The sequence below is a fragment of the Paractinoplanes lichenicola genome, from assembly GCF_016785085.1.
GTDB lineage: Bacteria > Actinomycetota > Actinomycetes > Mycobacteriales > Micromonosporaceae > Actinoplanes > Actinoplanes lichenicola.
The window spans coordinates 113011-168949 of sequence record NZ_JAENHO010000002.1 but is presented as its reverse complement, the minus strand read 5'-3'; the positions used below and the strand labels follow the sequence as shown (position 1 = coordinate 168949).

Annotated in this window: 57 protein-coding genes and 1 riboswitch (2 of these 58 running past the window's edge); of the genes, 22 read left to right on the top strand and 35 right to left on the bottom strand. The window is 71.2% G+C overall.

Features of this window, described 5'->3' with window-relative positions:
* Positions 1-273 carry the beginning of a 1-deoxy-D-xylulose-5-phosphate synthase gene (gene dxs / locus JKJ07_RS05350; protein WP_202990124.1) on the bottom strand. 1650 nt of this gene lie to the left of the window's left edge, so the window shows 273 of its 1923 coding nt (coding positions 1-273); the start codon lies at positions 271-273; its stop codon lies beyond the left edge, outside the window.
* Positions 274-434: 161 nt separating this feature from the next.
* Positions 435-518: riboswitch (ZMP/ZTP riboswitch) on the top strand.
* A gap of 16 nt (positions 519-534) precedes the next feature.
* Here dxs and JKJ07_RS05345 point away from each other — a divergent pair.
* Positions 535-1407 (top strand): bifunctional 5,10-methylenetetrahydrofolate dehydrogenase/5,10-methenyltetrahydrofolate cyclohydrolase, encoded by an 873-nt coding sequence (locus JKJ07_RS05345; protein WP_202990123.1) that lies wholly within the window; start codon positions 535-537, stop codon positions 1405-1407.
* A gap of 18 nt (positions 1408-1425) precedes the next feature.
* On the opposite strand, the gene JKJ07_RS05340 is transcribed toward JKJ07_RS05345, so the two are convergent.
* The 3 genes from JKJ07_RS05340 to JKJ07_RS05330 are packed head-to-tail and all read right to left on the bottom strand — an operon-like array spanning position 1426 to position 5492.
* Positions 1426-2106: a carbonic anhydrase gene (locus JKJ07_RS05340; protein ID WP_307834124.1), complete on the bottom strand. Its 681-nt coding sequence runs from the start codon at positions 2104-2106 to the stop codon at positions 1426-1428.
* Between the two features lie 60 nt (positions 2107-2166).
* A complete protein-coding gene (locus tag JKJ07_RS05335; protein ID WP_202990122.1) occupies positions 2167-3405 on the bottom strand; it encodes a class I SAM-dependent RNA methyltransferase in 1239 nt (412 codons plus the stop codon).
* Positions 3402-5492, bottom strand: a complete 2091-nt coding sequence (locus tag JKJ07_RS05330) for an APC family permease (RefSeq protein WP_202990121.1) — start codon at positions 5490-5492, stop codon at positions 3402-3404. Before JKJ07_RS05330 ends, JKJ07_RS05335 begins: the two co-directional genes overlap by 4 nt.
* Before the next feature lie 43 nt (positions 5493-5535).
* On the opposite strand from JKJ07_RS05330, the gene JKJ07_RS05325 reads away from it, so the two are divergent.
* The gene (locus tag JKJ07_RS05325; RefSeq protein WP_202990120.1) at positions 5536-6201 is read left to right on the top strand and encodes a potassium channel family protein; all 666 of its coding nucleotides are present in this window, start codon (positions 5536-5538) and stop codon (positions 6199-6201) included.
* Positions 6198-6881: a potassium channel family protein gene (locus tag JKJ07_RS05320; RefSeq protein WP_202990119.1), complete on the top strand. Its 684-nt coding sequence runs from the start codon at positions 6198-6200 to the stop codon at positions 6879-6881. The genes JKJ07_RS05325 and JKJ07_RS05320 overlap by 4 nt, the downstream gene beginning before the upstream one ends.
* Here JKJ07_RS05320 and JKJ07_RS05315 read toward each other — a convergent pair.
* The 4 genes from JKJ07_RS05315 to dut all read right to left on the bottom strand — a co-directional run bounded on the left by JKJ07_RS05315 (position 6878) and on the right by dut (position 9317).
* A complete protein-coding gene (locus JKJ07_RS05315; RefSeq protein WP_202990118.1) occupies positions 6878-7675 on the bottom strand; it encodes a DUF3159 domain-containing protein in 798 nt (265 codons plus the stop codon). The genes JKJ07_RS05320 and JKJ07_RS05315 overlap by 4 nt on opposite strands.
* Positions 7672-8049 carry an OB-fold nucleic acid binding domain-containing protein gene (locus JKJ07_RS05310; RefSeq protein WP_202990117.1) on the bottom strand — a complete coding sequence of 126 codons (378 nt, stop codon included), beginning with the start codon at positions 8047-8049 and terminating at the stop codon, positions 7672-7674. Before JKJ07_RS05310 ends, JKJ07_RS05315 begins: the two co-directional genes overlap by 4 nt.
* A gap of 96 nt (positions 8050-8145) precedes the next feature.
* Entirely contained in the window at positions 8146-8829 is a 684-nt protein-coding gene (locus JKJ07_RS05305) for a DUF3710 domain-containing protein (RefSeq protein WP_202990116.1), read from the bottom strand.
* 17 nt (positions 8830-8846) lie between these two features.
* On the bottom strand, positions 8847-9317 hold the full coding sequence (dut, locus tag JKJ07_RS05300) for a dUTP diphosphatase (protein WP_202990115.1): 471 nt from the start codon (positions 9315-9317) through the stop codon (positions 8847-8849).
* An 88-nt stretch (positions 9318-9405) separates the two neighbouring features.
* On the opposite strand from dut, the gene JKJ07_RS05295 reads away from it, so the two are divergent.
* Positions 9406-9885 carry a DUF3093 domain-containing protein gene (locus JKJ07_RS05295; RefSeq protein ID WP_202990114.1) on the top strand — a complete coding sequence of 160 codons (480 nt, stop codon included), beginning with the start codon at positions 9406-9408 and terminating at the stop codon, positions 9883-9885.
* Here the strand turns inward: JKJ07_RS05295 and JKJ07_RS05290 are convergent.
* Together JKJ07_RS05290 and JKJ07_RS05285 are read right to left on the bottom strand one after the other, a co-directional pair.
* Positions 9882-10724, bottom strand: a complete 843-nt coding sequence (locus JKJ07_RS05290) for a hypothetical protein (protein ID WP_236028429.1) — start codon at positions 10722-10724, stop codon at positions 9882-9884. The genes JKJ07_RS05295 and JKJ07_RS05290 overlap by 4 nt on opposite strands.
* Positions 10725-10863: 139 nt before the next feature.
* Entirely contained in the window at positions 10864-11160 is a 297-nt protein-coding gene (locus JKJ07_RS05285) for a DUF4193 domain-containing protein (RefSeq protein ID WP_133874975.1), read from the bottom strand.
* 367 nt (positions 11161-11527) lie between these two features.
* Between JKJ07_RS05285 and JKJ07_RS05280 the strand changes: the two genes are divergently transcribed.
* The gene (locus JKJ07_RS05280) at positions 11528-12073 is read left to right on the top strand and encodes a LytR C-terminal domain-containing protein (RefSeq protein ID WP_202990113.1); all 546 of its coding nucleotides are present in this window, start codon (positions 11528-11530) and stop codon (positions 12071-12073) included.
* 65 nt (positions 12074-12138) lie between these two features.
* On the opposite strand, the gene JKJ07_RS05275 is transcribed toward JKJ07_RS05280, so the two are convergent.
* Positions 12139-12924, bottom strand: coding sequence for an inositol monophosphatase family protein (locus JKJ07_RS05275; protein WP_236028512.1), 786 nt, complete (start codon positions 12922-12924; stop codon positions 12139-12141).
* A 345-nt stretch (positions 12925-13269) separates the two neighbouring features.
* On the opposite strand from JKJ07_RS05275, the gene JKJ07_RS05270 reads away from it, so the two are divergent.
* Both JKJ07_RS05270 and JKJ07_RS05265 read left to right on the top strand, forming a co-directional pair.
* Entirely contained in the window at positions 13270-14814 is a 1545-nt protein-coding gene (locus JKJ07_RS05270) for an RNA polymerase sigma factor (protein ID WP_202990111.1), read from the top strand.
* Positions 14815-15057: 243 nt separating this feature from the next.
* Complete coding sequence (locus JKJ07_RS05265; protein WP_202990110.1) at positions 15058-15297, top strand: DUF7455 domain-containing protein; 240 nt, start codon at positions 15058-15060, stop codon at positions 15295-15297.
* Between the two features lie 593 nt (positions 15298-15890).
* Here JKJ07_RS05265 and JKJ07_RS05260 read toward each other — a convergent pair.
* The 5 genes from JKJ07_RS05260 to JKJ07_RS05240 all read right to left on the bottom strand — a co-directional run bounded on the left by JKJ07_RS05260 (position 15891) and on the right by JKJ07_RS05240 (position 19388).
* A complete protein-coding gene (locus JKJ07_RS05260; protein WP_202990109.1) occupies positions 15891-16151 on the bottom strand; it encodes a helix-turn-helix transcriptional regulator in 261 nt (86 codons plus the stop codon).
* Positions 16151-16645 carry a hypothetical protein gene (locus JKJ07_RS05255; protein ID WP_202990108.1) on the bottom strand — a complete coding sequence of 165 codons (495 nt, stop codon included), beginning with the start codon at positions 16643-16645 and terminating at the stop codon, positions 16151-16153. Before JKJ07_RS05255 ends, JKJ07_RS05260 begins: the two co-directional genes overlap by 1 nt.
* A gap of 99 nt (positions 16646-16744) precedes the next feature.
* Positions 16745-18469 (bottom strand): DEAD/DEAH box helicase, encoded by a 1725-nt coding sequence (locus JKJ07_RS05250; protein ID WP_202990107.1) that lies wholly within the window; start codon positions 18467-18469, stop codon positions 16745-16747.
* Positions 18470-18558: 89 nt separating this feature from the next.
* Positions 18559-19173 (bottom strand): trimeric intracellular cation channel family protein, encoded by a 615-nt coding sequence (locus JKJ07_RS05245; RefSeq protein WP_202990763.1) that lies wholly within the window; start codon positions 19171-19173, stop codon positions 18559-18561.
* Entirely contained in the window at positions 19170-19388 is a 219-nt protein-coding gene (locus JKJ07_RS05240; protein ID WP_202990106.1) for a DUF3039 domain-containing protein, read from the bottom strand. The genes JKJ07_RS05245 and JKJ07_RS05240 overlap by 4 nt, the downstream gene beginning before the upstream one ends.
* 178 nt (positions 19389-19566) lie before the next feature.
* Here JKJ07_RS05240 and JKJ07_RS05235 point away from each other — a divergent pair, with 178 nt between their 5' ends.
* The gene (locus JKJ07_RS05235) at positions 19567-20517 is read left to right on the top strand and encodes a pseudouridine-5'-phosphate glycosidase (protein ID WP_202990105.1); all 951 of its coding nucleotides are present in this window, start codon (positions 19567-19569) and stop codon (positions 20515-20517) included.
* A complete protein-coding gene (locus tag JKJ07_RS05230) occupies positions 20514-21392 on the top strand; it encodes a carbohydrate kinase family protein (RefSeq protein WP_307834123.1) in 879 nt (292 codons plus the stop codon). Before JKJ07_RS05235 ends, JKJ07_RS05230 begins: the two co-directional genes overlap by 4 nt.
* A gap of 143 nt (positions 21393-21535) precedes the next feature.
* Here JKJ07_RS05230 and JKJ07_RS05225 read toward each other — a convergent pair whose 3' ends face one another.
* The 4 genes from JKJ07_RS05225 to JKJ07_RS51595 all read right to left on the bottom strand — a co-directional run bounded on the left by JKJ07_RS05225 (position 21536) and on the right by JKJ07_RS51595 (position 24609).
* A complete protein-coding gene (locus tag JKJ07_RS05225) occupies positions 21536-21949 on the bottom strand; it encodes a DUF3099 domain-containing protein (RefSeq protein WP_202990104.1) in 414 nt (137 codons plus the stop codon).
* Between the two features lie 85 nt (positions 21950-22034).
* A complete protein-coding gene (locus JKJ07_RS05220) occupies positions 22035-22601 on the bottom strand; it encodes an HhH-GPD-type base excision DNA repair protein (protein ID WP_202990103.1) in 567 nt (188 codons plus the stop codon).
* 62 nt (positions 22602-22663) lie between these two features.
* On the bottom strand, positions 22664-23320 hold the full coding sequence (locus JKJ07_RS05215) for a response regulator (protein WP_202990102.1): 657 nt from the start codon (positions 23318-23320) through the stop codon (positions 22664-22666).
* Between the two features lie 89 nt (positions 23321-23409).
* Positions 23410-24609, bottom strand: coding sequence for a sensor histidine kinase (locus JKJ07_RS51595; RefSeq protein WP_202990101.1), 1200 nt, complete (start codon positions 24607-24609; stop codon positions 23410-23412).
* 121 nt (positions 24610-24730) lie between these two features.
* On the opposite strand from JKJ07_RS51595, the gene JKJ07_RS05205 reads away from it, so the two are divergent.
* The 5 genes from JKJ07_RS05205 to dtd all read left to right on the top strand — a co-directional run bounded on the left by JKJ07_RS05205 (position 24731) and on the right by dtd (position 29724).
* Positions 24731-25465: an ABC transporter ATP-binding protein gene (locus JKJ07_RS05205; protein ID WP_202990100.1), complete on the top strand. Its 735-nt coding sequence runs from the start codon at positions 24731-24733 to the stop codon at positions 25463-25465.
* A 47-nt stretch (positions 25466-25512) separates the two neighbouring features.
* Positions 25513-28071 (top strand): ABC transporter permease, encoded by a 2559-nt coding sequence (locus JKJ07_RS05200; protein WP_202990099.1) that lies wholly within the window; start codon positions 25513-25515, stop codon positions 28069-28071.
* 83 nt (positions 28072-28154) lie between these two features.
* Positions 28155-28505, top strand: coding sequence for a hypothetical protein (locus JKJ07_RS05195; protein ID WP_202990098.1), 351 nt, complete (start codon positions 28155-28157; stop codon positions 28503-28505).
* Between the two features lie 122 nt (positions 28506-28627).
* Positions 28628-29302, top strand: coding sequence for a phosphotransferase (locus tag JKJ07_RS05190; RefSeq protein ID WP_307834122.1), 675 nt, complete (start codon positions 28628-28630; stop codon positions 29300-29302).
* Positions 29302-29724 carry a D-aminoacyl-tRNA deacylase gene (dtd, locus tag JKJ07_RS05185; protein ID WP_202990096.1) on the top strand — a complete coding sequence of 141 codons (423 nt, stop codon included), beginning with the start codon at positions 29302-29304 and terminating at the stop codon, positions 29722-29724. Before JKJ07_RS05190 ends, dtd begins: the two co-directional genes overlap by 1 nt.
* A 22-nt stretch (positions 29725-29746) precedes the next feature.
* Here the strand turns inward: dtd and JKJ07_RS05180 are convergent, their stop codons facing one another.
* The gene (locus tag JKJ07_RS05180; RefSeq protein ID WP_202990095.1) at positions 29747-30535 is read right to left on the bottom strand and encodes a sporulation protein; all 789 of its coding nucleotides are present in this window, start codon (positions 30533-30535) and stop codon (positions 29747-29749) included.
* A gap of 290 nt (positions 30536-30825) precedes the next feature.
* Between JKJ07_RS05180 and sigB the strand changes: the two genes are divergently transcribed.
* A complete protein-coding gene (gene sigB, locus JKJ07_RS05175; RefSeq protein ID WP_202990094.1) occupies positions 30826-31779 on the top strand; it encodes an RNA polymerase sigma factor SigB in 954 nt (317 codons plus the stop codon).
* A 159-nt stretch (positions 31780-31938) separates the two neighbouring features.
* Here the strand turns inward: sigB and JKJ07_RS05170 are convergent, their stop codons facing one another.
* Positions 31939-34485 (bottom strand): bifunctional acetate--CoA ligase family protein/GNAT family N-acetyltransferase, encoded by a 2547-nt coding sequence (locus JKJ07_RS05170; RefSeq protein ID WP_202990093.1) that lies wholly within the window; start codon positions 34483-34485, stop codon positions 31939-31941.
* A gap of 35 nt (positions 34486-34520) precedes the next feature.
* The gene (locus JKJ07_RS05165; RefSeq protein WP_236028427.1) at positions 34521-35705 is read right to left on the bottom strand and encodes an acetoin utilization protein AcuC; all 1185 of its coding nucleotides are present in this window, start codon (positions 35703-35705) and stop codon (positions 34521-34523) included.
* Between the two features lie 222 nt (positions 35706-35927).
* Here JKJ07_RS05165 and JKJ07_RS05160 point away from each other — a divergent pair, with 222 nt between their 5' ends.
* On the top strand, positions 35928-36623 hold the full coding sequence (locus JKJ07_RS05160) for an iron-dependent transcriptional repressor DtxR (protein WP_202990092.1): 696 nt from the start codon (positions 35928-35930) through the stop codon (positions 36621-36623).
* A 22-nt stretch (positions 36624-36645) separates the two neighbouring features.
* Here JKJ07_RS05160 and JKJ07_RS05155 read toward each other — a convergent pair whose 3' ends face one another.
* Complete coding sequence (locus JKJ07_RS05155) at positions 36646-37194, bottom strand: hypothetical protein (protein ID WP_202990091.1); 549 nt, start codon at positions 37192-37194, stop codon at positions 36646-36648.
* A 166-nt stretch (positions 37195-37360) separates the two neighbouring features.
* On the opposite strand from JKJ07_RS05155, the gene JKJ07_RS05150 reads away from it, so the two are divergent.
* Both JKJ07_RS05150 and JKJ07_RS05145 read left to right on the top strand, forming a co-directional pair.
* Complete coding sequence (locus JKJ07_RS05150) at positions 37361-37861, top strand: hypothetical protein (protein ID WP_202990090.1); 501 nt, start codon at positions 37361-37363, stop codon at positions 37859-37861.
* The gene (locus JKJ07_RS05145; RefSeq protein WP_202990089.1) at positions 37851-38750 is read left to right on the top strand and encodes an alpha/beta fold hydrolase; all 900 of its coding nucleotides are present in this window, start codon (positions 37851-37853) and stop codon (positions 38748-38750) included. Before JKJ07_RS05150 ends, JKJ07_RS05145 begins: the two co-directional genes overlap by 11 nt.
* Here JKJ07_RS05145 and JKJ07_RS05140 read toward each other — a convergent pair.
* Positions 38725-39153: an SRPBCC family protein gene (locus tag JKJ07_RS05140; protein WP_202990088.1), complete on the bottom strand. Its 429-nt coding sequence runs from the start codon at positions 39151-39153 to the stop codon at positions 38725-38727. The genes JKJ07_RS05145 and JKJ07_RS05140 overlap by 26 nt on opposite strands.
* Positions 39154-39165: 12 nt before the next feature.
* Complete coding sequence (locus JKJ07_RS05135) at positions 39166-40377, bottom strand: MFS transporter (RefSeq protein WP_202990087.1); 1212 nt, start codon at positions 40375-40377, stop codon at positions 39166-39168.
* Positions 40378-40560: 183 nt separating this feature from the next.
* Here JKJ07_RS05135 and JKJ07_RS05130 point away from each other — a divergent pair, with 183 nt between their 5' ends.
* Positions 40561-41706, top strand: a complete 1146-nt coding sequence (locus tag JKJ07_RS05130) for a phosphotransferase (protein WP_202990086.1) — start codon at positions 40561-40563, stop codon at positions 41704-41706.
* Here JKJ07_RS05130 and JKJ07_RS05125 read toward each other — a convergent pair.
* The 4 genes from JKJ07_RS05125 to JKJ07_RS05110 form a co-directional block, all read right to left on the bottom strand.
* A complete protein-coding gene (locus JKJ07_RS05125) occupies positions 41697-41963 on the bottom strand; it encodes a hypothetical protein (RefSeq protein ID WP_202990085.1) in 267 nt (88 codons plus the stop codon). The genes JKJ07_RS05130 and JKJ07_RS05125 overlap by 10 nt on opposite strands.
* Before the next feature lie 326 nt (positions 41964-42289).
* Positions 42290-45205: a vitamin B12-dependent ribonucleotide reductase gene (locus tag JKJ07_RS05120; protein ID WP_202990084.1), complete on the bottom strand. Its 2916-nt coding sequence runs from the start codon at positions 45203-45205 to the stop codon at positions 42290-42292.
* 34 nt (positions 45206-45239) lie between these two features.
* Positions 45240-45752 carry a transcriptional regulator NrdR gene (nrdR, locus tag JKJ07_RS05115; RefSeq protein ID WP_202990083.1) on the bottom strand — a complete coding sequence of 171 codons (513 nt, stop codon included), beginning with the start codon at positions 45750-45752 and terminating at the stop codon, positions 45240-45242.
* A 271-nt stretch (positions 45753-46023) separates the two neighbouring features.
* Positions 46024-46347, bottom strand: a complete 324-nt coding sequence (locus JKJ07_RS05110) for a LysM peptidoglycan-binding domain-containing protein (protein ID WP_202990082.1) — start codon at positions 46345-46347, stop codon at positions 46024-46026.
* A 278-nt stretch (positions 46348-46625) separates the two neighbouring features.
* Here JKJ07_RS05110 and lexA point away from each other — a divergent pair, with 278 nt between their 5' ends.
* On the top strand, positions 46626-47411 hold the full coding sequence (lexA, locus tag JKJ07_RS05105; protein WP_202990081.1) for a transcriptional repressor LexA: 786 nt from the start codon (positions 46626-46628) through the stop codon (positions 47409-47411).
* A gap of 15 nt (positions 47412-47426) precedes the next feature.
* On the opposite strand, the gene JKJ07_RS05100 is transcribed toward lexA, so the two are convergent.
* Positions 47427-49232: a hypothetical protein gene (locus tag JKJ07_RS05100; RefSeq protein WP_202990080.1), complete on the bottom strand. Its 1806-nt coding sequence runs from the start codon at positions 49230-49232 to the stop codon at positions 47427-47429.
* A gap of 124 nt (positions 49233-49356) precedes the next feature.
* Positions 49357-50778 carry a GTPase HflX gene (gene hflX / locus JKJ07_RS05095; protein WP_202990079.1) on the bottom strand — a complete coding sequence of 474 codons (1422 nt, stop codon included), beginning with the start codon at positions 50776-50778 and terminating at the stop codon, positions 49357-49359.
* 219 nt (positions 50779-50997) lie between these two features.
* Here hflX and JKJ07_RS05090 point away from each other — a divergent pair, with 219 nt between their 5' ends.
* Entirely contained in the window at positions 50998-52461 is a 1464-nt protein-coding gene (locus JKJ07_RS05090) for an NAD-dependent malic enzyme (protein ID WP_202990078.1), read from the top strand.
* A 102-nt stretch (positions 52462-52563) separates the two neighbouring features.
* Here the strand turns inward: JKJ07_RS05090 and JKJ07_RS05085 are convergent, their stop codons facing one another.
* From JKJ07_RS05085 to miaA, 3 genes are read right to left on the bottom strand one after another with little or no spacing between them, the layout of a single operon-like run.
* Positions 52564-53280, bottom strand: coding sequence for a glycerophosphodiester phosphodiesterase (locus JKJ07_RS05085; RefSeq protein WP_202990077.1), 717 nt, complete (start codon positions 53278-53280; stop codon positions 52564-52566).
* The gene (gene dapF / locus JKJ07_RS05080) at positions 53280-54107 is read right to left on the bottom strand and encodes a diaminopimelate epimerase (protein WP_202990076.1); all 828 of its coding nucleotides are present in this window, start codon (positions 54105-54107) and stop codon (positions 53280-53282) included. Before dapF ends, JKJ07_RS05085 begins: the two co-directional genes overlap by 1 nt.
* A 7-nt stretch (positions 54108-54114) precedes the next feature.
* On the bottom strand, positions 54115-55044 hold the full coding sequence (miaA, locus tag JKJ07_RS05075) for a tRNA (adenosine(37)-N6)-dimethylallyltransferase MiaA (protein ID WP_438871363.1): 930 nt from the start codon (positions 55042-55044) through the stop codon (positions 54115-54117).
* Between the two features lie 160 nt (positions 55045-55204).
* Between miaA and JKJ07_RS05070 the strand changes: the two genes are divergently transcribed.
* Positions 55205-55939, top strand: partial view of a DUF349 domain-containing protein gene (locus JKJ07_RS05070; protein ID WP_202990074.1) — the 5' portion only. Its footprint extends 474 nt past the window's final position; only the first 735 of its 1209 coding nucleotides appear in the window; it begins with the start codon at positions 55205-55207; its stop codon lies off the right edge, out of view.

Here is a 55939-nt window from a genome sequence, read left to right as displayed (position 1 = left end):
GCCGGTGACGATCTTGTGCACGTACGCCTGGTGGCCGGTGTCGAAGAGGATCCGGTCGCGGGGCGAGTCGAAGACGCGGTGCAGGGCCAGGGTGGTCTCGACCACCCCGAGGTTGGGGCCGAGGTGGCCGCCGGTGCGCGACACCTTGGCCACCAGGAAGTCACGAATCTCCGCCGCCAGCAGAGTCAGCTGCTCGGTGCTGAGGCGCTTGAGATCACCGGGGTCGGTGACGGTCGCCAGGATGCCGTCAGGGGCGGGGAGGGATTCGCTCATGGGCGCAAAGTCTATCGGCGTGTCGCGACCGCGCATCCCAGCCGTTGGGCCCTCCTCGGGTCCTACACACAACCGACGCATCACCGTGACCTGCGCTCACACGTGATCTACCGCACAGTAACAACCCGCCCGGGGCGGTCCGGAACGCGTCGGGCATCCTTGGTGGTCACGGCGACTGGCGGCACCGGGGATGGATCCACCATCGGGGAGCCTGGCGCGGGGAGTCGACCGCCTGGGCCCCCGTACGACAAGGTGGTCGTCATGTCTTCCGAAGCTCGCCTCCTGCCCGGCAAGCCCGTGGCCGAGGCCGTCCTGGCCGACGTCTCCGAGCGCGCCGCCAAGCTCAAGGCCCAGGGTGTGACGCCCAGCCTGGCCACCGTGCTCGTCGGCGACGACGACGCCAGCGCCGGCTACATCCGCATCAAACAGCGCCAGGCGGCCGAGCTCGGCTTCGACTCGCCGCACCGGCACCTCTCCGGCGACATCACCCAGGAGCAGCTGCTCGAGGTGGTGGCCGAGCTGAACGCGGACACGAGCGTGCACGGCGTGCTCATCCAATACCCGATCCCGGCCCATCTCGACTACGACGCGGCGCTGATGACCCTCGACCCCGACAAGGACGTCGACGGCATGCACCCGCTCAACATGGGCCGCCTCGCCGTCGGCCTGCCCGGCCCGCTGCCCTGCACCCCGGCCGGCATCGAGGCGCTGCTGGCCCACTACGAGATCCCGGTCGCCGGGCGCGAGGTCGTCATCCTGGGCCGGGGCGCCACGCTGGGCCGCCCGCTGGCCATGCTGCTGGCCCAGAAGCGGCCGACCGCCAACGCCGCCGTCACCGTGGTGCACACCGGCGTGCCGGACTGGGAGCGCTACACCAAGCGGGCCGAGATCCTGATCGCCGCGGCCGGCGTGCCCGGCATCATCCAGCCCGAGCACGTCCGTCCGGGCGCGACGGTGATCGGCGCGGGCGTCCGCTACGAGGGCAAGCGCCTGCTGCCCGACGTGGCCGAGGAGTGCGCCGCGGTCGCCGGGGCGATCACCCCGCGCGTGGGCGGCGTCGGCCCGACGACGGTGGCGATGCTGTTCCGCAACGCGATCACCGCCGCCGAGCGCGCCGTCGCCACCGCGGGGTGACCCGGCCGGCACCCGGGTCTACAGCAGGGTGACCTTGCCGGTGTCCAGGTCGTAGCGCGCGCCGGCCACGCGCAGGTGGCCGGCCTCGACCTTCTCGCGGACGATCGGGCTGGTCGCGGTGAGCGCCGCGACCTGGGCCCGCACGTTCGCGACGACGCCGTTCTCGACCGGGTCGCCGGGCAGGCTCAGCACCGGCTCGACGATCGGGGTCAGCGCGTCGACGATGGCGGCGATGTGGCCCGGCGCCTCGCCGCCGCTGCGCAGGATGTCGACCGTGGCCGAGATCGCGCCGCAGCGCTCGTGCCCGAGCACCAGCAGCAGCGGCGGGTCGAAGTGCTCGACGGCGTATTCGATGCTGCCCAGCAGCAGGTCGTCGACGATGTTGCCGGCCACCCGGTTGTCGAAGATGTCACCGAGCCCCTGGTCGAAGAGCAGTTCCGACGGCACGCGGGAGTCCGCGCAGCCCAGCGTGATGACGAACGGGTCCTGGGCCGCGGCCAGCCGGTGGATCGCGGCGACGTTCTGATGCGGGTGACGCAGGTGGCCGGTGACGAAGCGGCGGTTGCCGCGCAGCAGCTCGGCCAGCGCCTCGTCGCCGGTCGCGGGCGGCGGCGGGGCGGCCTGGGCCGCGGTGGGGACGATGGTCGCGGCGAGCGCGGTGGCGCCGGCGGCGAGCAGGGAACGACGTCCGAGGGACACGACTTCTCTCCGATCATGTGGAAGCGATCGGAGTCTATTGATGCCCGGCGATCCCGGCTGTCAGGGTTCCAACAGCGCGACGCACTCCACATGCTGGGTCATCGGGAAGCAGTCGAAGGCACGCAACGTGACCAGCCGCCAGCCCAGCTCACGGAACGTGGCGATGTCGCGGGCCAGCGCGGCCGGGTCGCAGGCCACATAGGCCACCGCCCGCGGTCCGGCCGCGACCACCGAGCGCACCACCTTGGCCCCGGCCCCGGCCCGCGGCGGGTCGAGCACGACCAGGTCGACCGGGCCGGTGACCCGGCGCCGGGCCAGCGCGGCCTCGACCCGGGCCTCGACGACCTCGGCGGTCACGTTCTCGCGGGCCGCGGCCGCGCCGACGGGCGACGACTCGACCACCGTCGTACGCCCGTGGGTGTGCTCGGCGATCGCCCCGGCGAACAGCCCGGCCCCGCCGTACAGGTCCCACACGGTCTCGCCCTCGGCCGGGCGCAGCAGCTCGACCACCGTGGCCACGAGCGTCTCGGCCGCCGCCGGATGCACCTGCCAGAACCCCTCGGCCGGCAGCCGCCACTCGCGACCGGCCGCCCGCTCGGTCACCTCGGCCGGGCCGGACAGCCGCACCCGGCCGCCCCCGCCCAGCGTCGTGCCCTCGGCCGGGTCGTCCGGCGGCAGCAGCCCGCCCGAGCCCGCCGGCCGGGCCAGCACGGCCACGTCGCCGCCGGTGGTCGCGACCGCCTCCAGCGCGTCGGCCTCCGGCCACTCCAGTTGCAGCAGGTCGAGGCCCTGGATGCCGGGGTGCGCGATCCGGCAGCGGTCGATCGCCACCACCTCGTGCGAGCGGTGCTTGAGCAGCCCGGCCCGGCCCGCCGCGTCGACGGCGTAGCGCACCCGGCTGCGCCAGCCGAGCAGGCCGCCGGGCAGCTCCTCGACCCGTACGGGGTAGGACAGCTTGGCCAGCCGCCGCAGTTGCTCCTCGACCACCGACGCCTTCCAGCGTCGCTGAGCGTCACCCGACGCGTGTTGCAGATCGCAGCCGCCGCAGCCACCGGGGTGCGCGTACGGGCAGGGCGGCTCGACCCGGTCGGGCGACGGCTCGTGGATCGTGACCGCCTCGCCCCGCGCGAAGCCCTTGTGCAGCTCGGTGATCTCGGCCGTGATCCGCTCGCCGGGCAGCGCGTGCCGGACGAAGACGACCTGGCCGTGCTCGCCGCCGACCCGGGCCACGCAGTGCCCGCCGTGGGCCGGGGCCCCGACGGTGAGCTCGACGAGGTCGCCCTCCCGCAGTTCGTTCACGAGCGTGCCTCGCTGGTGTCGTCGGCCGGCGGCGCGGGCTCGGCCGGGGGGCGGACCCGCGGGCCGCGCGCGGGCACCCGGGTCAGGCTCTGGTCGAATCGGTCCAGGTTACGGTCCTGGCTGGAGCGCAGCTGCCACGGCACGCTGGTCACCATCACGCCCGGCTCGAACAGCAGGCGGCCCTTGATGCGCAGCGCGCTCTGGTTGTGCAGCAGGTTCTCCCACCAGCGGCCGACGACGTATTCGGGCACGAAGACCGTCACCACGTCGCGCGGCGACCCCCGCCGTACGCCCTTGACGAAGTCGATGATCGGGCCGGTGATCTCGCGGTAGGGCGAGTCGACGACGGTCAGCGGCACCGGGATCTGCCGGCGCTCCCACTCCTCCTGGATCGCCCGGGTGTCCTTGTCGTCCACGTTGACCGTGACCGCGGTGAGCGTGTCGGGCCGGGTCGCCTGGGCGTACGCGACCGCGCGCAAGGTCGGCATGTGCACCTTGCTGACCAGCACGATCGCGTGGTTGCGGGAGGGCAGCACGGGCCGCTCGTCGGTCGGCTGCAGCTCCTGCGAGACCCGTGTGTAGTGCTTGCGGATGGCCAGCATGAGCCCGTAGATGACGATCATGAAGGCGATCGCGATCCACGCGCCGAGCAGGAACTTCGTGATCAGCACGATGATCAGCACGGTCCCGGTCAGGCCCATGCCGAACGTGTTGATGGCCCGCGAGCGGATCATCCGGCGGCGCCGCTCGGGATCGCGCTGGGTGCGCAGCAGCCGGTTCCAGTGCCGGATCATGCCGCCCTGCGACAGAGTGAACGACACGAAGACGCCCACGATGTAGAGCTGGATCAGCCGGGTCGTCTCGGCCTGGAAGGCCACCACCAGCAGGCTGGCCGCGATGGCGAGGAAGATGATGCCGTTGCTGAAGGCCAGCCGGTCGCCGCGGGTGTGCAGCTGGCGGGGCAGATAACGGTCCTGGGCCAGGATCGAGCCGAGCACCGGGAAGCCGTTGAACGCGGTGTTCGCGGCCAGGAACAGGATCAGGGCGGTGACCGCGCCGACCACGTACATCATGATCGAGCCCGCGCCGAAGACCGTCTCGGCCAGCTGCGCGGTGACCGTCTTCTGCACATAGTTCGGCGGCCCGGAGACGATCTGCAGCGCCTCGCTCTCGACGTACTGCAGGTGGGTCGCGCGGGCCAGCAGCACCATGCCGACCAGCATGATGATCGAGAGCCCGCCCAGCAGCATCAGCGTGGTCGCGGCGTTGCGGCTCTTCGGCGGCTTGAACGCGGGCACGCCGTTCGAGATGGCCTCGACACCGGTCAGCGCGGCACAGCCCGACGAGAAGGTCCGCAACAGCAGATAGACGAAGCCGAAGCTGGTGAGGTGGTCGTCCTCGGCCGTGATGACCAGGCCCGCGCTCGGCGCCAGCAGGTCCTGACCGAGCACGAAGACCCGGAACAGCCCGATGAGGATCATGCCGACGGTGACGAAGATGAAGGCGTACACCGGTACGGCGAACGCGGTGCCCGACTCGCGCAACCCCCGCAGGTTGAGCGCGGTGAGCAGGGCGATCGCGCCGATGGCGAAGGCCACCTTGTGCTCGGCCACGAACGGCACGACCGAGCCCAGGTTGTTGACGCCGGAGGAGGTCGACACGGCCACGGTCAGGATGTAGTCGACCAGCAGCGCGCTGCCGACCCCCAGCCCGGCCCGCGGACCGAGGTTGACCGTCGCCACCTCGTAGTCGCCGCCGCCGGACGGGTAGGCGTGCACGTTCTGCCGGTAGCTGGCGACCACGGTCACCATCACCACGGCGACGGCCAGCGTGATCCACGGGGAGATCCAGAAGGCGCCCGCGCCGGCGATCGAGAGGGTCAGCAGGATCTCGTCCGGCGCGTAGGCCACGCTCGACAGGGCGTCGCTGGCGAAGACCGGCAGCGCGATCCGCTTCGGCAGCAGCGTGTGCTGCAGCTTGTCGGAGCGGAACGGCCGGCCCAGCAGGAGCCGTTTCGCGAGGGAGGTCGTACTGGCCACGATGGCAAAGCGTACGGCCGCCCCGCCCGCCACTGCTGGCGAGGGCATGGCAATCTCTCACTGAGTAGCACCATGCGGGAGGACGCGACACGTGCACGTGGTGATCATGGGGTGCGGCCGGCTCGGTTCGACGCTGGCTCACAACCTCTCAGAGCGCGGCCACTCGGTGGCCGTCATCGACCAGAATTCGGACGCCTTCCGCAGGCTGGGCTCCGACTTCACCGGCACCACGGTGACCGGCATCGGCTTCGACCGCGACGTGCTGCGCTCGGCCGGCATCGAGCGGGCCGACGCGTTCGCGGCCGTCTCCAGCGGCGACAACTCCAACATCATCTCGGCCCGGCTGGCCCGCGAGACGTTCGGCGTCTCCCGGGTCGTGGCCCGCATCTACGACCAGAAGCGGGCCCAGGTCTACGAGCGGCTCGGCATCCCGACCGTCGCGACGATCCGCTGGGCGGCCGACCGCATGGTGCGCCACCTGGTGCCCGAGGGCACGGTCGAGGTGTTCCGCGACCCGACCAGCGTGGTCTCGATCGTCGAGGCCCCGTTGCACCGCGACTGGGTCGGGCGCACGCTCAAGTCGCTCGAGGAGCGTACGGGGGCCCGGGTGGCTTATCTGATGCGCTTCGGCATGGGCACGCTGGGCACCCCGTCCACCGTGTTCCAGGACGGCGACCAGGTCTTCATGCTGGTCACCGACGAGACGGTGGGCGCCGTGCTCGACATCGCCTCGGGCGCGACCAGGGAAGGACAATGAGCATGCGGATCGCCATCGCCGGGGCCGGCAACGTGGGCCGCTCGATCGCGCAGGAGCTGATCGGCAACGGGCACCGGGTCATGCTGATCGAGCGCCAGCCCAAGCAGCTGCGGCCCGAGCGGGTGCCCGAGGCCGACTGGGTGCTGGCCGACGCCTGCGAGCTGAGCAGCCTCGAGGAGGCCGACGTGGCCGGCTGCGACGTCGTGGTGGCGGCCACCGGCGACGACAAGGTCAACCTGGTGGTCTCGCTGCTGGCCAAGACCGAGTTCGCCGTGCCCCGCGTGGTGGCCCGGGTCAACCGCGCCGAGAACGAGTGGCTGTTCACCGAGCAGTGGGGCGTCGACGTCTCGGTCAGCAAGCCCCGCCTGATGGCCGCCCTGGTCGAGGAGGCGGTCACCGTCGGCGACCTGGTCCGGCTGATGACGTTCCGCCAGGGCGAGGCCAACCTGGTCGAGATCACCCTGCCCAAGAATGCCCCGTACGAGGGACAGCCCGTGCGCGACGTGCCGCTCCCCCGCGACTCGGCGCTGGTGGCGATCCTGCGCGGCAAGCGGGTCATGGTGCCCACGGCCGACGACCCGCTCGAGGCCGGTGACGAGCTGATCTTCGTCTGCACCGCCGAGGTGGAGGATCAGATCCGTGCCGTGGTGCTGGGGGCCGACGGCCGCGAGCTCGGCTAGGCGGCTTCGGCCTCAGTCTTCTGCTCGCTGGTCACCCGATGGATGGCCCACGCGGTGAAGGCGAACGTGGCGGCGTAGATCGGCCAGCTGATCAGAATGCGCACGATGCCCAGGGCGTTCGCCTCGCCCATCTGCCACAGGACGAACTGGATGCCGGCGCGGACGCTCAGGGAGACCACCCAGACGAGGGTGAGCCACTGGAACGTCTTGAACAGGCGCTCGTTGCCGAACCAGTTCTGCTGGCCCTTGTTGGCCATCACGCCCCAGACGTACCCGATGATCGGCTTGCGCACGAAGACCGAGATCAGCAGGACCGCGGCCTGGCCGAACGTGAGCAGGATGCCGGGCAGGTAGAAATCCTCGGCGTTGCCCGAGCGATAGGCCAGGAAGGCGCCCACCGCGATGCCGAACAGGCCGTTCACGGCATGCCGGACGGGCTCCTTGCGGATCAGGCGGAAGGCGCCGATGGCCAGCGCGGCGAACACCGCGCCGCCGATCGCCCAGTAGAGCGCCGTGCGCTTCTCGAGCCCCACCACGGCGTCGCCGAGCACGACGTTGAGGATGACGAACGCGAACACCGGGAGGCTCGACTCGATCAGCCCGCGGACGCCGCCGAGCTGCTCGGAGATCTGCTCGCTCATGGACGGGAACGGCTCTTCGTCCTCGTCCTTCTTCTTCGCGTCCGGCGTCGCGCCGAGGACCTCGTGGAGATTTAGCTCCTCGACGACCTCCTCGGCGAGCCGCTCCTCCACGTTCTCGTGCGCGGCGTGACGCGGCTCGCTGCCGGGTGTCACCGGGGCGCCTCCAGCTCGTAGTACGGGTTGTAGATCACCTTACGGTCATCGCGGATCGCGATGCGGCCCCGCGCCGTGAGCTGGCGCCCCGGCTCGATGCCGGCGATCGACCGGCGGCCGAGGAACACCAGCGTCACGACGTCGCTGCCGTCCCACAGGTCGGCCTCGAGCGTCGGCAGGTTCGTGCGGGGAGTGTATGCCACCGTGCGCAGCCGTCCCGACACCGAGACGACCTGCCCGCGGGTGCACTGCCCGGCCGGGATCGCGCCGCACTTGGCGCTCTCGCGCTGCAGGTCCCGCGCGTCGAGCTCGGAATCGGTGGCGGTCAACCGGTCGAAGAACCGGCGCAGGCCGGTGCGCTCGTCGGTGCTCATGACCTTCTCCTCAGCCCCGGCCGTGGTGAGCGGCACGGCCTCGATCGCCGTGCCGCTCCTACACGGTACGCCCCCGGTGACCTCTGTCACGAGGCGCTAGACGGGCGAACTGCCGTTGGTGCCGGTGGCCTGCTCCTGCTGCTCCTGCTGCGCCTGCTCGGTCATCTCCTTGGGCAGCCGCAGCGGCAGCGCCTCACGGACCGGGCGGGCCTCGTTGTCGCGCACGACCACCAGGCCGGTCAGCACCTCGCCGAGCCGGCCCTCACGCGCGCGGTCGGCCGCGGCGGCGCCCTGGAAGAGCGCGCGGACCATCCAGCGCGGCCCGTCGACCCCCACGAACCGCACGTCGGCCGGGCCCTCGGGGGTGTTCACCCGGGCCGCCAGCTCGATGCCGTACGCCCCGTCGACCTCGCGCGGCGACACGCCGTCACCCTTCATGGCCTGGGCGATCTCCTCGCGGACCTCGTCCCAGATGCCCTCGGTGCGCGGCGCCGCGAACACGCCCAGCTGCAGCGCGCTCTCGCCGTCGACCAGGACGATCTGCTCGACCACGCCGTCGGGGTTGGCCTGCACCCGCACCTCGACGCCGTCGACGGCCGGGATCAGCAGGCTGCCCAGGTCGAGTCGTTGCACGTCGTCGGGGGCGTAGGACGAATCCCACGGCCCGTGGTCGGGCGGCGGCGGCTCGTCGCTCGCCGTCATGCTCTGCTGGAGCGCCTCGGAGGGCGGCGCGTCGGTCGCACGTACGTGCTTCGGGCCGCCGCGCTTACGGGAGAACATCGTTGGCACCTTCCGTCCTAAACCTGCTGCTGCGTGGGCAGCGCGCTGTGCCCGCCGGTGGACCCGTGCCCACCGGCGCCACGAGCGGTGTCGCCGAGCTCGTCGACCACGTGGAACGAGGCCCGCTCGACCCGCTGGACGACCAGCTGGGCGATGCGGTCGCCCCGAGCGATCTTGACGGTGTTCACCGGGTCGTGGTTCACGAGAATCACCAGAATCTCGCCGCGATAACCGGCGTCGACCGTACCGGGCGCGTTGAGCACCGTCACACCCAGGCGCGCGGCCAGCCCGGAACGCGGGTGCACGAGGCCGACGTACCCCTGCGGGATGGCCACCGCGATGCCCGTACGCACCTTGACCCGCTGCCCCGGCGCCAGCTCGGCGTCCTCGGCGGCGACCAGGTCGGCGCCCGCGTCACCGGGGTGCGCGTACGCCGGGAGCGGCAGGTCGGGGTCGAGCAGGCGGATCGGGATCACTACATCGGTCAAGATCAGTCCTCACTGGCGCGGCTGCGGGCGGCACTCACCCTGCCATCCTGCCGTGCCCGGTCGCGGAGGCGCGCCGTACCCTTCCAGGGTGACACCGGAGTCCCCCGCGCGCACCACCGCGACCCCCGCCTATTCCGAGCGGTTGACACTTACGTGGTGGATCTGGCCGGTCTCGCTGCTCGTCGTGGCGATCCTCGCGTTCGAGATCCTGCTCGGCTTCCACGGCCTGCCCGGCTGGGTGCCGTTCGCCGTGCTGATCCCGCTCACGGTGGCCGGCATGATCTGGACCAGCCGGATCCGGGTCGCCGTGACCGGCGGCGAGTTCCAGGTCGACGACGCCCGGCTGCCCGTCGAGTTCGTCAAGGACGTGGTCGCGCTCGACTCCGAGGGCAAGCGCGAGGCGCTCGGCGTGGGCGCCCACCCGCTCGCGTTCGTCATCCAGCGCCCGTGGATCGGCCCGGCCGTGCAGGTGCTGCTCGACGACCCCGACGACCCCACGCCGTACTGGATCGTCAGCACCCGGCACCCCGTCGAGCTGGCGACCGCCCTGCTCAAGGCGCGCGGCTAGCCCTCGATCTCCTTGCGGTGCGTCCCGCCGAGCCCCTTGCGCTGGGTCTTGCGCAGGTCCTTCTGCACGTGCTCGCCGAGGTTGCGGGTGGCCCGGCGGTTCAGATAGCCCGCCACGGCGGCGCCGGTCAGCATCGGCCCCAGGGTGGTCAGATTGCGCCCGAAGCGCTTGAGCAGCGTCGTCTGCAGCTCGCGGCGGGCGGCCGTGCCGAGCACCGAGGCCACGCCGACGCCGGGCACCAGCGGGTTGACCCCGCGCTGCTGCGTCCAGGCCTGCACCAGGCCCGCGGCCCGCTGGCCGAGGGTGCCCTCGACCGGCTGCCCGTAGATCTCGTGCAGCTCGCCGATCAGCTTGAGCTCGATCGCCACCACGGCGACCGTCTCGGCGCCGAGCAGGATCGGCGCGGACAGCAGGGTCGGCGGCGCGACCCACTGCACGGAGGCGACCCCACCCCCGGCGGCGCCCACCCCGGCCGTCGATCGCGCGGCGTTGCGGATCAGCCGGTCGGCCAGGTCGTCGTCGGTCAGGCCGGGGAAATGCCGGCGCAGGGTCTCCAGGTCGCGGACGGGGACGTGCGGGGCCACGTCGGCCACCACGTCGGCCATCCAGCGCACCGCGGCCTTGGGCTTGAACATCTGGCCCAGCCCACGGCGCCGGATGTCCGCGACGAGCCGGCCGAGAAGTTGCCGGCGGCCGGCCGGTTCCAGGTCGTCGGCGGTGAGCGCCGCAACCGTCTCTCCGAGCTCGGCATCGACCGCGGCCAGCTCCTGGTTCTTGGCAGGTGTCTGCTCCAGGGCAGGCGGTGCGCCCGTCTCGGCGGTGTGGTCCGGTCCGCTCATCGTCGTCCTCCCGTTGTGGCCCCCGGGCTCATCTCTTCATGGTGATGCCCGGTGTCGACCCCGGGTCAAACCCGGCAACGGCCTGACGCCCGACCGCGTGCCGCGGCCGGGTTGTGGTGCGCTGCTGCGAGGTGCCCGGTCAGGCACACTCGCGGCAGATCAGCTCCCCGTTCCGCTCCGCGGCCAGCTGGCTGCGGTGGTGAACGAGGAAACAGCGAGAACAGCGGAACTCGTCGGTCTGCATCGGCAGCACCTTGACGGTGAGCTCCTCGTCGGCCAGGTCGGCGCCGGGCAGCTCGAAGCTCTCCGCCACCTCGACCTCGTCGACGTCCACTGAACCCGACTGCGAGTCGGCGCGGCGGGCCTTGAGCTCCTCGAGGCTGTCCTCGCCGAGGTCGACCTCATCGCGACGCGGAGCGTCGTAGTCGGTGGCCATCGGTCTTCACTCTCCTGTATCGATGTGTCACTTGGCGTTAGTAACGCCCGTGACCCTGTTTCGGTTCCCGGTTCCGCCGGACGATTTCTGACACTGCCCCTAACACGTGAAACTCCCCCGGTGAGCGCGGAACCTTACCGCTGTCGCGGCACTGTTGTACGCGCCCGGGCGGCCCATTGTTCCCGATGTGACCGAGGCGACATCAAAGTAGGGGTATCAGCCTCTGGATCATCGTCAACGCGCCGGAAGTATTCCCTGTTTCCGCATGCCTGGCGCACAGACGCTAACCTCTCGACAGGTCCGCCCGTTGCCCGGTGGCCACAACACCCCGCCTGTGCCCCATCAGAACCGCCCTGGAGCCAACCCCATGAGCTTTGCGCGCGTACGAGCGCTGATCGTCGTCGGCGTGCTCGCCGTAGCCGCGGTGGTGTTCGTCGTCGTGGCGCTGGTGCGGGACACGCAGGGCGGCACCAACGCGGGCGACGACTGCCCGGCCGGCGCGCCGATGGTCGACCTCCGGCTGCCCGACGACCCGGCCGAGGTCTCGGTCAAGGTCTACAACGGTACCGACCAGGCCGGACTGGCCGACAGCGTCACCAACGAGTTCAAAAACCGGCGCTTCACCACCCAGAAGCCGGCCGAGAGCAAGACGAAGTACAAGGGCGTCGCCGAGATCCGCTACGGTCCCGACGCCGTGGGCAAGGCCCAGCTGCTCCGGGCGTACTTCCTGGCCCAGTCCAAGATGTCGTACAGCGCCAAGCGCAAGGGCCAGGTCATCGACATCGTGGTCGGCAACGAGTTCCGCCAGCTGGCCACCACCACCGAGGTCAACCAGTCGCTGGTCGAGGTGGGCGAGCCCACGCTGCCGCCGGGCGCCTGCCTCAAGCCCGTCGAGAAGGACAAAGACTCCTAGCCCGTACGGGTGAAAGGCTCGGGGCCCGCGCGGCGCTCACGGGCCTCCTGGCGCCTTTCCCTGGTTTACGGGCCGCCCGACGCGTCGAGGTTGGCCAGGACGTCGTGCAGGTCGTTGAAGACGGCCGGGGCGGCCGCCACGAGCAGGTCGAGGCCGGGCGCGGCGCCGTTCAGGCCGGAGACGACCGCGCCGGCCTCGGTGGCGATCAGGCCCCCGGCGGCCCAGTCCCAGGGGTTGAGGCCCTTCTCGTAATAGCCGTCGAGCATGCCCTCGGCGACCGCGCAGAGATCCAGAGCCGCCGCGCCGAACCGGCGGATGTCACGCACCCGGGTGATCAAGCCGGCCACGACCCGGCCCTGGTGCTCGCGCCGCCGGGCGTCGTAGCTGAAGCCCGTGCCGACCAGCGCCTGGCCGAGCCCGGCGGGCGCCGAGCAGTGCAGCCGCCGCCCGCCCCGCCAGGCCCCGCCGCCCAGCGTGGCCGTCCACTCGTCGCCGGTGGCCGCGTTCACGACCACACCGGCGACCACCGTGCCGCCGACCTCGGCCGCCAGCGAGACCGCGTACTGCGGAAGCCCGTACAGGTAGTTCACCGTGCCGTCGATCGGGTCGAGGATCCAGCGGACGGGCCCCGTCGCGGCCTCCTCGGTGCTGCCGTACTCCTCGCCCAGCACCCCGTCGCCCGGGCGGGCCGCGCGCAGCGCCTCGATCACCTGCCGCTCGACGGCCTTGTCGGCGGCCGTCACCACGTCGGTCGCGGTGCTCTTGGTCTCGACGTCGCCGATCGCCTCGGCCCGCATCCGCCGGGCGGTCGCGGCGGCGTCCCGAGCCACCCCGACGGCCAGTTCCAGCAGCGCGCCGGGTTCCGCGTCAAAATCGTTACCGGGATTTTTCCCGGCGTTGGTAGCCGCTCCGCCAAGGCCCGCATCGGCCGAAAACTCGCTCACGTCTCTGCCCTTTCCGCCGATACCATTCTCGCGCCTGGCGTCTCCGGCGAGGTCGGCGGCCCCCTGCGGCGTGCTGCGACGGGAGGATCTCGCTCGACGGCGCTACAATTCACCCCTGCCCACCGCTTCACGGACACCGAGCACCGATCGTCCGTGTCCCGGGGGTCCTCACACCAACACCGGCCAGCCTCCTCGCCGTGCGCTGCGCTGGGCTCATGGCCGTTGCACAACCTCGCCTCCGGAAGGTCTTTCGTGACAGAAGCCCACCAGAACGGTGCCGACGTTCGCTCTCTCACCGAGGCCCTCATCACCCATGCCCAGGGCGCTGGTGGGCAGCTCACGTCGGCCGAGGTCGCGCGCACGCTCGAGTCCGCCCAGGTGAATCCGGCTCAGGCCAAGAAGATCCTCCGCGGTCTCATGGACGCGGGTATCACCGTGGCCGTGGACGGCACCACGGGGACCCGCCGCAAGGTCGCGGCCGCCCGGGCCGCCACCCCGGCCTCCAAGGCCACCACCGCCAAGGCCGCCGTCCCCGCCCGCAAGGCGGCCCCCGCTCCCAAGCAGGCCGGCGACGAAGCGGCCGGCCCCGCCAAGAAGGCTCCGGCCAAGAAGGCCGCCACCAAGGCCGCCCCGGCCAAGAAGGCGGCCGCCGGTCCGGCCAAGGCCGCCAAGCCGGGCGAGGAGGGTCCCGCCGAGGGCGAGATCGATCCCGAGGAGCTCGCCGCCGAGATCGAGGACGTCGTCGTCGAGGAGCCGCCGGCCATGGTCGCGGCGGCCGCGACCGACGCCGCCAGCTCGGCCACCGACGGCGACTTCGAGTGGGACGACGAGGAGTCCGAGGCGCTCAAGCAGGCGCGTCGCGACGCCGAGCTCACCGCCTCGGCCGACTCGGTCCGCGCCTACCTCAAGCAGATCGGCAAGGTCCCCCTGCTCAACGCCGAGCAGGAGGTCGAACTGGCCAAGCGGATCGAGGCCGGCCTCTACGCCGCCGAGCGCCTGCGCGCCTGCGACGAGGGCGAGGAGAAGCTCGAGCGCAACATGGAGCGCGACCTGCGCTGGATCGGGCGGGACGGCGAGCGGGCCAAGAACCACCTGCTCGAGGCCAACCTCCGCCTGGTCGTGTCGCTGGCCAAGCGCTACACCGGCCGCGGCATGGCCTTCCTCGACCTGATCCAGGAGGGCAACCTGGGTCTGATCCGCGCGGTCGAGAAGTTCGACTACACCAAGGGCTACAAGTTCTCCACGTACGCCACCTGGTGGATCCGGCAGGCCATCACCCGCGCCATGGCCGACCAGGCCCGCACCATCCGCATCCCGGTGCACATGGTCGAGGTCATCAACAAGCTCGGTCGCATCCAGCGCGAGCTGCTCCAGGATCTGGGCCGCGAGCCCACGCCGGAGGAGCTGGCCAAGGAAATGGACATCACCCCGGAGAAGGTCCTCGAGATCCAGCAGTACGCCCGGGAGCCGATCTCGCTCGACCAGACGATCGGCGACGAGGGCGACAGCCAGCTCGGCGACTTCATCGAGGACTCCGAGGCGGTCGTCGCGGTCGACGCGGTGTCGTTCTCGCTCCTCCAGGATCAGCTGCAGCAGGTTCTCCAGACGCTCTCCGAGCGCGAGGCGGGCGTGGTGCGGCTGCGGTTCGGCCTGACCGACGGCCAGCCGCGCACGCTGGACGAGATCGGCCAGGTCTACGGGGTCACCCGTGAGCGCATCCGGCAGATCGAGTCCAAGACGATGTCGAAATTGCGACACCCGTCCCGCTCCCAGGTTCTCCGCGACTACCTGGACTAGGGGCATTCGGTCAACAAAGCGTGCCCGAATGGTCACCACCCGTACAACATCGGGTGGTGATCAGACCGTTGTGCAGAAGTGATCGTTGACGTGGCACCCTTGGATCACGGCACACTTAGCCCAACACGGTGTGACCTCGGTCCCCCCGGGGCACTGTGGGAAGGCCGCAACGGTGCAGGGTGTTGCACGATGTGAGCAGTAGCCGAGGAACGTGTTCATCGGTTCGAACAGAGGAGGAAGGCGATGACCCCGACTCTCACGCCGCCGGCGGGAAGCTTGGCCGGCACCGCAGCCGATGAACGGTGCGACCGCTGCAATGCAGCCGGAAAGCTCCGTTTGACCCTGGCTGGTGGAAGTGAGCTGGTGTTCTGCGGACACCACGCCAACCGGTACGCCGAGGACCTGGTGAAGATCGCAGTGCAGTTCACGGCGGACCCGGAGTTCACCTGGCGCGGCGCGGACATGATGTCTAACTCCAACTGAAGAGTCCCCAACCCCCCGAGCAAGACTTGATGAAGGGGCGCCCACGGTGTGGGGCGCCCCTTTTCACGTCCCCACCCCTTTACGTCGCTACCCCAGCGCCCACCCCCATCCAGCCGCCGCGCCGGCCGTCACCCGCGGCTCGCCGCACAGCCTCGCCCGCGCCCGCCCCTGGCCTCTGGCCTCTGGCCTCTGGCCTCTGGCCACGCCCGCCGCCCTGGCCCACGGCCGCTGCCCCCGGCCCGCCCTGCGCCACCTTGCTCGCCCTGCGCGCGCCGCCCTGGCTCGCCCTGCGCCCCGCGCCGCCCTGGCCTGCCTCGCGCCGCCCCCGGGCCTGCCCCGCGCCGCCCTTGCCCGCCATACGCCGCCGCCCTGGCCCGCGCCGCCCTGGCCCGCGCCGCCCTTGGCCCGCCATACGCCGCCCTGGCCCGCCCTGCGCCGCTACCGCTCCCAACGGCCCGCTCGGCATCGCCGCCGGCCCGCGCCAACACCCAGCGGCCTGTCCCGCACCGCTACCGGCCCGCACCCAGCAACCCGCCTCAGCGCCCACAGCGTCGGCCCGTTCCGCGGCTCAGTCGACGGCTGGGGCGATTGAGTCAGCCGGCCCCGCTCCCCTCAGCGCCGGTGTCCCACAGGTGCTCCACGGTTGTACTGAGGGCCTTGGCGACCTTCAGTGCCAGATAGACCGAGGGCGCGTAGTCGCCCGTCTCCATCGCGATGATCGTCTGGCGGCTGACCTGCACGGCGCTCGACAGGCCCTGCTGGGTCAGCCCGGCCTCCTTGCGAGCCGCCCTGATGCGCACCCCGGCGGCCCCGCCGGCCTCGGGCGCTCGCACCGGCCCCGCGGGAGGCGCCATCAGTCGTCGTCCGCGGCGGAGGCCGCCTCGAGCTGCCGGCGCCGCCGGCTCTGCACGACCTGGCCGACGAGCCCGCCCACGCCGCCGATGACGCCGCCGGCGGCCGCGCCGATCCACGTATAGCCGTCGGGGTCGTAGGCCCGCAGCGCCCCGACGAGGAACACCGCGTAGGGCAGGCCGCCGATCAGGCTCAGCACGACCCGCTTCGGGCCCCACGAGCGCGGGACGGTGTCGACCCGGCGACTGCGCACATACCACCCGCAGATCGCGATCGGCACGAACATGGCGACGAGCACGACCGCGAGCGGGATGACCGACGAACGGCCCAGCGGCCACACCATGATCGCGGCAACCCACGGCACGACCATCCACTGCATCGACGCCGCGGCCGAGATGCCCTCATACCACCGGTAACGCTCGCGCTCGTCGCCGTAGAGATCACCGCTGAGATCGAGATTCCAGTGCACGACCCGGTCGAGAATTGTCGTCGTCATGCATCCATCATTGTGTGAAGTCCTCTTGACGTCAAGTGGACTTAACGTCAAGACTCCTTCACATGACTTCTCGCGTGACGACGTCCGCTCGTACGGGCGTCACAGGGTCTGGATCGTCGCAATGCGCTCCTCGAGCTGTTCGATGGTGGCCTGCGCGCTCGGCGGCCCCCCGCAGAGCCGGCGCAGCTCCGCGTGGATCTTGCCGTGCGGCAGATTAGTGCGGTGGTGATGCGCCGCCACCAGCGTGTTCAGCTGGCGGCGCAGGCTGTTGCGGCGCTCCCCCGCCGTCATCGGCACGGGCGCCTCCCGCTGGGCCGGCGCCGGGGGCTCGGCCGCCTTGCGCTTCTTCTGGGCCGCCATCTGGTCGGCCTGCCGCTTGTTCAGCAGCACCGACACCTGGTCGGCGGTGAGCAGCCCGGGCAGGCCGAGATATTCCTCCTCCTCGGCCGTGCCCGTCATCGCGCCCATGCCGAAAGAGGTGCCGTCATAGATCACCTGGTCCAGCTCGGCCGTGGCGCCCAGGGCCTCGAACTGCTTCTCGAGGTCGCCCTCCGCCTTCTCCTCGCGTTGCGCGCGCTCGAGCAGGTCGTCGTCCAGGCCGTCCTTCTGCTTGGGCAGGCCCAGCACGTGGTCGCGCTGCGCCTCCATCTCGCTGGCCAGCCCGAGCAGGTGCGGCACGCTGGGCAGGAAGACGGTCGCGGTCTCGCCCTTGCGCCGCGCCCGCACGAAGCGGCCGATCGCCTGGGCGAAATAGAGCGGGGTCGAGGCGCTGGTGGCATAGACGCCGACCGCCAGCCGCGGGATGTCGACCCCCTCCGACACCATCCGCACCGCGACCATCCAGCGCTCTTGCGAGGCGGCGAAGATGGCGATCCGCTTCGACGCGCCCTCGTCGTCGGAGAGCACGACCGTGGCCTGCTCGCCGCTGATCTCGCCGATCAGCTTGGCGTAGGCGCGCGCGGTCTGCTGGTCGCTGGCGATGATCAGGCCGCCCGCGTCGGTCATGCCGTGCTCGCGCAGCTTGGTCAGCCGGGCGTTGGCGGCCCGCAAGACCTGGGGCATCCAGTCGCCGCGGTGGTCGAGCGCCGTCCGCCAGGCCTGCGCGATCAGATCCTTGGTCATCGGCTCGCCGAGGCGGGCGGCGAGCTCGTCCCCGGCGTTCGTGCGCCACCGGGTCTCGCCGGAGTAGGCCATGAAGAGCACCGGCCGCACGACGCCGTCCTTCAGCGCGTCGGAATAGCCGTAGACGGAGTCGGCCCGGGAACGCTGCAGCCCGTCCTCGCCCCGCTCGTAGGAGACGAAGGGGATCGGGTTCTCGTCCGAGCGGAACGGCGTACCGGTGAGCATCAGCCGGCGTACGGCGGGCTCGAAGGCGTTTTTGACACCGTCACCCCAGCTCCGCGAGTCACCGGCGTGGTGGATCTCGTCGAGGATCACCAGGGTCGGGCGGGTCATCGTGCGGCGGCGGTGCACGGCCGGGGCCATGCCGACCTGCGCGTAGGTGAGCACAGCGCCGTGGAAGTCGCGCGACGAGTGGACGTCGGAGTTGCGGAACTCGTGGTCGAGCTGGATGCCGACCCGGGCCGCGGCGGAGGCCCACTGCACCTTCAGATGCTCGGTCGGGCAGACCACGGTGACGGCTTCGACCGTACGGTCGGCGAGCAGCTCGGCGGCGATCCGCAGGGCGAAGGTGGTCTTACCCGCGCCGGGGGTCGCCACCGCCATGTAGTCGTCGCCGCGGCGGCGCAGATAGCCCACGAGAGCCTTGCGCTGCCAGTCACGAAGCGGCGGGAAGGTTTCCAGATCCGGCAGTGGCGGGCTCAAGCTGCGACGATCCTTCCCTGAAAGAAAACACCCCCGGCACTGGACCGGAGGCGGCAACCAGCATAGCCGCGAAGGCGGCCGCCCGCGGGTTACGGCGCAGCCACCGGAGCCGACCAGCGGCGATACAGCGCGGTCAGCCGCACACCCGTGATGAGCAGGGCCGACACGGCCATCGTGAGCGCGTCGGCGACGTCGGCGCTGCGCAGGATCGTGACAAGAATCGCGCCGCCCAGGGCCGCAACGGCATAGATGTCACGCTGGAGGACCACCGGAATCTCGCCGGTCAGCAGGTCGCGCGCGAGGCCGCCGCCGATCGCGGTGAGCATGCCGATCAGGCAGGCGCCGACGGCCGGCACGCCCGCGTCGAGCGCCTTGAGCGTGCCGGTGACGGTGAAGAGCCCGAGCCCCGCCGCGTCGAGCAGCAAAACGGGCCGGCGCCAGCGCGCCAGCCCGGGGTGCAGCCAGAAGACGGCAAGCGACGCGGCGATCGCCGTCATCGAATAGCGCCAGTCGGCGAAGGCCAGCGGCGGCACCGCCCCGATCACGAGATCGCGCAGGATGCCGCCGCCGAGCGCCGCGATGAACCCGACGAAGGCGACGCCGAACAGGTCCAGCCGCTTCGCGACGCCGGCCGAGGCGCCCGAGGCAGCGAAGACCGCGACGCCGATCAGATCCGCGACGAGCAGTCCGTCAGCACTGGTCAGTGCTGCATCGATTCGTAGATCTCCTTGCACTGCGGGCACACCGGGGAGCCCGGCTTCGGCGACTTGGTCACCGGAAACTTCTCACCGCACAGCGCCACAACGTACGTGCCCATGACCGCGCTCTCGGCGATCTTCTCCTTGCGCACGTAGTGGAACATTTCCGGCCCGGTATCGGCATCCTTGGTCTCTGGACGCTCCAGGATCTCCGTGCTCACGACATCTGCCCTTCGTTCACAATCTCGGGTCGAACCGCCGGTCCCCCCGGCCCTCGGCGGCCTAACGAAAGCTCCAACCCGCAAGTGTGACACCTCGGACCGGACCGGTCCAATGACCTGGTGTTCGGCTTTGGCCGGGTGGCGTCCGCGGGCTTCGCGGCACCGTACGGTAGCTGTCGTGACTGACTTCGCAATTCGATACGGCGAGCACGTGACCCGTGCCCGCCGGGACGGCCGGCCGGTGGTCGCGCTGGAGAGCACGATCATCTCGCACGGGCTTCCGCACCCGGACAACCTGCGGGTGGCGCACGAGATCGAGCAGACCGTACGGGATCAGGGTGCCGTGCCCGCCACGATCGGCATGATCGGCGGCGAGCTCGTCGTGGGTCTGGACGACGCCCAGATCGAGCACCTGGCCCTGGCCGAGGGAGTGGCGAAGCTCTCGGTCCGCGACCTCGCCGTGGCCGCCGCCCGGCGCGCGGACGGCGCCACCACGGTCGCCGCGACCAGTGCCGTCGCGGCCGCCGCGGGCATCGGCGTGTTCGCGACGGGCGGCCTGGGCGGCGTGCACCGCGAGGCGAACCTCACTTTCGACGAGTCGGCCGACCTCACCACGCTGGCCCACACGCCGATCGTCGTGGTCTGCGCCGGCGTGAAGTCGATCCTGGACGTGGGCGCGACGCTGGAGCGGCTGGAGACCCTCGGCGTGGCCGTCGCCGGCTATCGCACCAAGCGCTTCCCGGGCTTCTTCATCACCGACGGCGGCTTCGACGTCGACTGGGAGCTCGACTCGCCCGAGCAGGTGGCCGACGTGATCCGCGCCCGGGCCGACCAGAACGTGGGCGCCGGGGCGCTGATCCTGGCCAACCCGCTGCCCGTCGACCAGCAGCTCGATCCCGATCTGCACGACCGCACGCTTTCCGAGGGGCTGTCGCTGCTCGCCCGGGGCGGGATCACCGGCAAGGCGGTCACGCCGTTCCTGCTCAGCCACTTCCACGAGAGCACCGACGGGCAGAGCCTCGAGGTGAACGTGCGGATCATCCTGCGTAACGCCGAGCTCGCCGCCAAGATCGCGGTCGCCACCGCCACGTCGGCGACGGCCCCGCTCGGCTTCAGCGTCTCTGCGTGATCATCGTCGTGGGTGACCTGGTCACCGACGTCCTGGTGGCCCACGGCGGCCCGATCCAACCGGGCTCGGACACCGCCGCCGCGATCACCGTGGGCGGCGGTGGCCAGGCCGCGAACACGGCGGCCTGGCTCGCGCACGCGGGACGGCCGGTCACGCTGGTCGCCGCCGTGGGCGACGACCCGGCGGGCCGCGAGCGGGTGGCCGAGCTGGCCGGGACCGGCGTGCGCTGCGCGGTGCGGACCTGCCCCGGGGCGGTCACCGGCAGCATCGTGGTGCTGGCCGGGCCCGAGGAACGCACGATGATCACCGACCGCGGCGCGTCGCTGCTGCTGGCACCGGACGACGTACGGGCGGCCGTCCTCGACACCCCCGACGCCACGCACCTGCATCTCTCCGGCTATCCGCTGCTGCACGACGGCTCCCGCGCGGCCGGTCTCGCGGCGCTGGCCGCAGCCGCCGAGCGTGGCCTGACGACCAGCGTCGACGCGGCCTCGGCGGCCCCGTTGCGCTCGGTCGGGGCCGAGGCCTTCCTGACCTGGGTTCATGGGTGTGACCTGCTGCTGTGCAACGCCGACGAGGCCGACGTGCTGGCCGGTCCGGGCTCCGCCGCCGAGCAGGCAAAAAACCTCACAGCCCACGTACGCAATGTGGTCGTCAAACAGGGCGGCGACGGGGCGACCTGGGCCGCGCAGGACGGCGGTCTGCACTCGGCGACCCCCGACCGCGTCCCCATGCTGGACCCCACCGGGGCGGGCGACGCTTTTGCCGCCGGTCTGCTGGCGGCGTGGCGGGACGGCCACTCCCCCGAGGCGGCCCTCCGAGCCGGGGCCATGCTCGGGGCGGCGGCGGTCGCTCGGATCGGCGCCCGACCCTAGCCCTCTCGCTCGCCCTGGCCTTCTCGCTCGCTGTGGCCTTCTCGCTCGCCCTGGCCTTCTCGCCCGCTCTGGCCCTTCGCTCGGCCCGCCTTATTCGCGGCCGCGGGGCTGGCCTAACCTTTTTCGCGGCCGCAGGGCTCGGCCTAGCTTTTTTCGCGGCCGCGGGGCTCGGTGGGGATCCAGCGCTCGCCGGTCTCGGTCGGCTCGAGATCGATGGTCAGGTATTCGGTCTGCTCGGCGGAATGCTGCGGGAGCATCGTCTGCGGCGGCGCCTCGCGGGCGGCGGCCGAGGCGGCGCGCTCGGCCTTGGTCTTGGCGGGGCGGTCGTTGGCGATGAGCACGGCCGCCCACGGCAGGAACACCATGCCCGCGGCGCAGAGGATCAGCCAGAGCGGCAACAACGGCGGCCGGGCACTGACCAGGATCGCGCCGATGACCACGCAGGCGGCGCGGATGCCCATCATCGTCACGTAGCGGATCTGCCGGCTGCGGAACTGATCATCCGGGCTGCGCTCAGCGTTCGTGATCAGAACCGCTCGGTCCGGCTGCTTCTTCACGATGGGTCTCCGATCGACCCCTCATACTTGCACCGTTCTTGCCGGTGCGCCCAGCGTGCCCCCGACCAACCGCCGAACCACCCGGTCAAGCCTTGGCGGCGGCCTTCATTTCTTTCTTGTAGGCGCGCACCTTGCCCAGCGACTGGTCGTCGACGATGTCGGCCACCGACTTGAACGAGCCCTCCTCGCCGTACCCACCGGCGGCCGCACGCCAGCCGGCCGGCTGCACGCCGTACTGCTTGCCGAGCAGCGCCACGAAGATCTGCGACTTCTGCTTGCCGAACCCCGGCAGCGACGCCACCCGCTTGAGCAGCTCCCCGCCGTCGTCGACGCCGGTCCACAAGTTGACCGCCGCGCCGTCGTACCGATCGACGAGGGCCCGGCAGACATCCTGCACCCGCGCCGCCATCGCCTTGGGGAACCGGTGCAACGCCGGCGGCTTGGCGAAGATCGCGATGAGCGCCTCGGGGTCGAACTCCGCCAGTTCGACCGCCGTCGGCGCGTGCCCGAGCCGCTGGGCCAGCACGAACGGCGAGCTGAACGCCTTCTCGAGCGGGATCTGCTGATCGAGCACCATGCCGATCAGCAACGCCAGCGGGTCGGTGGACAGCAGCTGGTTGGCCTCGGCGTCGATCGGCAGCGAAAGCGTCATGGCGCTCATCCTCGCAGGTCCGGCCCTTCTGTCACCAACCTCGGGCCGGGCCGCTCCGGCGGTCATCGCAGGCCGCTCTCGTAGGCGGCGATCACCAGGTGGGTGCGGTCGCGGCCGTCGAGCTTGGTGAGCAGCCGGTTGATGTGCGTCTTGACCGTGGACATCGAGACCCCGAGCCGCGACGCGATCTGATCGTTCGAGAACCCCTGGGCCACGAGCACCAGCACCTCGCGCTCCCGCCCGGTGATCTGCGGCAGCGGAGTGACCGGCCGGTCGGGTGTCGCGACATGGGCCTCGATCAACCGGCGCAACGGCCCGGGCGCGAGCAGCCGGTCGCCCGCCACGACCGTCCGGATCCCGTCGATCAGCTCGTGCGGCGGCACGTCTTTGATCAGGAAGCCGCTGGCGCCCGCCCGGAACCCGCCGACCACGTATTCGTCGAGGTCGAACGTGGTCAGCACGATCACCTTGGTGTCCAGCGCGTGGGGGCCCTGGCAGATCTCCCGCGTGGCCTCGACGCCGTTCATCTTGGGCATTCGCACGTCCATCAACAGCACGTCGGGTCGCTCCCGCCGAGCCACCTCGACCGCCTGCCGCCCCGTGCTCGCCTCCCCCACACAGGTGAGCCCCGGCGTGTGATCGATCAGCAGCCGAAAGCTCCCCCGCACCAACGCATGATCATCCGCGATCACCACCCGAATTTCGGCCTTTTCGCCCATGTCATCGACGCCGTCTCCACTTGCCGCGTCCCTGGCCCCGCTCACAACGCTCCGAACATCTTCATGGCGCTCAGCACGTGGTCGCCTTTTCACGAGCCGAAGCGCAGTGTCGCCGCGACTTCCCAGCCGCGGCCTGGTCTCGGGCCGGCTCTGAACTCGCCGCCGAACTGCGCGGCCCGCTCTCGCATGCCGATGAGCCCCTGCCCGATCGGCTCGTCACGCCCGGACAGCGCTCCCTGCCGCGCGTCACCCGCGGCGCTGCCGGGCAGCCCAATCGAGCCGGCACCCGCGCCGTCATCGGTGACCCGGATGCTCACCTCGCCCGGTTCGCCCGTCACCTCGACCCGGCAGGTGGCCGCGCCGGAATGCTTGACCACATTTGTCAGCGCCTCCTGGGCCAACCGGTAAGCGGAAAGCGCCACATCGCTCGGCAGCTCCTCCTCCACGTGGACCTCGAGATCGACCGCCAGCCCCGTCGACCGCGCGTTGTCGGCCAGGTCGGGCAGGTCGGCCAGGGTCGGCGCGGGTTGCAAGGCAGCCTCCGTGCGGACCAGGGCGAGCGCTCGCCTGATCTCTCCCAGCGTCTGCCGGCTCGTCGTCCCGATCACCCGCAACGCGGCCCGCATCTCCTCCGGACGGTCGTCGCCCACGTGGTCGGCTACGGCGGCCTTGATCGCGATCATGCTCATGCTGTGCGCGACGATGTCGTGCAGCTCGCGGGCCAGGCGAAGTCGCTCCTGCTCGACGGCGAGGGCCGTGGCCTGCTCCGCTCGGGAGGCCGCATGCGCGCGACGCTCGCGCACCGTGCGGCCGACCGCCCAGAACGCGGCCACCATCCAAGCCACGACCAGCAGCTCGAACGAAGAGCCCTCCGCGACGGCGAACGACACCACCAGGATCAGAACGCTCAGCACGACGACGGGCACCGATCGCCGGCGCGGCAGCTCGACCCCGACGGTGTAGAGGACCAGGCCTATGGACACGATCGGCGCCGCGCCCGCGTAACTCGGGATCGCGCCGGAGACGACGGCGAATGCTCCGACGACCAGGACCACCGCCGTCATGGCGACCGGCCACAGCCGACGGAACGCGACGGGCACCCCGAGCGCGAGCCCGATCAACGCGGTCAGCCAAGCCGGCTCGACCCAGGTCGCCTGAGCGGCCGACGACGTGTCGCCGGCCGCGAACAAGCCGAGGACGACGGCCGCCACGGCCAGCAGCGCGTCGATGGCGAGCAGCTGACCGCGGCTGAGCCTCCGGATGAGGAAGGAAGGCGATGCGGCAGTCACGCGAGCGACGTTAACGAGCCGCGACGACCCGGCGCGTCAACCCACGGTTCGATTTTTCGCCGCGATTCCGCCGAACCACGGGTTGACGACATCCGATCCGGAAGTCGAGAAGCTTTCCGCCATGACGACACCGATGGTTTCGATCAGAGAGCTCCGAAGGGAGTACGACGCCGGCCCGAGCCGGGTGACCGCGCTCGACGGCGTCACCGTCGACCTCGCCGCGGGCACCTTCACGGCGGTGATGGGCCCGTCCGGCTCCGGCAAGTCCACACTGCTGCATTGCGTGGCCGGTCTCGACCGTCCGACGTCCGGCGAGGTGACGGTCGACGGGGTCCACCTGGGCGAGCTCGACGAGACCGGCCTGACGGTGCTGCGCCGCGAGCGGATCGGCTTCGTGTTCCAGGCCTTCAACCTGATCTCGTCGCTGACCGCCGCGCAGAATGTCGCTCTGCCCGCCCGGCTCGCAGGCCGCCGCCTCAGCCCGGCCGACGTGGCCGCCGCGCTCGGCGACGTCGGCCTCGCCGATCGGGCCCGGCATCGCCCGGTCGAGCTCTCTGGCGGCCAGCAGCAACGGGTCGCGATCGCCCGGGCCATGGTCACCAAGCCCGCCGTGATCTTCGCCGACGAGCCGACCGGCGCACTCGACAATCAGACGTCCCGGCGCGTCCTCGAGCTGCTGCGGGAGCTGGCAACCGTCCGGGGCCAGACGATCGTGATGGTGACGCACGACCCGGTGGCCGCCGCCGTGGCCGACTCGGTGCTGCTGCTCACCGACGGCCGGCTCGTCGACCGGCTCGACGGCGCCTCGGCCGAGGCGATCGCGGCCCGCATGACCCGAGCCGAGGCGACATGGTGACGCGCGGCCCCTGGGCCGAAGCGCTGAGCCGGCTCCGACGGAGCGACATGTTGGCACGAGACCGGTTGGGGGCGTTCGTCGCGGTTCTCTTCGGCGCGGCGGTGGTCACGCTGACCCTCACGCTGCTGACCTCGGCCGTGTCCGAGCGGCCGGATCGGTTCGCCGCGGTGACGGTCGCCGTGCAGAGTCCCGGCGTCACCACCCCGGCCGACCCGTTCCCCGAGACGAGACCGTGGTCGTCCGGTGAGGCCGAGGCGCTGGCCGACCGGCTGTCCGCTGTTCCGGGCGTCGAGGCGGCGGTCGCGGATCGACAGTTCTACGCGCAGCCGGTGGTGTCGGGGCGTCCGGTCGCCGAGATCCAGGAGGGGCACGGGTGGGCCAGCGGCGCTCTCGCCGGCGACAGGCTGGTGGCGGGGCGTCCCGCCGGCGCGGCCCGCGAGGTCGTCCTCGACCGCGATCTCGGCGTTCCTGCCGGCGGAACCGTGACGATCCTGACCGCCACCGGTCCGGCGATGTGGACGGTCACCGGGTTGATCGACGCGCCCCGCCTGTATGTCGCGGATGCCGAGGCCGCCCGGCTGGCCCCCGGCGTACGGGTGATCGGGTTGACCGGAAATCCCGATCCTCGGGCCGTTCGAGTGGCCGCGGGCGGCGCGCGGGTGCTGCACGGCTCGACGCTGGGCGACCTCGAGCCACGGGACGACGCCCGCACGAGGTGGATCGGCATGCAGGTGCTGAGCGGGATGACGGCGCTCTCCGTGTTCTCGTGCGTCTTCGTGATCGCGTCCACCCTGGCCCTGTCCGTCCATCAGCGTCGCCGCGAGATCGGCCTGTTGCGGGCGGTCGGCGCAACACCTCGGCAGGTCAGGTTCACCGTGTTGCGCGAGGCGGCGTTGGTCGGCCTGGCCGCGGGGGCGACCGGGGCGGTGCTCGGCCGGGTGCTCTCGCCGTGGGTCGGCGGCGTGCTGGTCGACGCGGGGTTCGAGCCCGAGTCGTTCCAGGCGCGGGTGCAGCTTTGGCCGCTGCTCGCCGGCGTCCTGATCGGACCGGTAGTGGCGATCGCCGGTGGGCTGACCGCCGCGCGGCGGGCCTCCCGTGTGCGACCGCTCGACGCGCTGCGCAGTGCCGACGTCGAGATGCGGCCGATGACGCGAGTTCGCTGGGTCGCCGGTCTGGGGTGCGCAGTGGTCGGGCTGGGCGCCGCGGCAGCGACCGTGATGACCGATGACCTGGCCGATCTCGGGACCTACGCGTTGCTGGCCGCGATGGCGCTGGTCGTCGCGGCCACGCTGCTCGCGCCGGCGGTGGTGCTGCTGATCGTGCGGGTGATCCTGCGACCGGCCGGGAACGCGCTCGCAACCGTGATCCGGGAGAGCGCGCTGACCGGTTCGCGGCGCACTGCCTCGACGGCGGCGCCGGTTCTGCTCACGGTCGCCTTCGCGGTTTTCATCGCGGGCAACACGCAAACCGCCGAGCGGGCCTACGCCGATCGACGAGCCGACGCGGCCCAGGCCGGCACGATGCTCGTCCCCGACGGGACACCCGGTCTGCCCGACTCGGCGGCACCCACGGCGACGCTGCAAACCACCGTCTACGTGAACGGCACCGCCTTGACCGCCACCGGCGTGGCCCCCGACCCAGGTGCGCTGGACAGCCCCAGCCACAACGGCAGAGCCGGCCCAGAAAGTACGGGCGGCCCAGGTGGCCCGCGCAGCACAGCCAGCTCAGGGAGCCCGGGTGGCCCGGGCAGCACGGGCAGCCCAGGGAGCACGGGTAGGCCGGGGAGCACGGGCAGCCTGGGTGACCCGAGCCGCACGATTCACCCGGACAGCGCGGGCAGCCCGGGCGGGGTCGACGAGCCGGACAGTGCCAGCGGTCCCGGCGGAGGTGGTGGGCCGCCTGATTCGGGGAGCGTTGTCCTCAATCAGTCGCGGGCCGCGCAGTTGGGTAGCGGGGTCGGGCAGTCGGTTGACCTCGGGTTCGTGGATGGGGAGCGGCTGCGGCTGCGCGTGGCGGCGGTGGTGCCGGACGACCGAGCTCCCGGCGAGATTGTGCTCGCTCGTGAGGTGGTGCGTAGGCACGATCCGTCCGCGCTGGCCTCGGCCCTTCCGGTGACCTCCGGAGCGGCCTCGGCGGCGCCGGTCGGGGGGCGGTTCGTCGACGTCGGCACGTACGCGCGGGAGTTCGGCTCGGAGGAGGATCGTCTGGTGTGGATTTTCACGCTGCTGCTGATCGGGGTGTCCGTGGGCTATGGGGCGCTGGCCGTGGCGAACACGCTCTTCATGGCGACCGGGCGGCGGGCGAACGACTATCGGCTGCTGCGGCTGGCCGGCGCGACGCCACGTCAGGTGCTGGTGACCGTGGCCGGCGAGTCGGTGCTGGTGGTTCTGATCGGCTCGGTGCTCGGCGGAGCGGCCGCCCTGCTGGCGCTGTGGGGCACGGCGGCGGGGTTCCGGGAGCAGACGGGCACGTCCGTGGCGCTGACCGTGCCGTGGACGATTGCGGGAGCCGCGGTGGGAGCGTGCCTGCTGCTGGCACTGGTGGGCAGCGTGCTTCCCGCCCGGGCGCAGTTGGCGGGTTCCGGCGTCGTCCGGGAGCGAGCATGATGACCGTGCGCCACGTCACCTCGGTTTACCTCGTGCCGGGCGGGGCACGTTGGGTGCCGCCGAACTGTCGGGAGGGCAGAGTTATGAGCGACTCGCAGGAGAACATCGAGCGGGAGATTCTGGGGAGCGACTACGCCCCGGGGGCTCTTGACGAGCCTGAGACGTACCGCCCCGAGAAGGGTGACGACGACCCCGGTCTGTCCAGCACGCTCGCCGCGGGCACCGACACCGATCAGCTTCGCGACGGCGGGCCGCATCCGGAGCACGGTGTGATGACCACGACCGGTGGGACGGCGGGGCCGAACAGCTTCCGGACGCAGCCGCGCTCCGGGCCGGGCGTCGCCAACACCACGACCGGTGACGCCACCACGGGCGCGATGGAGACGCCGGTGGACAGCTACACCAGCGACTCCAGCAGCAACGCCGTCGACTGACCGCGCGGCCGCCCGTCCGCGCGACGCGACCGCGGGCGGCGGCCACACGCGGTCGCGAACACAGCAGACACTGAGTAGCGCAGGGTCACCCGTGGCCCGGGGTGTGGGCTAGCGTCACCGGCGTGACTGGTGTTTCGGTGCCTGAGGAGTTGGGCGAGCCGTTCGCGTTCGGGCGGGAAGCCGACGTTTATGCGCTTGCGGACGGCACGGTGCTCCGGCGGTATCGGGACGGCGGCGACACCGGGCCCGAGGCGCTGGTCATGCGGCATGTGGGCGACCACGGTTTTCCGGTGCCCCAGGTGCACGCGGCCGGCGGGGCCGACCTGGTGCTCGAGCGGCTCGACGGGCCGACGATGGCGACCGTGTTGCTGGCCGGGAGCATGCTGATGGAGGACGGGGCCGCTATCCTCGCCGACCTGCTGACCCGGCTGCACTCGCTGCCCTCGATCTCCGGGGACGAGCAGTCGGTTCTGCACCTCGACCTGCACCCCGAGAACGTGGTCATCACGGCAGGCGGGCCCGTGGTGATCGACTGGCGGAACGCCCGGGACGGCGAGCCCGACCTGGACACCGCGTTCACGGCGTTGATCCTCGCGCAGGTGGCGACCGGGGCGATCGAGCACCCGATCCACGAACGGGTCGGCGACATGCTCGACCTTTTCCTCGAACTCGCGCCCGGCGATCCGCTTCGGAAGTTGGACGAGGCGGTGGCGATGCGGTCACGGCAGAGCACGATGTCCGCGGACGAGGTCGGCCTGCTGCCCGTGGCGGCGGCACGCGTACGAGGGGTCAGGTAATGCGAGCACTGGTGCAGACGGTCAGCCGGGCGAGTGTGACGGTGGACGACGAGGTCGTCGGCAAGATCGAGGACGGGTTGCTCGTGCTGGTCGGGGTGACCCATGACGACACCCCGGCCAAGGCCGCCGAACTGGCCCGTAAGACGTACGAGCTGCGCATTTTGGACGACGAGGCGTCAGCCGCCGACAGAACCGCCCCGCTGCTGGTGGTCAGCCAGTTCACGCTCTACGGCGACGCGCGCAAGGGGCGCCGCCCCACCTGGAACGCCGCCGCGCCGGCTGAGGTCGCCGAGCCGCTCGTCACGGCGTACGTGGAAGCTTTGCGCTCTCGCGGCGCGACGGTCGAGACCGGTCGGTTCCGCGCGCACATGCTGGTCGAGAGCGTGAACGTGGGGCCCCGCACAATTCTGCTCGAGTTGTAGGAGCCCCACGCTCAGCGGTGGATCAGAAGAACAGGCCGCGCCGCTGCGCCGACTGCCGCAGCCAGTTGTCGAGCTGACCGGCCCAGTCCACCTGGTCGACGGTCGCGTAGTCGACGTCGAAGCGGCCGAACGCGTCGCGGCCCTCGGTGAACACCCCGCCCCGCTTGTCGATCTCCAGGACGACCTGGAGCTGGTGCGGGGTGGCGATGAACGTGAGTTCGAGCTGGTTGATGCCGCTCGCGTACGCCGACGGCGGGTAGAACTCGATCTCCTGGTAGAACGGCAGGTGCTGCTGGACGCCGTAGACCCGGCCGCGCTCGACGTCGGCCTTGCTGAAGCGGAAGCCGAGCCGCAGCAGCGCGTCCAGAATGCGCTCCTGAGCGGGCAGCGGGTGCACCATGACGGCGTCGAGGTCGGACTTGTCGACGGCCCGCGCGACCTCGAGCTCGGTGGCCAGGCCCATGGTCATGCCGTGCAGGCGCTGCCCATAGACCTCGGTGATCGGCGTTTCCCAAGGCACATCGAAGCGGAACGGCACGTCATAACGGGCACCGGGGTCAAGCCGGAACGAACCGGTCAATCGCTGCCGGTGAAACTCCTGATTCGTGTTGTATTCGCTGTCGCCACTCTCGACTTCGACCCGGGTCATCAGCCCAATTGCCACATATTCGACGTCGACGGCGTGGTCTCCACCCATGACGTGGACCTGGCCCTCAAGAATTCCGCCGGGCCGGCAATTGGGGTTGGCCAGCACCGTTTCGACCGACGGGCCGCCGACACCCATTGCCTGCATCAGTTTTTTGAAGACCACTGAACCATCTCCTCCTCGAGGGCGTTTGGGGAACAGTATCGGCGCGCAACACGCGACGAGTACCGGCAATCCGGTCACTTGTCGGCTTGGCGACGTCAGGGTTCTCCCTGATTCATGCCACCTGGACGCTTGCCTCACCTCGGCTTAACGCGCTCCAGGCCAAGCTATCGATCACCGGCACGCAAGGGCTGGGAACGCACGAGACGGTTATTCAGCGGGGAGGGGACTGAAAGGTGGTCCTGCAGATGAAGGCGTCGGAGTCCAAGGCGGCGGTTGCCGTTGAGAACAGCATGACCGATGGTGTCGAGCTTCTGACCGACCTGGACGCGACGGACGAGCGTGGCGTTTCCGCCGACCTGGTTCGTGCCTACTTGAACGGCATCGGCCGCACCCGGCTGCTGACCGCGGTCGAAGAGGTCGAGCTCTCCAAGCGCATCGAGGCCGGCCTGTACGCGGAGGAGAAGCTTCCGGAGGCGGGCGACGACCTGGCTCTCCTCCTGCAGATCATCGTCGCGGAGGGCAAGGCCGCCAAGAACCACCTGCTCGAGGCCAACCTGCGGCTCGTCGTGAGCATCGCGAAGCGCTACACCGGGCGGGGCATGGCCTTCCTCGACCTGATCCAGGAGGGCAACCTGGGTCTGATCCGCGCGGTCGAGAAGTTCGACTACACCAAGGGCTACAAGTTCTCCACGTACGCAACCTGGTGGATCCGGCAGGCCATCACCCGCGCCATGGCCGACCAGGCCCGCACCATCCGCATCCCGGTGCACATGGTCGAGCAGGTCAACCGCATGGTCCGCAGCCGCCGCGACCTGGCCGCGACGCTCGGCCGCGAGCCCAGCATCGCCGAGATCGCCCAGGCCATGGGTGTGCCCGAGTTCCAGGTCATCGAGCTCATCTCGTACGACCGGGAGCCGGTCAGCCTCGACCAGGCGGTCGGTGAGGACGGGGAGAGCGCGCTCGGCGACTTCGTGGCCGCGGTCGACCAGAACCAGCCCGGCGCCGGTGCCGGCCAGGGCGAGCTGCGCAGCGAGGTCGAGATCGTGCTGGCCACCCTGAGCGAGCGCGAGTCGGCCGTCATCCGGCTGCGCTTCGGCCTCGACGACGGCCGCCAGCGCACCCTCGACGAGGTCGGCCGCGAGTTCGGCCTGAGCCGCGAGCGCATCCGCCAGATCGAGAAGGTCACCATGCTCAAGCTCCGCGACCCGGAGCGCGCCTCCCGCCTCGAGGCCTACGCCGGCTGAGGCACGCGACAAACTCCGACCGCCCGGCGGGCCTCACGGCTCGACCGGGCGGTCGCGCGTCAGGGGCCACGGGGGCGGCCGAGGGCGGGCGAGTCAGGGGCGGCGGCGGGCGGCGGGCGGCGGGCGCGTCAGGGGCTGCGGCGGCGGGCGGCGGGCGAGTCAGGGGCTGCGGAGGCGGCGGGGGCCGGTGTCGGGGCGCAGGGCGGGGTCGCCGATCTCGGTGGCGACATGCAGCACCGAGAAGCCGTCGGGGCGGGCCAGCACCGGGTTGAGCGACAGGCCTCGCAGGCGGGGATGGTCGTCGGCGAGACGGCCCACCCGCAGCAGCAGGTCGATCAGCGCCTCGCGGTCGACCGGGGCCGAGCCGCGATAACCGTGCAGCAGCGGGGCCGCCCGCGGCTCGACGACCAGGGCCTCGGCCGCCCGGTCGGTCAGCGGGGCGGCCCGCCAGGCCAGGTCGCCCAGCAGCTCACTGGCGACACCACCGAGCCCGAACCCGACGACCGGGCCGAACGCCGGATCCTCCATCACCTCGATGCGGCAGGCCACCCCGGCCGGGACCATCGTCTGGACCAGCACGTCGGGGCCGAAGGCGGCGGACAATTCCCCGTACGCCGTGCGCACGTCATCCTCGTCGGCGAGCGCGAGCCGGACCGCGCCGAGGTCGATGCGATGCCGCAGGGCGCCGCCGGCCGCCTTGAGCGCCACCGGATAGCCCAGGGCCGACGCGGCCGCGATCGCCTCGTCGACGCCGGCCGCGAGCGTGGACGGCACCACGTCGATGCCGTAGGCGGCGAGCAGCTCGGACGGCGGGCCGTCGACGTGGGCCGCCGCGACGTCGACGTCGTCGAGCACGGGCAGCCGGCCCGGCGGGCGGCGCAGCCACTCCGAATACGTCGCCACCCGGCCCAGGGCGCGCACGGCTTCCTCGACCGAGGGATAGGCCGGGACGCGCGGGGGCAGGCTGCCCAGCAGGAACGTGGCGACCGTCGGCTTCTCACCGGCCAGGGCCACGCTGCCCAGGGCCGCGGCGAAGTCGGCGTCCTCGTCGGCGAGCTGGCCGGGCAGGGGCGGCGCGAACACCACGACCAGGGCGTCGGCGCGGTCGTCGACGGCCGCGTCGGCCAGCGCGTCGGCGAAGTCGTGGGCGCCGGCCTGCGGGCTGATGTCGAGCGGATAGCCCTCGGCGACGGTCAGGCCGTTGGCCCGGCAGGCGGCCACGGCCAGCTCGGACAGGGCGGAGGAGTTGCCGACCACGGCCACCCGGCGGCCGGTGGGCAGGGGCTGGTGGGCCAGCAGCAGGCCGACGTCGAACATCTCCTGCACGGTGTCGACCCGGATCACGCCCGAGCGGGCGAACAGCGCGGTGACCGCGTGCACGTCGGGGCCGGGCAGGTCACCGGCCAGGCCGGGCGGGCGGGTGGCCGACGAGACGGCGACCACCGGTTTGACCCGGCTCATGCGGCGGGCCAGGCGGGCGAACTTGCGCGGGTTGCCGAACGTCTCGAGATAGAGCATGACGACGTCGGTGCCGGGGTCGTCCTGCCAATACTGCAGGAGGTCGTTGCCGGAGACGTCGGCCCGGTTGCCCGCCGAGACGAAGCTGGACAGGCCCAGGCCACGGCGGTCGGCCTCGGCCAGCAGGGCGACACCGAGCGCACCGCTCTGGCTGAAGAACCCGACCCGGCCGGCGGCCGGCAGGCGTGGGGCGAGCGTGGCGTTCAACCGTACGGCGGGGTCGGTGTTCGCCACTCCCATGCTGTTGGGGCCGACCACGCGCATCCCGGCGGCGTGGGCGCCCTCGATCAGGGCCCGCTGCGCGGACGCGCCCTCGGGACCGGTCTCGGCGAACCCCGCGGAGACCACCACCAGCCCGCCCACGCCGCACGCGGCCGCGTCGGCCACCGCGGCGTCGACCCCCTCGGGCGGCACGGCGATCAGGGCCAGGTCGACGTCGACGCCGGCCTCGGTGGCCGACCGGTAGGCCCGCAGGCCCGCCACCCGCTCGGCGCTGCGGTGCACCGGCACGATCGGGCCGGCGAACCCGCCGTCGCGCAGGTGGCCGAGCATGGCCGCGCCGATGCCCTGGCCGCTCGCGCTGGCGCCGTAGACCGCGACCCCGCGTGGGGACAGCAGGCGGGCGATCGAGCGGGCCTCGGTCAGCTTCTCGCGCGACTCCTGCACCTCGCGGGACTTCTCGGTGGGGGCGATCGGGAAGCTCAGGTGCACGACGCCGTCGGCGTATTTGCGCTGCACCTGATAGCCGAAGTCGCTGAAGACGCGGAGCATGCCGGCGTTCTCGGGGAGCACCTCGGCGACGAACCGGGTCAGGCCGTTGGCCCGGGCCGCCTCGGCCAGATGCTCGAGCAGGACCGAGCCGATGCCGCGGCCCTGATGCGCGTCCTCCACCACGAAGGCGACCTCGGCCTCGGGCGAGTCGGGGCCGAGCCGCTCGTAACGGCCGACCGCCATGATGCGCGGGCCGGCGACGATGACGAAGGCCTCGCGGTCGTGGTGGTCGACGTTGACGAACCGCTCGAGGTCGCGCTCGGGAATGCGTGGGTAGGGGGAGAAATAGCGCAGGTAGCGGGTGCGGTCGCTCATGCGTGAGTGGAACTCGACGATGGCGGGAGCGTCGGTCGGGCGGATCTGTCGCAGGTGGACGGCGGTGCCGTCGGAGAGCAGGACGTCGGCGCTGATGTCCATGCCCCTCCTCCTCTCCGTACGGTGGTGAGAAACGTTCAGTCGCGCGCGTCGTGCGGGTCGAGGCCGTGCAGCGGGAAGACGGCCGTGCGAGTGGCGAGGATCGCGCGGTCGACCGGGTCGGGGGTGGTGCCGGGTTGCCAGCGCTCGACCGGCGGTTCGGTGCCGTCGGTCATCGTCTCGGGGACGACCGCCCGCGGGCAACGCTCGGCGGCGAGCTTGCGCCAGGGCGCGGGGGTCGGGGTCGCGGGGTCGATCGGGGCGCCGGTGACCGCGGCCAGCAGGTGGGTCCAGGCGCGGGGCACGACCTCGACCAGCGCGTAACCCCCGCCACCCATCGCGACCCAGCGGCCGTCGCACAGCTCGTCGGCCAGGTCGCGCATCGCCAGATAGGCCGCGCGCTGGCCGTCGACCGAGAGCCGCAGGTCGGCCAGGGGGTCGAGGCGATGGGCGTCGGCGCCGCACTGGCTGAAGATGATCTCGGGGGCGAACGCGCGGAGCACCGAGGGCACGATCGCGTGGAAGGCCCGCAGCCAGGCCGCGTCGCCCGTGCCCGGGGGGAGCGGCACGTTGACCGCCAGGCCCTCGGCGCCCGGGCCGCCCGTCTCCTCGGCGAAGCCCGTGCCGGGGAAGAGCGTGAGCGGCGACTCGTGCAGGCTGATCGTCAGAACGCGAGGGTCGTTGTAGAAGGCGGCCTGTACGCCGTCGCCGTGGTGCACGTCGACATCCACATAGGCCACCCGCTGGGCGCCCTGGTCGAGCAGGCGGGCGATGGCGACCGCGGGATCGTTGTAGACACAGAAGCCGGCGGCCCGCGCGGCGAGAGCGTGATGTAAACCACCCGACACGTTGACCGCGCGTGTCGTCGTGCCGTGCCAGACGGCCTCGGCGGCCGCGATCGTCGCGCCGCAGATGCGCGCGGAGGCCTCGTGCATGCCGTCGAAGACCGGGTTGTCGTCGGTGTTGAGACCCCAGCCGCGGAAGAACGGGTCGAGCGGCGCGTGCCGGACGGCCTCGAGGTAATCGGCGCGATGCACCCTGGTCAGGTCGGCCTCGGTGGCCGGCTCGGGGGTGAGCATGCGGACCCCGGGGCGGTCGAGGACGCCCAGCTCGCGGGCGAGCGCCATGGTCAGCTCGACCCGCACCGGGTTGAGCGGGTGATCGCCCATGTCGTAGTCGAGCAGAGCTCGATCCCACACCACCGTGGTCGTCGCATCCACCATGACGGTCACTCTGCCACGCCCCACCGACGCTTTCCGTTCGCGGCACTTGCCCGGATGGTCAGGTACGCTTCCTGCACCTGCTCGGGGCGGCTGTCAACCCCCGGCAACGAGGTATTATCGCTGCTGGGAGGGCCGCACTGTGAATGAATTCGTCATCAGCCCGGCTGCGTCCTGGTTCGGGGCGAGGCCGGCGGTCCGCCGAGGCCGCTGGGAGGTCGGAGCATGAAGGCGTCACTGCACAACCACGACCTGATCGACACCACCGAGATGTATTTGCGCACCATCCTCGAGCTCGAGGAGGAGGGTGTGCCGCCGCTGCGGGCACGCATCGCCGAGCGGCTCCACCAGAGCGGTCCCACGGTCAGCCAGACGGTCGCCCGCATGGAGCGTGACGGCCTGCTGACCATCGAGAACGACCGGCACCTGGTGCTGACCGACGACGGCCGCTCGACCGCGGTGGCCGTCATGCGCAAGCACCGGCTGGCCGAGTTGCTGCTGGTCAACGTCATCGGCATGCCCTACGAGGAGGCCCACGAGGAGGCCTGCCGCTGGGAGCACGTGATGAGCGACTCGGTCGAGAAGAAGGTCTACGAGCTGCTCAACAAGCCGACCAGATCTCCGTACGGGAATCCGATTCCCGGTCTTGACGCTTTTGGCGACGGCGCCGAGCACGCCGAGGTCCCCGGCGAGCGCAATCTGGCGTTCCCCGGGCTCACCGGCAGTGTCGTGGTGCAGCGCATCTGCGAGAGCGTGCAGACCAACGCCGACGTGCTGCGTCAGTTGCACGCCGCGGGCATCGACCCCGGCACGACGGTGACGGTGGCCCAGGAGCGCGACGGGGTGACCATAGACCGCTCGGGTGACAAGATCCGCCTGCCTCGCGAGGTCGCGTCACGGGTGTTCGTCGCGGCCCACTGAGGCCGGGACGGCAAGACGGACGTCAGCCGTTCGTCGTGTCCATCGCTTCGGCGAGGGCGATGAGCTTCGGGTTCATCGCGGTCACGGCGGCGGCTGTCGCGTCCGCGGCGAAGGTGAAGCGCAGCGTCTGCAACTGCTTCGCCTTGCTGAGCCAGCCGATCTCGATGATCGGGCCGCGTCCCGCCGCGGGTGGGGTGTAAAGCCGGTACGCCGCCTGGCCGAGCCCCTTGAGCGTGGTCGAGCCGGCCGGCTTCAGGTCGCTGAGAAACTGCGCCGGGCCGGCCTTGGTGCTCTCCACGACCGACAGGGTGAGGTCGGGATAGCCGGCCGCCGCGGTCTGCACGACGCAGGTCGACGTGGTGGCGACCTGGTCGGAGGCGGCCACGTCGAAGGCGACGCCGATCTTCTCCTGGATGAAGGCGTAGTCCCAGAGGATGCAGGCGCCACCGGCCGAGGCCGCGGGCTGCGTGACGACGGTGGCCGGTGGCGGGGCCGCGGCCGCCTTGTCCTCGCTGTCGTCGCAGCCGGTCAGGACGAGCAGCAGAGCCACTCCGACGACGAGCGCACGCACTAGTGGATCCCTTCCCGAGAGATTCGGGGCACACCGTACTGGTCTTGGAAGGGTGAGCGGAAGGCCGCGTCCGAGATGGTCGATGTGCGGACAGTGACGACACCGGCGGGCACTTCGGACTTCACGCCACTTGACACCGCGCGTCAAGGACCGAGAACATGGCGGCATGACCCGGGACGACCCACTCGTCGAGCAGATCGTGCGGCTCCTCGACGTGCGGCTGCTCGATCCGCTCGAGGTGCTGCTCGAGGGGGACGACGCGGTCGACGCGCTGCGGCGGCTAGTGCGGCTGCGCGCCCGCGGGTGGGCGTCGACCCTGCGCGACGGCGACGACACGGCCGCGACGATGGCCTCGGCCCGGCTGATCGCGACCCTCTATCCCGGTGACGGGCCGTTCGACCCGCCGGCCGCGTGGTGGGGCTCGCCGCTCGGACGGGTGGTGGCCCGGCGGGTCGGGCATCCGTGGTTCGAGTCGATCTCGTATGCCACCGCGGGCGCGATGCTCGGGATCACCCGGCAAGGCGTGCACGACCTGGTGAAACGCGGGCGGCTGCCCCGGCACCCGGACGGCGGAGTGCCGTCGGTGGCCGTACGGGATCGGCTGCGCTCCGCGCCCTCCGACTCTTCCGACACTTCCGACTCGCCTGGAGACTCTGATGATCAATGATCGGCTGATCGACGCGGGCGACGTGCCGCTCGCGGTCCGCGACTTCGGTGGGGACCAGCCGCCGCTGCTGTTGCTGCACGGCGCCGGGGGCAACCTGGCCATGATGACCACGCTGGCGCGCGCCCTGCGGCCGAACCACCGGGTGATCACCGTGGACCTGCGGGGGCACGGGCGCTCGGGCGAGGGCTCGTGGACGTGGGACACCGCGCTGGGCGACCTCGCGGCGGTGTGCGTACAGATGGAGATCGAACGGCCCGCCGTGGTGGGGCACTCGCTCGGCGGGATGCTGGCCGCGCTGTGGGGTCAGCGGCATCCGGAGGCGCCGGGCGTGGTGAGCCTCGACGGGAATCCGCCGCCGGTCACGCCGGCGCAGCTGCCGGGGCTGGACCCGGAGAAGGCGGCCGCCGAGCTGGCCCGGCTGCACGGGATCTTCGACCGGATGGCGGCCCTGGCCGGTCAGGTGATCGAGGCGGATCAGCTGGCCGACCTGGTCGAGCGGCAGCAGGCGGCGGCGCGCGACATGGGGGCCAACGAGAAGGTGTGGATCGAGGGCTTCCGGCGCAACCTCGCGCACGAGAACGGCGAGACGTCGATGCGCCCCTCGGCCGCGGTGACGACCCAATTGCGTACGCTGATGAACGAACTTGATCTTGGCCCGGTGTACGCCGCGACGTCGTGCCCGGAGCTGGTCGTGCTGGCCACCCGCAACCTGCCCGAGCAGGAGCCGTTCGCCGAGCTCTACGAGGCGCACCGGCGCTATCTGCTCGACCAGGTGCGCGCGGCCGGGCACCCGCGATACATCCAGCTGGCCGACGCCTCGCACGCGATGGTGATCGAGCAGCCGGCCGTGCTGGCCGGGCTGATCACCGATTTTCTGCGCTCGAAGTAGCCAAGAGATAGACGGGCAGCCGGGTCAGGCAGCTCTCCCAGCCAGCCCTGTACATCTCGGCGGTCTCGTCGTCGACCTGGTCGTGGACGATCAGCAGATCGGTGCCGGCGCCGGACGGGGTGAGCTCGATCGTCACCCGGCTGTCCCGGTCGTCGCCGGCCCAGCGCCACGACTGCACCAGGCGGCGGGGCGGGTCGAGCTCGAGATACTCCCCCGCGAAGCCCATGTCGCCCGCGTCGATGCCGAAACGGCCGCCGACGACCGGGTCGGAGTGGGCGCGCGGGTGCATCGAGGCCGGCCAATACCAAGCGGTGAGCGCCTCGGCGTCGGTCAGTGCGGACCACACCCGTACGGGCGTGGCTTCTACGTTTGACTTGATCACCGCGGACTTGTCGTACGCCATGGACCGAGGCTGTCAGTCCCCGGACTTTCCCGCCACCCCGTCCGGGGCCGGCTCGATGGGCCGGGTGGCGCCCGAGGCGAGCAGGCCCAGGGCCAGGGCGCCGAAGACGCACAGCATCGCCCGGAGGACGCCCACGTGCTCGGCGAGCAGGCCGATCAGGGGCGGGCCGGCCAGGAAAGCGCCGTAGCCGACCGAGCCAGCCACCGAGACGCGGATGGCGGCGCGGGCCGGATCGTCGGCGGCCGAGCTCATGCCGATCGGGAAACCCAGCGACGCGCCCGCGCCCCAGAGCAACGCGCCCGCGATCGCGAACGGGACGGCGATCTCGGAGACGACCAGCAGCAGACCGAGGGCGGCCGACGCCGCGGTGAGGCGCAGGGTGAGGACGCGGCCCCAACGCTCGATCGCGTAGCCGCCGAAGAGCCGGCCCAGCGTCATCGCGGTGACGAAACTCCCGAACGCGATGGCGGCGATCGTGTCGTCGGCCCGATAGCCGTCGACCAGGCCGATGGCCAGCCAGTCGTTGGCCGTGCCCTCCGTGAAGCCGAAGCCGAGCATGACCAGGCCGATCAGCACGGTCCGGGGCTCCCGCCAGGCCTGGCCCACGCTCATCGCGGGCTTCTCACCGGCGGGCAGCGGGTGGTAGGGCAGGAATTTGCGTACGGTCGGGGCCGTGACCGCCGCCGCCAGCGCCGCGGTGATGTAAAGCTGAGCCCAGATCGGCAGGTCGACCGCGGCCGCGACGGCGCTGAAGGCCGCGCCGAGCACCGTGCCCAGGCTGAAGCCGGCGTGGAAGCGGGGCATGATCGTGCGGCCCAGGCGGCGCTCGACGTCGGCCCCCTCGACGTTCATGGCGACGTCCCACGTGCTGTTGCCCATGCCGGTCAGCACCAGGCCCAGCCCGGCCAGCGGCACCGAGCCGACGAGGGTGCCGGTGGCCAGGCCGGTGAGCCCGAGCACCATCGACGTGCTGCCGATCAGCACCGCCCTGGCCGGGCCGAAGCGCTGCACGAGCGGGCCGGCCAGCGGGATGGCGCTGATCGCGGCCACCGACAGGCACAGCAGGAGCAGCCCGAAGCCGGCCGCCGAGAGGTCGAGACCGTCGCGGACCGCGGGGGCCCGGGCCAGCCATCCCGCGTACGCGAGGCCGTTTGTGGCAAAGGTGAAGCCGACTGCCACCTTGGCCAGTTCGAGGCGGGGACGATCGAACTCGGTGGCGCTCACGCCCCGAACTTACACGTTAAACCTGGCGGGCCTCGTGGAGATCGGGTTAACCTTCGGACGCGTGCCGGGGAGCGCGCCGAGACCCGCCGGAAGGCTTGAAGCCACCCCACGAGATTCGGTTGGGCGACGGCTGCCGACGCTCTGACCGCCCGTGCGGGTCCGGGCGCTGAGCGAGGTGCTCCGATGAAGACCCTGCCCGACAACCCCCACCTCGACCACCTGCGCCGCCAGGCCAAAGATCTGCTGGCCGGCCTGCGCGACACGCGCCCCGAGGCGACCCTGGCCGACGCACAGACGGCACTGGCCCGGCAATACGGCTTCCGCACCTGGGCCGACCTCAAGGCCGAGGTCGACCGTGGCCGCGGCGGCGCCGTCGAAGCCGGTCAGGCACTCGCCGAGCAGCTCGCGGACCGGTACGGGCTGGGCGCGGTGGTCGCGATGCGGTCGCTGGCCCGGCCGGACGAGATGGGCCGGCGCTGGCTGCTCGAGACCGGTCAGGGCCGCTGGGCGGTCCGCACCGTCGACGACGTCTATCCGGTCACCGACGGCGAGGAGAACACCCGCTTCCAGGAGGCCGCGCTGCGGGCCGGGGTCACGCTGCCCCGGCCGGTGCGCAGCCTCGACGGCCGGGTCGTCGAAGAGATCGGCGGGCACCGCTGGCGGGTCTACGAATCGGTGCGGTCCGGGCCGCCCCTCGCCGCGCCGGTCAGCGCGACCATCACCCGCGAGGTCGGGGCGCTGCTGGCGATCGTGCACGGGCTGCGGTTCCCGGCGGCGGAGATCTGCCCCTGGAACGACCGGCGGCTCTCGACCCGGGGCTGGGCCGAGCTGGCCGGGCCGGCCACGGCCAAGGGGGCGGCCTGGGCCCCGGTGCTGACCGCGGCGCTGCCCGCGCTGGCCGAGCTGGAGTCCATCGGGGACTGTCATGCCGCGACCACGGAACCGGTGCTGTGTCACAACAACTTCAACCCGGGGAACGTACGGGTGTCGAAAACTCTCGTGGTGAGCGGGTGGGAGCACGCGGCCGGGCTGCCACCGGAATGGGAACTGGCGGCGGCCCTGGCGAACTGGGCCGTCGACCCGAACGGCGGCGTGAACGAGGCCGGGGCGCGGGCCCTGCTCGAGGGTTACGGGTCGACACGGCCGCTGACCTTGGCCGACTTCCGCGGGACGGCGATCGGGCTGCAGAACTACGTGGCCGGGCAGGTGGAACTTGCGCTCGAAGCCACCGGCGACGAGGACGCCCGCTTCGCCGACCGCAACGTCCGGCATCTGCTGACCCACTTGCCGTCGCGGGCCGCCCTGGAGGAACTCGTCAGCTATTCGTAACTCGAACTGTTGGCGACGATGTTGATCCCGATGAGGGCGGCGCCGAAGAGCACGGGCCACAGCACGGCCCCGGTGTAGGCGCCGACTGCGGTGTCGGGGCGCGAGCGGCGGCTGTGCCACTGGCCGAGCAGGATCACCGCTACCAGGGCCGTCGCGAGGGCCGCCCACAACACGGCGACGTTACGGATCAGCCAGACGACCGTCAGCGCCGCTGCCCAGACCACCAGAGCTTGAGCCAGGCCGGAGAGGAGACGCATCGGCACACGGTAGCGGAATGACCCGGTCACTGGAGCTCGACCTCGATCTGGTCGTCGGCCAGCCACTGGAGGATGCGATCGAGGTCGACCTTCGCCCTCGCCAGGTGTGTGCGGGCCAGCGCCATCCAGAGTGACATCGACGAACAGCCCCTCGAAATCGGCGCGCGCCGCGAGCTCGACGTCCGGTTCTCCCATGACGGCTTCGTCAACCCAACAGCCAGCGAAGCGGGTGGGAGATCTCGTTCATGGCCCGAGTGTGCCGGACGCCGGAAAGCCGATGCCTCCCACCCGGAAACGGGTGGGAGGCATCGATGCCAACCCCGGTGTCAGCTGCAGCCGGAGGTGGAGCCGCAGCCTTCGCAGACGTAGCAGCTGCCGGCGCGGCGCATCTTGGTGCCGCAGGTGAAGCAGAGCGGCGCGTCGGCCGAGTGGCCGGTGACGACCTCGAGCAGCTCGGTGGAGGAGCCGGCCGAGGACGGCGCGGCCTTTTCCGGCTCCGCCGTCGGGATCACGGCGTCGGCCGGGGCGGTGGCCCCGCCGACCGGGGCGGAGACCGGGGCGGAGGCGGCCAGGGTGGTCACGACCTGGTCGACCGCGGCGGCCTCGGCCGCTGCCTCGGCCTGGACCTGGGCGGCACGCTCCTTGGCGGTGAAGATGCCCAGGTCGGCGCGGGTGTCGTACGGCAGGAAGTCGAGCGCCAGGCGACGGAAGATGTAGTCCATCACCGACGCTGCCATGCGCACGTCCGGGTCGTCGGTCATGCCGGCCGGCTCGAAGCGCATGTTGGTGAACTTGCTGACGTACGTCTCCAGCGGGACGCCGTACTGCAGGCCTATCGAGATCGCGACGGAGAAGGCGTCCATGACCCCGGCCAGGGTCGAACCCTGCTTCGACATCTTGAGGAAGACCTCGCCGAGGCCGTCGTCCGGGTAGGACGACGCGGTGAGGTAGCCCTCGGCCCCGCCGACCGAGAAGGAGACCGTCTCGGACGGGCGCTTCTTGGGCAGCCGCTTGCGGACCGGGCGGTATTCGATGACCTTCTCGACGACCTTCTCGACCTCGGCCGCGGGGGCCTCGGTGGCGGCGGTCTCGGTCGAGGCGGTGCCGGACTTCTTGCCGGCCGCGGAGAGCGGCTGGCCGACCTTGCAGTTGTCGCGGTAGATCGCGAGCGCCTTCAGGCCGAGCTTCCAGCCCTGGTAGTGGATCTCCTCGATCTCCTCGACGGTCGCCGTCTCGGGCATGTTGACCGTCTTGGAGATGGCGCCCGAGATGAACGGCTGCACGGCGGCCATCATGCGCACGTGGCCGAGCGGCGAGATCACGCGCTCGCCCATGGCGCAGTCGAAGACCGGGTAGTGCTCGGGCTTGAGGCCCGGCGCGTCGACGACGTTGCCGTGGTCGGAGATGTGCTCGACGATCGCCTCGACCTGCTCCTCGGGGTAGCCGAGGCTGCGCAGGGCGCGCGGGACCGTCTGGTTGACGATCTGCATCGAGCCGCCGCCGACGAGCTTCTTGAACTTGACCAGGGCCAGGTCGGGCTCGATGCCGGTGGTGTCGCAGTCCATCATCAGGCCGATGGTGCCGGTCGGGGCGAGCACCGACGCCTGGGCGTTGCGCCAGCCGTTCTTCTCGCCGATCTTGAGGCCGTCCTGCCACTGCTTGCCGGCCTCGCGGGCCAGCTCGGCGGCGATCGGGTGCGCCGGGCGGATGTCGTCGCTGGCCGCGGCGTGCTTGCGCATGACCCGCTTGTGGGCGTCGGCGTTGCGGGCGTAACCCTCGTACGGCCCGACGACTCCGGCCAGCTCGGCCGAGCGACGATACGCCGTGCCGGTCATCACCGAGGTGATCGCGGCGGCGACGCTGCGGCCCGCCTCCGAGTCGTACGGCAGGCCGGAGGCCATCAGCAGGGCGCCGATGTTCGCGTAGCCGATGCCGAGCTGACGGTAGGCGCGGGTGGTGATGCCGATCTTCTCGGTCGGGAAGTCGGCGAACGAGATCGAGATCTCCATCGCGGTGATGATGAACTCGACGCTCTTCACGAACTTCTCGGTCTCGAAGCCGCCGTCGGCCTTGAGGAACTTCATGAGGTTGAGCGAGGCCAGGTTGCAGGACGAGTCGTCCAGCGACATGTATTCCGAGCACGGGTTGGACGCGGTGATCCGGCCGGTCTCGGGGTTGGTGTGCCAGTCGTTGATGATGTCGTCGTACTGCAGGCCGGGGTCGGCGCACTCCCAAGCGGCCTGGGCGATGTCGCGGAAGAGCTTCTTGGCGTCGACCTTCTCGATGACCTCGCCGTCGAGCCGGCCGCGCAGGCCGAACTCAGTGCCCTCCTCGTACGCCCGCATGAACTCGTCCGAGACGCGGACCGAGTTGTTGGCGTTCTGATACTGCACGGAGACGATGTCGTCGCCGCCGAGGTCCATGTCGAACCCGGCGTCGCGCAGCGCGCGGATCTTGTCTTCCTCACGCGCCTTGGTGCGCACGAACTCCTCGATGTCGGGGTGATCGACGTCGAGGATGACCATCTTGGCGGCCCGGCGGGTGGCGCCACCGGACTTGATCGTGCCGGCGCTGGCGTCGGCGCCGCGCATGAAGCTCACCGGGCCACTGGCGGTCCCCCCGGACGACAGCAGCTCCTTGGAGGAGCGGATGCGGGACAGGTTCACGCCGGAGCCCGAACCGCCCTTGAAGATCAGGCCCTCCTCCTTGTACCAGTCGAGAATCGAGTCCATCGAGTCGTCGACCGAGAGGATGAAGCACGCGCTGACCTGCTGCGGCGACTTGGTGCCGACGTTGAACCAGACCGGCGAGTTGAAGCTGAACACCTGGTGCATCAGCATCCAGGTGAGCTCGTGATCGAACAGCTCGGCGTCGGCCTTGGTGGCGAAGTAGCCGTTCTTCTCGCCCGCCTTGCGGTACGTCGAGACGACCCGGTCGATCAGCTGCTTGAGCGACCACTCGCGGTCGGCCGTGCCCACGGCGCCCCGGAAGTACTTGGTGGTGACGATGTTCGCCGCGTTGACACTCCACGCGGTCGGGAACTCGACGCCCTTCTGCTCGAAGTTGATCGAGCCGTCCCGCCAGTTCGTCATGACGACGTCGCGGCGCTCCCACTCGACCTCGTCGTACGGGTGGACTCCCTCGGTCGTCCAGACCCGCTCGACCCGCAGCCCCCCGCCGGCCGCGCTCACGCCGTTCGCACGGCTGCGCTGCCGACCTGCTGTGATGCCGTCCCCGGCCATACTGCTCCCCCTCGAAAAAATGCCGCTACTGCCGTCAAGCCCGTGGTGCGCGACCGCCGGACCGCGGGGCCACGGGGTGTCGCACCCCGGCCTCGCGGGCGATCGTCGCCTCGCGCAGCGCCGTGATCTCCCTCTCGAACTCGTCGAGCGAGTCGAAGGACTTGTAGACGCTGGCGAACCGGAGATAAGCCACCTGGTCGAGCTCTCGCAGCGGAGCGAGGATGGCCAGGCCCACTTCGTGGCTGGGCACCTCGGCCGCGCCCTTGGCCCGGACGGTCTCCTCGACCTTCTGCGCGAGCAGCGCGATCGAGTCCTCGTCGACGGGCCGGCCCTGGCAGGCCTTGCGAACCCCGCTCATGATCTTTGCCCGGCTGAACGGCTCGGTGACACCGCTGCGCTTCACGACGGCGAGGATCGCCTCCTCGACCGTGGTGAACCGCTTGCCGCACTCGGGGCACGATCGACGGCGACGGATCAGCTGACCGTCGTCGGCCTCGCGCGAGTCGACCACCCGTGAATCGGCGTGGCGACAGTACGGGCAGCGCACCTCGGACCCCCTTCAGCACCCTCCACGATCGCCCGCAGGCACGCAAAAACACGGCGGTTCGCCGGTTACTCACCAGCTGACGCCGTTACGGCCGGTAGATGAACGGTGGAGGTGAACCCCAACCAGTGGATGACTTACACCCTTGTAACTACTAGATGTTGGGGTAGACGCTATGCCGCGGCGGACACCGGCGCAAGTTCACCGGCGGGTCGGCGCGCCGTATTTTGCGACTCAACACGAGCGGTGGACCGGCGGTCACGGACCGCTGAGATCAGACGGCCCGCGGCAAGATCAAAACATCGCCGGCGGCCACGCCGTAGCCCGACAGGCCGTTGAGCCGGCGCAATTCGTCGACGGCGGCCTGGCCGTCACGGCTCGGCATCGAGCGGGCCGCGATGTCCCACAGCGTGTCGCCCGAGCGGACCACGATCGTCGGCGGCGGACCGGCGGGAGACTGCTCGGCCCGGGACGCGGTGGTGAACAACACGGCACTGGCCAGCGAGGCCAGCACGACCAGGAGGCCGAGGACGACGACGCGGCCGCGACGGGTGAGTCGCAGCGGAGGCTCCACGTGCCGCACCTGGTTCGCCACCATGACGTTCCCTCCACCGAGAGGCGATCTTCGTACGAGCGTTCGATCGAACGCCCGTACGACGGTCTATCAGAACACGCGTACGGAAGTCGAGCACTTCCGGGCGACACGCCGGAGGAATGTCGTACAGATGTTTGAATATGTCGTACCGCGCCATTACGGTCTTCCCTCAAGAGGGTCAGCCGGGCGAGCGCCATCCCCACGGTGCGAGCCGGCTCCGCGAACGCAGGACGCACCACGTGCCCCACCCCACGGGGCACTGGCCGACAGGGAGGGCGGACGTGTCGACCGACGACCGGACGAGCAGCCGGCAACATCAGACCAAGCCAGACAGCGGAGCGGCGCTGCGCCGCCGCACACCGAGCCGCGGGCGTGCCGCCGACGCGCCGCAACTGCGCTCGGTCACCCCGGTGGTCAGCCAGTTCCCCGAGCCGGTCACCGCCGACCTGACCGCCCGGCAGAAGCGCATTCTCGAGTTCATCCGCGACTGGGTGGAGCGTTACGGCTATCCGCCCAGCGTGCGGGAGATCGGCGAGGCGGTCGGCCTGGTCTCGCCGTCAAGCGTGGCCTATCAGCTGAAGGCGCTGGAGACCAAGGGCTTCCTGCGGCGCGACCCCAACCGGCCGCGCGCCGTCGACGTCCGCTCCCCCAACGAGATGGTCGACGAGGAGGGCCTGCGCTCGGCGCGCCCCCAGCCGGCGTACGTGCCGCTGGTCGGGCGGATCGCCGCCGGTGGCCCGATCCTGGCCGAGCAGGCCGTCGAGGAGTTCTTCCCGCTGCCGCGCGAGCTGGTCGGCGAGGGCGAGGTCTTCATGCTCGAGGTCAAGGGCGACTCGATGATCGACGCGGCGATCTGCAACGGCGACTGGGTCGTCGTGCGGCAGCAGCCGACGGCGAACGCGGGCGACATCGTGGCCGCCATGATCGACGGCGAGGCCACGGTGAAGAGCTATCGACAGCGCGACGGGCACGTCTGGCTGATGCCGGCCAACCCCGCGTTCGACCCGATCCCGGGCGACGACGCGACCATCATGGGCCGCGTCGTGGCCGTGCTGCGCCGGGTCTGACGAAGCGGCAGAAGATCAGCGCCGGGGGCCGTATCCGTCGAAACGGCCCTCGGGACGCTGCTGCTGGAAGTCGTTGCGACCGCCGTAGACGCCACCGCCACCGCCACCACGCGGCGGAGGCTGCTGACCGCGCGGCGGTTGCTGGCCGCGGGGAGGTTGCTGGCCACCCCGCGGCGGCTGGCCCTGCGGCCCACGCGGCGGTTGACCCTGCGGCCCACGCGGCGGTTGACCCTGCGGCCCACGCGGAGGCTGGCCCTGGGGACCGCGAGGCGGCTGACCCTGCGGGCCACGGGGAGGCTGACCCTGCGGGCCCCGAGGCGGCTGGCCCTGAGGACCACGCGGCGGCTGACCCTGCGGGCCCCGAGGCGGCTGGCCCTGAGGACCACGGGGCGGCTGACCTTGCGGGCCACGCGGAGGCTGACCACCCTGCGGGCCGCCGTAGACCCCGGCCCGCGCCGGCTGCTGCTGCCCGTTGGCGGGTCGTCCTTGCGGCTTGGCACCAGGGCCGCCGGGCCCACCAGGCCGCTGCCCATGGGGGTTGCCGCCGTAGACACCGGACTTGGGCCCGGCCGGCTTGCCGTTGACCGGCCCCGACCGCGCGCCGCCATAGACCCCGGACCGCTGCGGCGCCCCGCCGACCCCGATCAGCTCGGTCTCGGGCTCGCCCGCGAGCGGGTTCTTGAAGCCGTCGTCGTCACCGTCGTCGTCGGCGGCCGGCGCGGCGGCCACCCGCTTGCGGTGCTTGACGATCCCCATCGCGCCCACGCCCACGAGGATCAGCCCGAGCAGGCCGACCCCGCCCACGGCGTAGGTGATGTCGCTGAGCTCGAGGTTCGCATACCAGGCGCCGCCCTCGTCCTCGCCCGCGTCCTTGGCCGCGCTGGCGACCGTGGTGGCCGGCGTGTAACGCAGGATGTAGTTCGGCGTTTCGGTCTCGCCGCTCATGTCCGACGTCGTGTAGAAGAACTTGCCGTCGGGGCTGTAGGCGATCGCCTCGCCCAGCGTCTCGTTGGGCAGCCCGGTCGTGCGGGGCCGGCCCTTGATCGCGGCGAGCACGTCACCGTTCTTGACGTCCCACTCGAGCGCGTCGGTGTAAGTCCGCAGGGCGACCTTGCCGCCGCCGGGCGCCACCGCGCCGCCGCTGATCGTCTTGTTGCCGATCCGCGCGTACGGCCCGCCGGCGGTCTGCGTCGCGGAGGGCTGGATCTCGGCGACGCGCCGCATCGGCACGCCTTCCTCGTTGTTCGACTTGAGCGCGGCGGTCGGCTGGTAGACCCCGGCCGGCTTGCCGATCTCCTTGGTGACGATCAGCGGGGTGCCGTCGCCGTTGAGCAACATCGCCTCGGCGTCGTGCTTGTCGCCCTCGGGGTAGGAGAGCCGGTGCAGCACCGGCTCGCCCTTGCCGGTGGCCGGCAGCGACCAGAGGCCGATCGTGGGCCGGCTCTTGTCGTTGTCGAAGTTGTTGTCGCCGATGTCGGCGACCCACAGCGTCTTGCCGTCGGGCGAAAGGATCAGGTCTTCCGGATCGAGCTGGCCCTTGCCGCTGTATTTGACGGCGTTGGTGACCTCGCACTTGGTGTCGAGGAAGAAGATGCGCTTGTTGGCGTTCTCGCCGGTGCTGTCGTTGATCACGACGTAGCCCGTCTTGGTGGCCACCAGCCCGGACGCCTCGTTGATCCGCTTGTCCTTGATCTGGCACATCTTCTTGCCAGCCACGGAGGGCACGCTGACCGTGGGGATCGGATCGTCGGCAAACGCCGCGGACGAGCCGATCATCACCAGCCCGGAGGCCACGATCACCGGGAACACGAGACGCCGCATCCGATCAGTGTCGCATGAGCTTTCCAGGACCGGTGTTACGCCTGGATCTCGTGAATGCGTTATGTCGGTTTAGCCGCGAACTCGGCAAAGCCGGCCGGTCGAGAGGACCGGCCGGCGTTGTCGGCTAGATCACGAAGTTGGCCAGATCGGCCGCCAGCGCCTCGCCGACGCGGACCCGCAGCTCGGTGCCGGCCTCGACGTGCTGGGTCTGCAGCACCTGACCGGTGCGGTGGATCCGGGCCACCAGGTCACCACGGTCGTACGGCAGCAGGACGCGCATGTCGATCGCCGGGCGCGGCAGCTTCTCGGCGATCGCCTGGTGCAGCTCGGCGATGCCCGCGCCGGACTTGGCCGACACGAACACGGCGTCGGGCCACGCGCGCTTGAGGCGCAGCACCGTCTCCTCGTCGGCGGCGTCCATCTTGTTGATCACCAGCAGCTCGGGGATCGCGTCGGCGCTCACCTCGGCCAGCACCTCGCGGACCGCGCTGACCTGACCCTCGGGGTCGGGGTGGGCGCCGTCGACGACGTGCACGACCAGGTCGGCGTACGAGACTTCCTCGAGCGTGGAGCGGAACGCTTCCACGATCTGGTGCGGCAGGTGCCGGACGAAGCCGACCGTGTCGGACAGCGTGTAGACGCGCCCGTCCTCGGCCGAGGTGCGCCGGGTGGTCGGGTCGAGCGTGGCGAACAGCGCGTCCTCCACCAGCACGCCGGCCTGGGTCAGCCGGTTGAGCAGGCTGGACTTGCCCGCGTTGGTGTAGCCGGCGATCGCCACGGCCGGGACGCCGCTGCTCGCACGGCGCGAGCGCTTGGTCTGCCGTACGGTGCGCATGGCCTTGATCTCCCGGCGCAGCTTCGCGATGCGCTGGTTGATGCGGCGGCGATCGGTCTCGAGCTTGGTCTCACCGGGACCACGCGTCCCGACGCCACCACCGCCCGAGCCACCGCCGGCGCCACCACCCTGCCGGGACAGCGACTCACCCCAGCCCCGCAGCCGCGGCAGCAGGTATTGCAGCTGGGCCAGCTCGACCTGGGCCTTACCCTCTTTGCTCTTCGCGTGCTGGGCGAAGATGTCGAGGATCAGCGCCGTACGGTCGACGACCTTGACCTTGACCTGCTGCTCGAGGTTGCGCAGCTGGCTCGGGGAGAGCTCGCCGTCGCAGATGACCGTGTCGGCGCCGGTGGCGACCACCGCGTCGCGCAGCTCGTCGACCTTGCCGCGACCGATGAAGGTGGCGGTGTCGGGACGGGAGCGCCGCTGGATCAGGCCCTCGAGCACCTGCGAACCGGCGGTCTCGGCCAGCGCGGCCAGCTCGGTCAGCGAGTTGTCGGCATCGGAGACGCTGCCCTCGGTCCAGACGCCGACCAGAACGACCCGCTCGAGCCGCAGCTGCCGATACTCGACCTCGGTGATGTCGGTGAGCTCGGTGGAGAGACCGGCAACCCGCCGCAGCGAGTGCCGCTCCTCGAGCTCGAGGTCGCCGGTCGTGACGTCGTCCGGCTCGTCAAGTTCCAGTACGGGTGCCTGGTAAGTGTTTCGCAAAAGGTGACCTCCTCGGCCCCGATCGTGGCACGTGACCGTTCTCGGCGCATCCACTTAACGTGGCCGGGCGTTTGATTGAAGCGTTGTTTAATTCAGGTAGGGCGGCGGGTGGGGAGGAGGACGTGAGTGCTGGGCTCTCCTATAACTACCCGGATGGAATCCGATATTCCACAGGAGCAAGATTACGGTGACGCACCCACCAATGTCGGAGGGAACACCGTGGTGACGACCCGCCTGCCGAGCGCAGGATTCTCGATCACGATCCGGATAGCAGTGACCGCGGACGCCTCGTCCATCGGCCGTCTCACCACCTGTGTCGGCGAGGCCGGCGCGATCGTGACGGCCCTCGACGTGGTCGACTCGGACCCCACTCGCGTGCTCGTCGACCTCACCTGCGACACGGCCGACTCCAGCCACGCCGACCAGGTCGTCAAGCAGCTCGAGGAGCAGGACGGCGTCGACGTCCGCAAGGTCTCCGACCGCACCTTCCTGCTGCACCTGGGTGGCAAGATCGAGGTGCAGTCGAAGGTCGCGCTGCGCACCCGTGACGAGCTCTCCCGGGCCTACACGCCGGGTGTCGCCCGCGTCTGCATGGCGATCGCCGAGAACCCGGCCGACGCCCGCCGCCTGACCATCAAGCGCAACACGGTCGCCGTGGTCAGCGACGGCTCGGCCGTGCTGGGCCTGGGCAACATCGGCCCGGCCGCGGCCATGCCGGTCATGGAGGGCAAGGCCGCGCTGTTCAAGCGGTTCGGCGGCGTGGACGCCTGGCCGGTCGTGCTCGACACCCAGGACACCGACGAGATTGTGCGCATCGTGAAAGCGATCGCGCCGGCCTACGGCGGCATCAACCTCGAGGACATCGCCGCGCCGCGCTGTTTCGAGATCGAGGCGCGGCTCCGCGAGCAGCTCGACATTCCGGTCTTCCACGACGACCAGCACGGCACGGCCATCTGCGTGCTCGCGGCGCTGACCAACGCGCTGCGGGTGGTCGGCAAGCGACTCGAGGACGTCCGGGTCGTGGTGTCGGGCGCGGGCGCGGCGGGCACGGCGATCATGAAGCTGCTGCTGCGCCAGGGCGTGGGCGACATCATCGCGTACGACCGGAAGGGCGCCCTGCACCGCGGGATGGCCGACATGTCGGAGACCTGGCAGTGGCTGGCCGAGAACACCAACAAGGACAACTATTCGGGTGACCTGCCCGGCGCGATCGTCGGCGCCGACGTGTTCATCGGCGTGAGCGCGCCCAACCTGCTCACCGGTGACGACGTGGCCAAGATGGCCGAGAAGTCGATCGTCTTCGCGCTGGCCAACCCCGACCCCGAGGTCGACCCGCGCGAGGCCCGCCGGCACGCCGCGGTCGTCGCCACCGGCCGGTCCGACCAGCCCAACCAGATCAACAACGTGCTGGCGTTCCCCGGCGTCTTCCGCGGCATGCTCGACGTCAGCGCCGAGGAGTTCACCGAGGAGATGGCGCTGGCCGCGGCGCGCGCGATCGCCGACGTGGTGGGCGAGGACAAGCTCAACCCCACCGTCATCATCCCGAGCGTCTTCGACCCGAAGGTCACTCCGGCCGTGGCCGCCGCCATCCGCGCCGCGGTCAAGGGGCCCTCTTCCGGATCGCACAACGCGAGTGCTCTGCCGGAGGCCGACCTCGAACAGGCGCCGGAAGAGACCTTCTAAAACCATTTCGTACGAGTTAGGACCAGTCCCGTGGTTTTGCGGCGGCCTTGATCAGTGGCCAAGGCCGTCGCGACGACCGGCTGAAGACTGACCGACGCTCTTTCAGCGCGCGGCGATCCAACCGGTCAGCTCGGCCACCCGGTCGGTGATCAGCCCGGCGATCCCGGACTCGGACAAGGGCGCCCACTCGGCCATGTCGTTGGCCGTCCACGCCATCACGTCGATGCCGCGGGCGGTCAGCGCGGCCACCGTCCGCGGGTCGCCCAGCACGTCGGCGGTCGACGGGTTGACGCACACCACTTCCAGCTCGTCGGCCAGGTCGAGCGTGTCGGCCTCGAAGCGCAGGCGCAGCAGGCCCCGGCGGACGACCGGGTCGACCTCGCGGACCAGTCGGACGATCTCGGGGTCGAAGCTCTGCACGATCGTGCGGTCGCGCGCCCCGGCCGCCCCGACCAGCTCGAGGATCGTCTTGACCTGGGGCAGCGTGGCGGGCGGCTTGATCTCCAGGAGCAGGTCGGCCTCGGTCAGCAGCTCCAGCACCGCGGCCAGCGTGGGGACGCGCACCCCGGCGTACGCGGGCGAGAACCACGAGCCGGCGTCGAGGGCGGCTACCGACTCGTACGGGGAATCCCAGACGTGACCCGAGCCCGAGGTCGTGCGGTCGAGCGTGCGGTCGTGGATCACCACGGGGACGTCGTCGGCCGTGGTGCGCACGTCGAACTCGATCAGCGTGGCGCCGCCGAGGACGGCCGCGGCGAAGGCGGGCAGCGTGTTCTCGGGGGCGACCGCTGAGTAGCCCCGGTGCGCCACGTTGTGCATCAGAGCAGCTCACCCGTCGCCACCAGCACCGCGGGACCCGCCAGCCACCAGCGATCCTCGCTGTCGTGCGTCACCGTCAGCCGCCCGCCGGGCAGGTCGACCGCGACCGTGCCCATGGCCAGGCCCGCGTCACGCAGCGCGACCGCACCCACAGCCAGCGCGCCCGAGCCGCACGAGAGCGTCTCGCCCGAGCCTCGCTCGTAGACGCGCATGGCCACGTGCAGGTCGGCCTCGGGCAGCGCGGGCGCGGGCACGACGAACTCGACGTTGACGCCCGAGGGGAACAGCGTCTTGTCGAAGCCGGGGGCCACGTGCAGGTCGAGCGAGTCGAGGGCCAGGCCGTCGTGCAGCTGGCAGACCAGGTGCGGGTTGCCGCAGTCGACGGCCACGCCGGGGAACGTCAGCGGGCCGGTGGTCGCGGTGCCCGCCGCGTACAGGGAAGGGCTTTTCATGTGCACCCGGATCTGGTCACCCTCGACCACCGCGTGCACCACGCCGGCCCGGGTGGCGACCGGAATATCCGAAAGGTCGGACACAAGGCCGTGGGCGACCAGGTAGCGGGTGAAGACCCGGACCCCGTTCCCGCACATCTCGGCGATCGAGCCGTCGCTGTTGCGATAGTCCATGAACCACTCGGCGTCACCGGCCATCGCCGCGCCGGCCGGATCCTTGGCCGCGCGCACCACCCGCAGCACACCGTCGGCACCGATGCCGAACCGCCGGTGACACAGGTCGGCGACCTGCGTGGCGGAAAGATCGAGCGCGCCGTCGACGTCCTCGACGATCACAAAGTCGTTGCCGGTTCCGTGGCCCTTGGAGAAATGCACCGAACCATCATTCCGTAAGGGCCAGGGCATCCGCCAACAGCGTCGGCGAGCCCCCGTCGAGCCAGGTGATCGACGGGTCGCGCCGGAACCACGAGCGCTGCCTCCGCACGAACCGGCGAGTCCCCCGTACGGTGTCCGCCTTGGCCTCTTCCTCCGCGGCGAGACCGTCGAGCTGCGCGAGCGCCTGTTGATAGCCGAGCGCGCGGGAGGCCGTACGGCCGTCTCGAAGGCCTTGCGGAAGAAGCGAACGGACCTCGTCGAGCAGCCCGGCCGCCCACATCAGGTCGACCCGCAGCGCGATCCGCTCGTCGAGCACGTCGGTCGGCCGGTCGACCCCGATCTGCACCGACGGGTAATGCGGTGTCGGCGCCGGCAGGGCCGCGGTGAACGGCTGCCCGGTCAGCTCAATGACCTCCAGCGCGCGCACGATGCGTCGCCCGTTCGAGGGAAGGATCTTCTCGGCCGCCACCGGATCCTGGTCGTGCAGCCGCGCATAGAGAGGTGAGGGCCCGGCCACAGCCAGCTCCGCCTCGAGCCGCGCCCGGATCTCAGGGTCGGTGCCCGGGAACTCGAACTCCTCCAGCACCGCCCGCACATAGAGCCCCGACCCGCCCACCAGCAGCGGCACCCGGCCCCGGGTCAGGATGTCGTCGATCGCCGCGCGGGCCAGCCCCTGATATTCGGCGACGGCCGCCGGAAAGGTCACGTCCCAGATGTCGAGCAGATGGTGCGGAACCCCGTCGCGCTCGGCCGGGGTGAGTTTCGCGGTGCCGATGTCCATGCCGCGGTATAGCTGCATCGAGTCCGCGTTGACCACTTCGCCGCCCAGTTCGTGCGCGAGAGCGATGCTGAGAGCCGACTTGCCCGCCGCCGTCGGCCCGACGACGGTGATCACGCGGGGAGCTCCTGCGAACGGCACGGAGCAACGGTAGGACAAGGTTTGGCCACGGTCATCGGCGGGCGCTTCCCCGTAACCGGGTTGGACCTGTGACAATGCGCGAGAAAGAATGCCGTAGAGAAGCTAGGCGTTCGACTGCGCTGTGGCGGTGGTCACCGATCAGGTGAGATCGGAGACGCCGGGAAGACGAGGATGGGTCATGAACGACTGGACGGCCTTCGGGCGCGTGGATGCCGACGGCACCGTGTACGTGAAGACCGCTGAGGGCGACCGGGTGGTCGGCTCCTGGCAGGCGGGCACCCCCGAGGAAGGCTTGGCCCACTTCGCGCGGCGCTTCGCCGACCTCGTGACCGAGGTCGAGCTCGTCGAGGCCCGCCTCAAGTCCGGCGCCGCCGACGCCTCGCATTCGCTGACGAGCGTCAAGCGCCTGCGCCAGCAGCTCGACGAGGCGCACGTGGTGGGCGACATCGAGGGGCTCGGCAACCGGCTCGACCGCCTGACCACCCTGGCCGAGGAGAAGGCCGGCGAGGCCCGGGCCGCCCGCGAGACGGCGCGCGCCGAGGCCGTCGCCCGCAAGACTGCCCTGGTCGAGGAGGCGGAGAAGATCGCCGCCGAGTCGACCGGCTGGAAGTCGGCCGGCGACCGCCTCAAGGAGATCCTCGACGAGTGGAAGACGATCCGCGGCGTCGACAAGAAGACCGACGGCGAGCTGTGGAAGCGGTTCGCCACGGCCCGCGACGGCTTCACCCGCCGCCGCGGCGCCCACTTCGCCACCCTCGACGGCCAGCGCAAGCAGGCCCAGACGGCCAAGGAAGACCTGGTCACCGAGGCCGAGAGCCTGGCCGAGTCGACCGAGTGGTCGACGACGGCCAACCGGCTCAAGGAGCTCATGTCCGAGTGGAAGGCCGCGCCGCGGGCCGCCAAGGAGGCCGAG

Coding starts and splice junctions, on each gene's coding strand:
- JKJ07_RS05345 (WP_202990123.1), top strand. CDS start 535: ATGTCTTCCGAAGCTCGCCTCCTGCCCGGCAAGCCCGTGGCCGAGGCC.
- JKJ07_RS05330 (WP_202990121.1), bottom strand. CDS start 5,492: ATGCCCTCGCCAGCAGTGGCGGGCGGGGCGGCCGTACGCTTTGCCATC.
- JKJ07_RS05320 (WP_202990119.1), top strand. CDS start 6,198: ATGAGCATGCGGATCGCCATCGCCGGGGCCGGCAACGTGGGCCGCTCG.
- JKJ07_RS05310 (WP_202990117.1), bottom strand. CDS start 8,049: ATGAGCACCGACGAGCGCACCGGCCTGCGCCGGTTCTTCGACCGGTTG.
- JKJ07_RS05305 (WP_202990116.1), bottom strand. CDS start 8,829: ATGTTCTCCCGTAAGCGCGGCGGCCCGAAGCACGTACGTGCGACCGAC.
- JKJ07_RS05290 (WP_236028429.1), bottom strand. CDS start 10,724: ATGAGCGGACCGGACCACACCGCCGAGACGGGCGCACCGCCTGCCCTG.
- JKJ07_RS05285 (WP_133874975.1), bottom strand. CDS start 11,160: ATGGCCACCGACTACGACGCTCCGCGTCGCGATGAGGTCGACCTCGGC.
- JKJ07_RS05280 (WP_202990113.1), top strand. CDS start 11,528: ATGAGCTTTGCGCGCGTACGAGCGCTGATCGTCGTCGGCGTGCTCGCC.
- JKJ07_RS05265 (WP_202990110.1), top strand. CDS start 15,058: ATGACCCCGACTCTCACGCCGCCGGCGGGAAGCTTGGCCGGCACCGCA.
- JKJ07_RS05260 (WP_202990109.1), bottom strand. CDS start 16,151: ATGGCGCCTCCCGCGGGGCCGGTGCGAGCGCCCGAGGCCGGCGGGGCC.
- JKJ07_RS05255 (WP_202990108.1), bottom strand. CDS start 16,645: ATGACGACGACAATTCTCGACCGGGTCGTGCACTGGAATCTCGATCTC.
- JKJ07_RS05220 (WP_202990103.1), bottom strand. CDS start 22,601: ATGACGCTTTCGCTGCCGATCGACGCCGAGGCCAACCAGCTGCTGTCC.
- JKJ07_RS05215 (WP_202990102.1), bottom strand. CDS start 23,320: ATGGGCGAAAAGGCCGAAATTCGGGTGGTGATCGCGGATGATCATGCG.
- JKJ07_RS05205 (WP_202990100.1), top strand. CDS start 24,731: ATGACGACACCGATGGTTTCGATCAGAGAGCTCCGAAGGGAGTACGAC.
- JKJ07_RS05200 (WP_202990099.1), top strand. CDS start 25,513: ATGTTGGCACGAGACCGGTTGGGGGCGTTCGTCGCGGTTCTCTTCGGC.
- JKJ07_RS05195 (WP_202990098.1), top strand. CDS start 28,155: ATGAGCGACTCGCAGGAGAACATCGAGCGGGAGATTCTGGGGAGCGAC.
- dtd (WP_202990096.1), top strand. CDS start 29,302: ATGCGAGCACTGGTGCAGACGGTCAGCCGGGCGAGTGTGACGGTGGAC.
- sigB (WP_202990094.1), top strand. CDS start 30,826: ATGACCGATGGTGTCGAGCTTCTGACCGACCTGGACGCGACGGACGAG.
- JKJ07_RS05170 (WP_202990093.1), bottom strand. CDS start 34,485: ATGGACATCAGCGCCGACGTCCTGCTCTCCGACGGCACCGCCGTCCAC.
- JKJ07_RS05165 (WP_236028427.1), bottom strand. CDS start 35,705: ATGGTGGATGCGACGACCACGGTGGTGTGGGATCGAGCTCTGCTCGAC.
- JKJ07_RS05160 (WP_202990092.1), top strand. CDS start 35,928: ATGAAGGCGTCACTGCACAACCACGACCTGATCGACACCACCGAGATG.
- JKJ07_RS05150 (WP_202990090.1), top strand. CDS start 37,361: ATGACCCGGGACGACCCACTCGTCGAGCAGATCGTGCGGCTCCTCGAC.
- JKJ07_RS05145 (WP_202990089.1), top strand. CDS start 37,851: ATGATCAATGATCGGCTGATCGACGCGGGCGACGTGCCGCTCGCGGTC.
- JKJ07_RS05140 (WP_202990088.1), bottom strand. CDS start 39,153: ATGGCGTACGACAAGTCCGCGGTGATCAAGTCAAACGTAGAAGCCACG.
- JKJ07_RS05130 (WP_202990086.1), top strand. CDS start 40,561: ATGAAGACCCTGCCCGACAACCCCCACCTCGACCACCTGCGCCGCCAG.
- JKJ07_RS05125 (WP_202990085.1), bottom strand. CDS start 41,963: ATGCGTCTCCTCTCCGGCCTGGCTCAAGCTCTGGTGGTCTGGGCAGCG.
- JKJ07_RS05120 (WP_202990084.1), bottom strand. CDS start 45,205: ATGGCCGGGGACGGCATCACAGCAGGTCGGCAGCGCAGCCGTGCGAAC.
- JKJ07_RS05110 (WP_202990082.1), bottom strand. CDS start 46,347: ATGGTGGCGAACCAGGTGCGGCACGTGGAGCCTCCGCTGCGACTCACC.
- JKJ07_RS05100 (WP_202990080.1), bottom strand. CDS start 49,232: ATGCGGCGTCTCGTGTTCCCGGTGATCGTGGCCTCCGGGCTGGTGATG.
- JKJ07_RS05085 (WP_202990077.1), bottom strand. CDS start 53,280: ATGCACAACGTGGCGCACCGGGGCTACTCAGCGGTCGCCCCCGAGAAC.